This window comes from Paenibacillus xylanilyticus (assembly GCF_013359935.1).
In the GTDB taxonomy this organism is placed as follows: domain Bacteria; phylum Bacillota; class Bacilli; order Paenibacillales; family Paenibacillaceae; genus Paenibacillus; species Paenibacillus xylanilyticus.
In genome coordinates this window covers 1-57,671 of the sequence record NZ_JABMCB010000177.1, presented here as the reverse complement: position 1 = coordinate 57,671, position 57,671 = coordinate 1, and the positions used below count along the sequence as shown (strand labels likewise).

The window sequence follows — 57,671 nt, the reverse complement described above, 5'->3', positions numbered from 1 at the left end:
ACAGTCGGCTGTTCGTTGATTATGTTGCTGAGCGTGATGAGATCAGGTATCTGGTAAAGACCTCCCGGCGCAGACAGCCGGTGGATTTTACAGGTCCGGCCATAAGAGATCGTTTTTTGTATTATTTATTGCTGTATCCAGGCTGTGAAGGCCTATTGTATGTGGATACGGAAGAATCCAGCGTTAATGTCATCCGATTGATGGATTATGAGGAAGATGTATACGATGGTGATGATTTGGACTGAAAGATCAGTGGCAACTATTTGAACTGGAGGCATGTATGAAAGGACAACGACACATTAAGATACGTGAAATTATTAGTCAGAATGAAATAGAAACCCAGGATGATCTGGTTGAAGCGCTGCGTCAAGCCGGTTTTCAGGTGACTCAGGCCACGGTATCCCGTGATATTAAAGAATTGTTATTAATTAAAATACCGATGGATGATGGACGGTATAAGTATTCTTTGCCAACAGACCAGCGGTATAACCCGATCCAGAAGCTGAAGCGGGCATTGGTGGATAATTTTCTCCACATAGACCATACCAACAATCTGGTTGTGATGAAATGTCTGCCTGGAACGGCAAATTCCATCGCGGCATTGCTCGATAATATCGAATGGACGGAAGTCATGGGTACAATCTGTGGTGACGATACGATTCTCATCATCTGTCGTACTGAAGATAACAGCGTCACGGTTATTGAGCGAATTATGGGTTACATTTCCTAAAAATACGATTCAAAACATAATTGCTGAGTTTGTCATCCGGAGGTGCTTTGGCTGATGTTAGTTACATTATCGATTCGTAATCTGGCTGTAGTAGAAGAAGTGGACGTTGTATTCCACGCAGGGTTTCATGTGTTGTCTGGAGAAACGGGTGCGGGTAAATCGATCATTATCGATGCGCTCGGTTTGATCGCTGGTGGCCGGAGTTCGGCTGATCTGATTCGTTACGGTTGTGACAAGGCCGAAATGGAGGCTCTTTTTGAGATGGAGCAGGGTCACCCGGTGTGGGAAACCCTTGAAAAGCTCGGTATCCAATGTGAACCTGAAGAACACCTCGTCATTAGACGGGAACTGAATACCCAGGGTAAAAGTACATCCCGCATTAACGGGCAGTTGGTCAATCTGACGATGCTGCGTGAAGTGGGGGAAAAACTGATTAATATCCATGGTCAGCATGAACATCAAAGTTTACTTCGTGCTGAAAGCCATTTGGGGTTGTTGGACACCTACGGTGCTGCAGTGATTGGTCCAGTGAAATCGGAATATCAGGAACGGTACAGCCGGTTTATTACTGCTGAAAAAGAACTGCGTGCCCTTCAGGAGTCGAGTCAGCGGGCTTATCAACTGTTGGACATGTATCGTTTTCAACTGGAAGAGATTGCTGCAGCCGGACTGACACATGGGGAAGATGAATTACTCGGTGAAGAACGGGTCAAACTATCCCATAGTGAGAAAATGATGGACAGTGTTGCCGGTGCCTATGATCTGCTCAGTGGTCAACGCGGGCTCGAGGCAGTTAGTATTGCCCTGTCACGTATTGAAGATATCTCCGGTTATGACAGTAAAGGACTCCAGCCTATAGTGGAGCAGCTGCAGTCCGCGTTTTATCAATTAGAGGATGCTACATTCCAGCTGAGGGATTACCGTGAGAAAATTGAGTTTAACCCCGGCAGACTGGAGGAAGTGGAGCAGCGCTTAAACCTAATCTCTGGACTGAGACGGAAGTATGGGGACAGTGTTGAACTCATTCTCAATTATTATGAACAAATCAGCCATGAAACCGACCAGCTGGAAAACAAGGATGAGCGGTTGGAGAAGCTCCGTGCAGAGCGCGACAAGCTGCTGGTTCTGGTGATGGATTCTGCAGAGGATTTGAGCCGAGTCCGGAAACAGTGTGCCGAAGAACTCGCTGCACAGGTGGAGAGTGAGCTGAAGGATTTACAGATGGAGCGTACAACGCTGCGTGTGCAGATTACGCCGTCAGAAGATCCCAAGGGGATCGAATGGAACGGTCGCAGGCTTCGGCTAAGTCGTCAGGGAGCGGATAATGCGGAATTCCTCATATCGCCGAATCCGGGTGAACCTTTGCGTCCGCTTGGTAAAATTGCATCGGGCGGTGAGCTGTCCCGAATGATGCTTGCCATGAAGAGTATTTTCGCACGACATGACCGAATTCCTGTGTTAATTTTTGACGAGGTGGATACCGGTGTAAGCGGAAGAGCAGCTCAATCCATTGCGGAAAAATTGTTCCGCTTATCTTCTACCTGTCAGGTATTTTCGATTACGCACTTGCCACAAGTGGCCTGTATGGCAGATCACCAGTATCTGATCGAAAAACATGTCGTTGACGGGCGTACCATGACGCAGGTGGAATCGCTGTCAAACGAGGGCAGAGTGAAGGAATTGGCACGTATGCTGGGTGGTGTTGAAATTACAGAAAAAACGCTGCATCACGCACAGGAAATGCTGAATTTGGCGGAAGCCAAAAAAGGGGGAAACGAGCGGCCGGCGTAATGATTGACAGTAATAAAAGCCTGGGGGCAAGGTTATCTTATAGGTACGCAATTGGCGACCACCTTTCGTCAAGCGAAAGAAGCAAAGGGAGTGTGACAGCCATTGAATTCCCCCCTCAGGAAGAAATTGCTAGGTCTTTTATTTGCCTTCTTTCTATGTGTGATCAGCCAGGCGATTCAGCCTGTGCAGAGTTATGCCTCATTGCCTGACGAATTACAGGTATTTGCAGGCAGGCAAGCTGATGTACGACTCGCTGTACCGGCTGCTTCAAGTGCCGTTGTAGACAGACCCGATATCGTCGGTTTGGATGGGCAGGAGCAAGCTGTACATGTCACGAAGCAGCAACCGTTGCATTTGCATCCCCAGCAGACGGGGCAAGCAAAATTAACGTTGAAGTTGTGGGGCAAAATTCCGGTCAAAACGGTGAATGTAAACGTCATTCCGGATTTGCGAGTTGTACCCGGGGGTCAAACCATTGGCGTAAAAGTGAAGTCAGCTGGCATATTGGTTGTAGGTCATCACTTGGTACGTGCTGAAGGAGATCAGAGGGTCTCCCCAGGAGAAGCCGCAGGAATTAAGCTTGGCGATCTGATTACCCATATGAATGGTAAACGTCTCGATGGTGTTGCAGGTGTTGCAGAAGCTGTGGAGCAAGCGGGAAAAAGCAAAAAGGGCATCGATGTTGTATTGAAACGCGGGAAGGAAACGGTTAAGACGCAATTAAAGCCAGCATATGATGCCGAAGATCAAGCCTGGAGACTTGGATTGTACATTCGTGATTCTGCAGCCGGAGTAGGCACTTTGACGTTCTATGCGCCTGATCAAGGCGTATATGGTGCATTGGGACATGTAATTACAGATATGAATACTCAAACGTCCATTGTTGTCGGCAGTGGTCAAATTGTTCAGTCGAATGTCACGTCCATTTCGAAAAGTGAATCCGGCGATCCGGGTGAGAAGCGTGCACATTTTCTTAAGGAAAGCAAAATTTTAGGCAATATTGAGCGTAATACGGCTTTTGGCATATTCGGCAAGATGTCTGACAATCCAGATCACAGTTTATACTCCAAAGGAATTCCTGTTGCTTTCTCACATGAAGTGAAGGAAGGACCGGCAGAAATTTTGACTGTTGTGGATGGACAGCAGGTTGAGCGTTTCTCTATAGACATTGTACATGTGGCCGATCAATCGGAACCTGCAACCAAAGGTCTGGTCCTTCGGATTACCGATCCGAAGCTGCTTGATAAGACTGGCGGCATTGTACAGGGAATGAGCGGAAGCCCAATCGTACAAAACGGCAAGCTGGTTGGTGCAGTGACACATGTGTTTGTGAATGATCCGAAATCAGGTTATGGATGTTTTATTGAGTGGATGTTACAGGATGCCGGAGTCATGATCAAAAAGGAAAAAGCAAAAAATCTTAAGGCTGGTTAAACCGCCTTAAGATTTTTTGTCGAATGGAAAAGATTATTATCACATAATGAAATAAATTATTTATTATATAGTAACGCGAAAAAAAAATAAAGAAAAATAATTTTCGACAGAAGGAATTTCCTCGCCTGTGTCGAAAATTTAACCTGTAAGGAAATGTACGAAACCGTGGTTAAACCAAAGGAGGATACCGTTTTGCAAAAAATTGAGGTATTGCTGGCTGATGATAATCGTGAATTTACGAATTTGCTTGCCGAATATATATCCGAACAGGAAGATATGGAAGTTACCGGAATTGCCTACAACGGTGAAGAAGTATTGCAGTTGTTGGAGCAAAGCCGTGATGTACCGGATGTATTGATTCTGGATATTATTATGCCTCACCTGGATGGATTGGGTGTCTTGGAACGTCTGCGCAATTTGAACCTGAATCCGCAACCGAAAGTGATCATGCTTACGGCATTCGGTCAAGAGAATATCACACAGCGTGCCGTGCAACTCGGAGCTTCTTATTACATCCTCAAACCATTTGACATGGAAGTGCTCGCTAACCGGGTACGCCAGCTTGTTGGATCCCAGTCAACCGTCTCTTCAGGCACCAGCAGCAGCTCATCCATGTTTATGAACAAATCCAATGTGGTGCCTATGGGCAAACACAAAAACCTGGATGCCAGCATCACGTCCATCATACATGAAATCGGCGTTCCTGCGCATATTAAAGGATATCAGTATTTGCGCGAAGCGATTACAATGGTATATAACAATATCGAAATTTTGGGTGCGATCACCAAAACGCTGTACCCTGCCATTGCCGAAAAATTCAAAACAACGCCGTCCCGCGTCGAACGTGCCATTCGCCATGCGATTGAAGTAGCCTGGACACGCGGAAACATCGACAGCATCAGCCACCTCTTTGGCTACACCATCAACATCAGCAAGTCGAAACCAACCAATAGCGAGTTCATCGCAATGGTTGCAGACAAGCTGAGAATTGAGCATAAGGTCTCCTGAAAGGGTCAGGAGTAATTAAGCTAATACGAAAGCGATAGCAACAATAAAAGCCACTATTTATGAGGTCTGTTTGGACCAATAAATAGTGGCTTTTATTTTTGGCTTCCTTTATAGAATGACATGTGGATTCATAAGATTCTACATTAGCCGAATAGCTTTTAATGGAATGATCGTTGTTTTGTGCAAAAATTGTTTTGTTTTTATCCATTGTATTTTGATAAGATTCCCATTAAACTAAGAATTAAGTGATAATGAGAATCGATATCAAATACTCGATGTTCTGGATCGAATTAACGGAGGTAACTTTAAAATGGAGCAGCAGTTGGAACTATATGATGTAACCATTATCGGCGGAGGCCCTGCCGGGATGTACTCAGCCTTCTATAGCGGTATGCGGGATATGAAAACTAAATTGATTGAAGCCCGTGACAGACTGGGCGGTCGTATGCTCTTTTATCCGGAGAAAATGATCTGGGATGTGGGTGGGGTGACGCCGATCTTGTGCGAAAATCTGATCAAACAGTTGGAAGAGCAGGCGAGAACGTTTGAACCTACGATTATCTTTGAACAGCAGATCGAAGGCTTCGAACGTCAACCTGACGGTACGATTATTCTCACTTCTGCTACAGGTGAGAAACATTGGACACGAACAGTGATTATGGCCATTGGTTACGGAATATACAAGATGGCTAAGTTGGAACTTGAAGGAGCTGATCGTTACGAGGTAACCAACCTGCACTACACGGTGCAGGAATTGGAGCCTTTCCGGGGAAAACGTGTGCTTATCTCTGGTGGAGGCGATTCAGCAGTAGACTGGGCCAACGAGCTTGAAGCTCTCGCAGAACAAGTCACGGTTGTCCATCGACGTGATCGTTTCGGCGGACTGGAACGCAATGTGATCCGCATGAGAGAGTCCTCTGTGGATGTTCGAACGCCTTATGCGGTGGATACGTTACACAGTGTTAGCGGTGAGGTTATTGAGCATGTGACGATTTCCCATGTGGAAACAGGTGAAAGTGAAATGCTTGAGGTCGATGCTATTATCGTCAACCATGGCATGAAGAGTGACTTTGGTCCGATCCGTGATTGGGGATTGGATCTTGGAGAATGGCATGTGACCACAACAGAGAAGCTGCAAACGAATATTCCTGGTGTATTCGCTGCAGGTGACTTTGTGGACTATGGCAGCAAGCTGTATCTCATTGCAGGGACATTTACAGATGCTGCCCTTGCGGTGAACAGTGCAAAACTGTACATGGATCCTGAGGCGGATAGAGTAGCTTATGTATCTTCTCATAACAGCCGGTTCAAAGAGAAAAATAAAGCCCTTGGTGTTGTAGAAGAGTAAAACACAAATAAAAAACCATAACCTTGATTACCTTGATGAATTCAGGTATTAAGGTTGTGGTTTTATTTTTTGCGTTGTAACGAAAATATTTAAATTAAAACGTCGATCGATGTATTTTTGTTTGAAATTCCAGATGAATTAGATGGATGGTCGTTTTCCTTAGACTGGTTGTTATCCGCAGGAATATTGTCTGTTTTGTCTTTTTCCACTTTATCTACCTCTGTACGCGATTTCTCTGCGGTCTGGTCATTGCGTGGAGCTGTATCATTTATATCTTTGAGTAATTCCCCTATTTTTTTATCCGTACTTCTGATGTGGGATTTAATTTCCTGCACCATTTCACGTTTTATTTGAAAAACGGTATGCTCTGCATTTTCGAGCATTGCTGATTTTCCGCTATCTTGATGAGGGTTACTGTCTAGTAGAGTGCGATCAAATCGAACGCCGCCTTCAAGCGTGTTAATAGAACCCTGCATTTTCTCACGGGATCCGACCAGTTTCCCCAATTGATCGTATGTATTGCTGTTCTTGATTACTGAACCGAGTGAGACCGTATCTTCAGGTTGGGGTTCAGAACTTTTGGGTTGATCAGTCTCTTTTTGGCGAGTCTTTTCCTGAATTTCTTCTGCTTTAATTTGAGCAATTTGAGCGTCGATTTCCTGGATGCTGGAGGATAGGGTTTGAATGCGCTGCATTTTGGTTTTTGTGTCCAGTTTTTCATTGGATCTTACGGTTTGCATTTCTTCACTCAGTCTTGCCTTTTGTTTCATCAGATCCTGAATGATCTTGTCCGTTTTAGAAGCTGTATTGCTGCTGCTCTGGTTTGTTCCGGTGCTTCTGTTTGATGAAGAAACGGATAGCATATTGGATTCCTCCTAGGTTTGAATGTCGCATGATTTTTTTATCATACTTATTATAATATCGGAAATTTGGGTTATTCTGTTAAGGGGGAGACTTGAGCATAGTGCTGCTAATATCGAATGATCGTAACAGTTTGATCAGTTCCTAAACGGAAACTATAATATGTAAAATAGACAAATCAATTGACAGAGTGCAGAATACGGGGTGAGGTATGTCTAAATTGTTTCGGAATTTCATTTCTTCTGTCCTCAGATCTACTAAGGGAAAAGGAAAGAAACGTATCAAATACGCAGCAATCTATCTTGCTGTGGCTGGTGCTTTGCATCGATTGCTGGTTGAAGGCCGGCGGGAACGATATGCAGCCAAACGGCTGCAACAGGATCTCCCTGTTACAGAGCTTGGTCAGATGGACCTGAAACCTGGAGATATTGTCTATACACCGAGCTCGGAGTCAACCTACTATGCAGGACACATGGGGATTATTGGCCTCGACGGAAAAGTGTACCATGTGCATCCGTATGGGCCTGTATTTGCCGATTCACTGGAGTGGTATCTTACACGTTTTTACGAAGGGGATCGGTTCATTGTGTTTCGTTCCCGTTTTAATGAAGCTGGACAACGGGCGGCCGAATGGGTGCAGGAACACTACAAGCAGGTGAAGTTTTATCGCTTGCAAACCAACCTGCGAAGCATTGAACGAAACTATTGTTCCAAATTTGTATATCAGGCTTATCAATTCACCTCCGGGCTGGATCTGTGGAGCCGCAGGTTTAGCAGGTTTAATCAGGGATACATCTATCCGTTTCGAATTGAGCGCTCGTCCGCACTTGAAGTGCTGGGTACTTTTTATAAATAAAGAATCTTCACCGACATCATCTCTATTCTTCGTAAGAAGGGTTGTAGCTTTGTCGGTTTTTTTAATATGTGTAATGATTAAAGACAGGAAAAAGGATCAAAACGTCGAATAGATGTATGAGATAGGCGTGCACAACTGAGAAATGTATACATAATTTTTATAAAGACAGTTTTAGACTCAGAGAGAGAATGAGAATGGCTACAAAATAGGTTAAAGAGAGAGTTGAGAGTGAGATGAAATGGCTGAGCTTCTTACGCGGTTACAAACACAAACAAAACGTAGTGAAGCTATCGGACTACACTCCTAAAAAAGAAAGGAGGCACTACTGTTCCCTTTGCAAGAAACAGGTGAAATCCGTCGTGCATTATGCGGCTCCGGAGGGAAATGTTGCAGGCGTATGCAGTTCTTGTAAGCTTCTTGCTGATAAACGAGGAATGTTCCCCATTTAATAGGAAAAATTGCGCTCAGGAAATAACATTGCTTTGATTTATGAGCGTTTTTGTAGTACATTAGCAAATGTATTCGAAGGAGGATTCTAATGTACTCAGGTAGACAAGACGATACTTTATACATCATGACCTACACCTTAAATAGCGGTATCAAGGGTACGGTTCCACTGTCTAATAAGCAGATTATTGAGTGGCTGGATTGCTACAGAAATGAGAAGCGCTTCGTGACCGAGATTGGGAAAGAGTTCTTTGGATTGAATGCAGGCCTCGTGGCAGACTTCAAAGTTCAAAATCATTTATCCGATTATCAACAGACCATCATGCCCACACAGCAGCAGGATAATCTGGAACGCTTGTCCAGTGCATATAAATCAACCGAGCTATTGATGAAAATTGATTGTAAATGCGGCACGGCATATGTAACGGAATCTCCATATAAGCGGACCAAATGGTATTGCACGAAGTGTAAAGAGATTGTATTTCTGGATGCCAAAAAAGGAATGGTAGAAACGTCGCGCGGTGACGCATACTACATGACCAACAAATATTTTGTTTCCCGAGACTAGCGAGGAGACTACGAATTAGAGCATCGCTAATAAGCGGTGCTTTTTTGTTATAGATTGAAACAACGAATAGATCGTTTGGAAACGTAAAGCAAAAAAAGCCCTTCAGGGCTTTTTAAGATTACGCAGGATTCTGCCTTACAGCGCCTGCCGAATATATAATGAAAGCTGAATCAGCATTCTACTTTATGAGGAGGAATGAAACAGCAGCGGCAGCGTGGTTCATAGGCTTCTGAATCGCCGATCATGACAACCGGGCCTAGGGTAACGGGCTCTCCGTTCACAATACGCTGGGTAAAGGCCGCATCCGGGCTTCCGCAAACTGCACAAAACGCGGAGAGCTTCTCGATGTCATCTGCCATGGCGAGCAGACCGCCAACATATCCGAATTCTTTGCCTCGGTAATCCATATTCAGTCCATCCACAATGACGTGTTTGCCACAGTAGGCAAGCTCGGAGACCAGATCCATAATGGCACTGCTGAAAAATTGAACCTCATCAAAGGCAACTACATCAGCATCTTTGGTCTGAGCAAGAATCATGTCCACAGATTCCGGAGTCAACTGCCGGGGAATGGAATGGGCGGGAAGTCGATATCCAATTCGGCTGACAATCTCGTCCTGGGCAAACCGATCATCTTCGGCTGGTTTGTAAGCAACGACCTTTTTACGGCCAAATTGAATCAATTTCTGACAACGGCGAATGAGTTCACCGGATTTTTCACTGAACATGGGTCCAGTAATTAAGGTAATACGTCCTGTTTGCACGGTGCTGCTACTCCTCTCACATACGGATTCAACAAAAAAAGCGACCATTACAGAGTACCACAAAAACTTCGGTCAGAGCTAGAACTAATCCAAGCTGCTTTGTGTTACTATATGGATTATTACGCTGTCGGTAACGGCAGTTGTTAGTCAAGTAGTATTTGAAAAGAGGTGTATTACGAGTGAGTGAAGCGATAAATGAACTGCAGCAGCGATATGAGAAGTTAAAAGGACAGGCTGTCCTTGATGAGGGTGCGGAGGCGTTGATAGCCGATCTGTTTGCTGAAGTGGAGCGACTGCAGGCCAGCAATCTAACCTTGCGCAAAACGATTTTGAAGACTTCTTCCAAAGAGTCCCGCATGTCAACGAAGCTGAGGGATGCACTATACGAATAACCCGGAGATTACTCCGGGTTCTCTTCTGTCTGCAATTTGCGAGGAAATAGAATACCTGCTGTAATTCTGGCAATCATGGCAAAGGTAAGGCCAATACCTGCGAACATGTAGATCACGGTAAATGCTTTGCCGAATCCGGTAGTAGGCACAAATTCAGGATGACCTACGGTGGTCAGGGTTACGGCACAAAAGTAGAGTGCATCAATCCAGTGCAGACCTTCAACACGGGTATAAAATAAGGTTCCGGAGAGCAGCGTTGCTGCAGTTAAGGTAAACAGCGCGAGAAACTTGGGGTCCTTGAACGCGTGGAAAATGCCTTTGAGCAATCTTTGGAGCGTAATGAGAAACGATACCATGATGAACCATCCTGTCTGTTTAAATGTCAGAGCTTCGCATAATTTCTTTTATACTGTATTATGCAGAAATATCAACGTAATAAATAAGCATTATACCTGATCCTGCATGAATGATAAAGGTTAGGGAAAACGGCAAAAAGCCCGGACTCAGGAAGGCTTGCCGGGTGTCTCTGCCTGTTCGGTTGCACTTTTGGAACGGAAACGGGGACCCACATAATTGCGTTTACGGTCACGGAAGAGAATCCAGCCTCCGAGGAAGCTCATGCCTGCTGCAAACAAGAGAAGTCCACCTCCAAAGGAAAGCCACTCGAAACCGGGTGAAATCTGCTCGTTCCCGTGCTCGGCATAAAATAAGAAAAGGGCGTCTTTCATCATTAAAAATCCCTTCATGGCCATTAGACCGGGAATAACCAGTATCATAATTGCCAAAAACCGTGCAAAGACCAGTCTAGTATTCATCACCATTGAACCCCTTCTGCCAAATATCGACGTAAAATAAAGGTTGCGCTTACAGGTCATGCCTGATTCCATCATAGCTTGGTTTCTGTGCGCTGTCCATGTGTCATTGGACAAATTTTGAGTTGACTGCCCAAGGGGAGTACAATGGAATATAGAATTGTTATGCAAAAGAGAAATCACTTTGATCATCATCGTTCCATTCATAACGAAATCATATTGATAGAGGAGAACATAAAAGATGCCAATTACATGTGATGTTGCCATTCTCGGAGGAGGAACCGGAGGTTACGTTGCCGCAATTCGTGCTGCCCAGTTGGGTAAACAGGTCGTCATTATCGAGAAGGACAAGCTTGGGGGAACCTGTCTGCATCGCGGTTGTATCCCAAGTAAGGCGCTGCTGAGAAGTGCAGAGGTTTACGCTGAGATTCAAGAGAGTGAAACTTATGGAATCGAGACGGCGGGAGCAACGCTGGTATTCCCCAAAGTGCAGGCACGGAAGGATGCCATTGTGGAACAGCTGCATCAGGGTGTCCAATATTTGATGAAAAAAAATAAGATTCAGGTCGTACACGCCCAAGGCCGTGTGATCGGACCATCTATTTTTTCACCTCAGAGCGGAGCAGTAGCTGTAGAGTTTGAAGATGGAGAGATGGATACGGTTGTGCCAACCAATCTCATCATTGCTACCGGGTCACGTCCACGTGTACTGCCTGGTCTGGAGCCGGATGGCCGCTACATTATGAGCAGTGACGAGGCTTTGCGTATGGATGAACTGCCTGCATCGCTCATCATTGTGGGTGGGGGCGTGATTGGATTGGAATGGGCATCCATGCTGAATGACTTCGGTGTTGAAGTAACTGTTGTCGAAGCTGCCGATCATGTATTACCTGCAGAAGATGAAGACGTTGCGCGGGAAATGCAGCGGTTGCTGGGGAAACGTGGAGTCCGCTTCCTGACGAAGGCTAAGATCATGCCAGAGTCATATCAAGCAGGAAATGAAGGCATTCGTATTAATGTTCAAATCAGTAATGATCAGCAGGAGACGCTCCGTGCGGACAAGATGCTGGTATCGGTTGGCCGGCAGGCAAATGTCGAAAATATTGGACTGGAAAACACGGATATTAAACTGGATCGAGGCTTCATCGCGGTTAATAAACATTTGCAGACCGGTGAGGGACACATTTATGCCATTGGAGATTGTATTGGTGGATTACAGCTAGCACATGCTGCGAGTCATGAAGGCATTCTGGCCGTCAATCATCTGGCAGGTGAAACCGTTCATGCAGTCGAATCCCATCGAATTCCGCGGTGTGTGTACACTCGTCCGGAAGCAGCGAGCATCGGATATACGGAGCGTGAAGCGAAAGAGCGCGGCCACGAAATCAAGACTGGCAAGTTTCCGTTTCAGGCGATTGGTAAATCGTTGGTTCATGGAAACCGGGACGGTTTTGTGAAGGTAATCGCAGATGCCAAGACGAATGATATATTGGGTGTACATATGATTGGTACCCATGTGACGGAATTGATTGCAGAGGCTTCTCTGGCACAAATGCTGGATGCTACGCCTTGGGAAGTGGGGCAGACGATTCATCCTCACCCTTCCTTGTCCGAAATTATGGGTGAAGCGATGCTGGCTGTAGATGGAAAGGCCATTGGAATGTAGGTCTGGACAGGCTTATGAGAAAGGTCCTTTCCTTTTTTGGGCAAAAGGGATTATAATAAGGTTAAGCCAAGTCTTAGTACCAGGTTATAAGATCGGGTTGTAAGACGGGCACAGGCTCTGATTAAAAGGAGGTACCTCATATGAGTTCACAAGGTACTGCAGATGCGGTCCACCGGCATGAACAGCTGGGACTAAGCGATGGAGAAGTATTGGACATGTACAAATACATGCTGCTTGCGCGCAAGTTCGATGAACGTTGTTTGCTATTGCAGCGGGCCGGCAAAATTAACTTCCACGTATCCGGTGTAGGACAGGAAGCGGCACAAGTGGGTGCTGCGTTTGGACTGGACCGGGATCACGATTATTATTTACCTTATTACCGCGATTACGGCTTCGTATTGGCTGTAGGCATGACGCCTCGTGAGCTAATGCTCTCCGCCTTCGCCAAGGCGGAAGATCCGAATAGCGGCGGCCGGCAGATGCCGGGACACTTTGGTCACAAAAAACTGCGGATTGTTACGGGTTCCAGCCCGGTAACAACTCAAGTTCCACACGCTGTTGGTTTTGCACTGGCAGCCAAAATGCAGAAAAAGGAATTTGTTTCTTTTGTCACGTTTGGCGAAGGTTCGAGCAACCAGGGGGATTTCCACGAAGGCGCCAATTTCGCAGGAGTACACAAGCTGCCTGTCATTATTATGTGTGAGAATAACCAGTATGCCATCTCGGTTCCGGTCCATAAGCAGCTTAGCGGTAAAATATCGGATAGAGCATTAGGTTACGGCTTCCCTGGACTTCGAGTTGACGGCAATGATGCACTTGAAGTGTATGCTGCTGTCAAGGAGGCACGCCGCCGTGCAATTGCCGGTGAAGGCCCTACCCTGATTGAAGCGATGATGTATCGCTTGTCTCCTCACTCCACTTCCGATAATGATCTGGCTTACCGGACCAAGGAAGAGGTTGACGAGAACTGGAAGAAGGACGGCGTTCTTCGGATGAAAAATTATTTGATAGATTGCGGCATCTGGGACGAAGCCCGGGATGCGGATCTGGCTTCCCAGCTTGCGCTGGAAATGAAAGAAGCAACTGAATATGCTGACAACGCGCCATATCCGAAACCTGAGGACACTCTGACGCACGTTTATGCGGACAGCGAAGAAGGGGGACGGTAATCATGGCGGTTATGGAATATATTGATGCGATCCGTCTAGCGATGAAAGAAGAGATGGAGAGAGACGAGAATGTCTTTGTACTTGGGGAAGACGTCGGTGTAAAAGGCGGCGTATTTACCACAACCAAAGGTTTGCAAGAGCAATTCGGCGAAATGCGTGTGATGGATACACCTTTGTCCGAATCGGCCATTGCCGGGGTAGCTATTGGGGCAGCCATGTATGGCATGAAGCCAATTGCGGAGATGCAGTATTCAGACTTTATGCTGCCGGCAACGAACCAGATTATCAGTGAAGCGGCCAAAATCCGTTACCGTTCCAACAATGACTGGAGTTGTCCAATTGTCATCCGTGCGCCAATTGGCGGAGGCATTTTCGGAGGATTGTACCATTCGCAATGTCCGGAATCCATTTTCTTCGGTACACCTGGGCTGAAAATCATTGCACCTTATTCGGCATACGATGCCAAGGGACTGCTCAAGGCAGCCGTTCGTGATCCGGATCCGGTACTCTTCTTCGAGAACAAAAAGTGCTACAAGCTGATTAAGGAGGATGTACCCGAGGACGATTACATCGTTCCGATTGGCAAAGCAAACGTGCTTCGTGAAGGTGCGGATATTACCGTGATCGGTTACAGCCAGCCGTTGCATTTTGTTATGCAGGCTGCGGAGGAGCTGGAGCGTGAAGAGGGCATTACTTCCCACGTCCTGGATCTGCGAACGCTGCAGCCGCTTGACCGTGAAGCAATTATTGCTTCGGCGCGTCAGACAGGCAAGGTACTCATCGTTCATGAAGACAACAAAACAGGTGGTGTCGGCGCCGAAGTTGCAGCTATTATCAGTGAGGAATGCCTGTTCGACCTGGATGCGCCAATCCAGCGCCTGTGCGGACCGGACGTACCTGCAATGCCAATCAGCCCAACACTGGAGAAATTCTACATGCTGAGCAAGGATAAAGCGAAGGAAGCCATGCGCGCACTTGCAGAGTATTAATTCAGTTTGGTGCCATTAAGTTTCGACAACCTATTCGAAAAAAGGTTAAATGCAAAGTTTGGAGTGATATAACAAATGGCTGAACGTATGAAATGGATCGAGGTCATTATGCCGCAGCTGGCAGAATCGTTGGTCTCGGCTACCATTGGCAAATGGTTAAAAAAACCGGGCGACCGGGTTGAACAATACGAGCCGATCTGTGAAGTAATCACCGATAAAGTCAATGCAGAAATTCCGTCGACCGTTGATGGAATCATGGGTGATCTTCTGGTGGAAGAAGGTACGACCATTGCTGTTGGCGAAGCCATCTGCCGAATGCAGGTAGCCGCTGCCGACGATGAGCAAGTGGAAGAGCAAGTGACGCAAGTCTCTGAGCAGAACAGTGTGCAGCAAGGAGCGGTGACTCCAGTAGGCCATGATCCCAATCAGCCTATGCGTAATCGGTATTCTCCTGCAGTACAGTCACTTGCAGCAGAGCACGGTCTGAACTTGCAGAGCATTCAAGGCACAGGAGCAGGCGGACGCATCACACGCAAGGATGTACTGGCTGTTATCGCTCAAGGAGGCCATACGGGTTCGCCGTCTGCACAGTCTTCCTCTGCGGCTACGGCATCCGCTTCACCGTTTAGTGGAGTGAACAAAAGTGGTGGAGAAACGGGAATGTCCGCAAGAGAAGCTGTCTCTGCGGCGGATGCAGGCGTTCCCGTGAGACATTCAGGGATTCATCTGACCGAATCTCCGAAAATCCCGCAGATTGAAGTGGAAGGTGGCGGGCAGGGAAGATCGGAATATTTTATCGATGTTACCCCTGTGCGTAATGCGATCGCCCGGAATATGCGTCAAAGTGTATCGGAAATTCCACATGCATGGACCATGATTGAAGTGGATGTAACCAATCTCGTGATGCTGCGTAACAAGCTTAAGGATGAGTTCAAGCGTAAGGAAGGCATTAATCTGACCTATCTCTCCTTCATGATGAAGGGTGTCGTTAATGCCATCAAGGATTACCCGATCATGAACTCGGTTTGGGCTGTTGACAAAATTATCGTTAAACGGGATATTAACCTGTCTATGGCAGTAGGTACAGAGGACTCTGTATTGACGCCAGTTATCAAGCATGCGGATCAGCGTAATATCGCAGGTTTGGCCCGTGAAATTGAGGACCTGGCTCGCAAAACCCGTGAAGGTACGCTGAAGCTGGATCATATGCAGGGTGGAACGTTTACGGTCAATAATACCGGATCGTTTGGTTCGATCCTGTCGCAGCCGATTATCAACTATCCTCAGGCTGCAATCCTTACATTTGAATCCATCGTCAAGAAGCCTGTAGTCATTAACGATATGATTGCTGTTCGTTCGATGGCCAATCTGTGTCTGTCTCTGGATCATCGTATTCTGGATGGAGTCATCTGCGGCAGGTTCCTTCAGCGTGTCAAGGAAAATCTTGAAGGATACAATATGGAAACCAAGGTGTATTAATGAAATAGGTGTCTCAAGGGAAAGTGTATGTGCCGATGGCCGTGCACTTTTCCCGCTGTCTGCGGTTAAACGCTCGGATAATCTATGGACAATGAAGCAGAAGGGTGTGGGGAAATCATGAACAAGCCGCTGGATGTTACATACGTACCGATGCTTGATTATGAACAGGCTTGGAACCGCCAAAAAGCAATTGTACAGCAGCTGGACGAAGGTGAGGGTGTGGAGCAGATGCTTCTGCTGCAGCATCCACCGACGTACACGATCGGATCACAAAACCATCCTGAGCATCTGCTTCTCAGTCAGGACGAACTGGATGCAAAGGGCATCACTTTGTTTCAAATAGACCGTGGCGGTGATATTACTTATCATGGTCCAGGCCAGCTTGTGGGTTATCCGCTGCTGATTCTCGGTCGTGATGAGGCGCTCGATCTACACGGATATTTGCGCAGACTGGAACAGGTAATTATTGATTATCTGGCAGATGAGGGGATTGAGGCAGGCCGGAAAGAAGCTTATACAGGTGTGTGGGTTGGCGATATGAAAATTGCTGCGATCGGGGTGAAATTCAACCGCTGTAAACATCGGCGCGGCTTCGTGACGAGTCATGGGTTTGCTTTTAACATTACCTCAGGCATTCAGCATGAAGGCTTTCAGGGGATTGTTCCTTGTGGTATCGAGCAGTACGGTGTGACCTCTCTGGAGGACATCACTGGCAGAACCTACACCGTAGAGCAAGTTGCACAGCAAATTGTTCCGTACTTCGGCCGCATTTTTCCATATGAGATCACCTGGATCACGGAAAAAGAAGCCATTGCCCGTCTCTAGATTCAGACAGTCAAAGGCTTCAAATTCTATCCAAACAGTAGAGGTTCAAGCGCGATGAAAAGGGTGGACCCGATCATGGCGATCAGCATCAGATAGATCACGATTTTGAACCATTTCTTTTTTTGCATGAAGAGAGAACTCCTTTCAACAATGAAAAGTAAACAAGCATATTAATTGTATTGTACCGTATCCACGAGAGGGAGGAAAGTCCTATGATTAAGCAGCAGCGTGTCGTAGATCAGTTTATGGAACTGGTGCAGATCGACAGTGAAACGAAAAATGAACAAAACATTTCTAACGTATTGAAGGAACAATTTACCCAGCTGGGTCTTAGCGTATATGAGGATGATACCAAGGAGAAAACCGGGCATGGCGCGGGAAACCTGGTGGTTACCTGGGAAGCGGATGGTGCATTGGAGGCGGCGCCGATCTTTTTTACATGCCACATGGATACGGTAACCCCTGGACAAGGGATTAAACCCGAGCTCGGAGAAGACGGCTGGATTCGCAGTGATGGAACGACGATACTGGGTGCAGATGACAAGGCAGGGATTGCTGCACTGCTTGAAGCCATTCGTGCTATCCAAGAGAATAAAATTCCACATGGAAAAATCCAGTTCGTCATTACCGTTGGTGAAGAATCCGGTCTGGTTGGCGCTCGCGCGATGAATCCAAAAGATATTGAGGCTGAGTTCGGTTATGCACTCGATTCCAATGGTGCCGTGGGTACGATTTGTGTAGCTGCCCCAGCGAGAGCCGAGATCCAGATGAACATCTATGGAAAATCCGCACATGCGGGGGTCAACCCCGAAGATGGCATCAGTGCCATTCAAGTGGCGGCCAAAGCTATCGCAGCAATGACGCTGGGACGGATCGATGACGAGACCACAGCGAATATTGGCAAGTTCCAGGGCGGATCCGCTCTTAACGTCGTTTGTGATTTTGTACAGATTGAAGCAGAAGCACGCAGTATTGTTCAGGAGAAAGTGGAAAAGCAAATTGCCCAAATGCGTGAAGCCCTGGAAACAACCTGCCGCAAATACGGTGCAACGGCTGAATTCCGCAGTGAGATTCTGTATCCGGCGTTTGGATTCCATGATGAGCATGAAGTTGTCCAGCTTGCACAGCGTGCCATTCGCAGCCTGGGGCTGGAGACAAGTACTTTTGCTTCGGGTGGAGGCAGTGATGCCAACATCTTTAACGGTTTCAACATTCCGACCGTGAATTTGGCCGTAGGATATGAAGATATTCATACGACAAAAGAACGCATTCGTGCTGATGATATCGTAAAACTGTCCCAGGTTGTTGTAGCCATCATTCAGGAAACAGCTTCGGGCAACAAATAAGTTGATGTAAGGGGACATGCTGCATAGCATACACCTATTAGGCAAAAGTCCGGACCCGGTTTGCATCGGATTCGGACTTTTTGCAAATTCATGTTATATTTCATGGGAGATGTGGGTGTAAACAGAAATTATTTACGTCCAGCAATCAAATCGCTTAGTTTGGCATCAGGACCCCATTCACGCAACCACTGTTTCAGTATAAGCTGAACTTGACGGGCTTGTCCGACTACATGTACCGATTGCGGCGTCACATAACTGTTCATTGAATATCCCCCTGATTAGTTTTATATTTTTTTGAATACGCTATAGGCTCACGATATGCACAAAAACAGAGGTTTATACGTGCGATAGATAAAAAATCCAAAAGAAGTGGAGTTGAACATATATGAATCAAACTAACCAAAACCGCTCAGCGCACCCGTCTAACCCCAAGCTGGATGAAGTAACCGTCTCCACCAAGCCGATCTTCGAGGGTAAAGTCATTTCTCTTCAGGTTGATACTGTCAAGCTGCCCAATGGACAAACGGCAACGCGTGAAATTATCCGTCACCCTGGGGCTGTAGCTGTACTTGCCTTGAACGGAGATCGTATGCTGGTGGTGGATCAGTATCGTCAGGCGATGGGGCGTACCGAAGTGGAGATACCGGCAGGTAAACTCGATCCCGGAGAAGAACCGGAGATTGCAGCAGCACGCGAGTTACGCGAAGAAACTGGTTATGTAGCCAAGTCGCTGCGTCATCTGCGTTCGTTTTATACATCGCCGGGGTTTGCGGACGAGATCATTCACTTGTATATCGCCGAGGAATTGGAAGCTGGAGACATGGCACTGGATGAAGATGAATTTCTTGAAGTATCTGAAATTACGCTTGAAGAAGCCTATCAGCTCATGGATCAGAATCGGATCAGTGATGCCAAAACGATGATGGCTGTGTATGCATGGGATATCTACAGAACGACAGGGCGGTTTTAACGATGGTAGATCAACAGGCAACTTCCGCTTCATGGGAGTCTTGTTATGCAGACCTGCATATCCACATTGGGCGTACGTCCCGTGGTGAAGCTGTTAAAATCAGCGGCAGTAGGGATTTGACCTTTGAGAATATTGCTCGTGAGGCGTCAGATCGCAAAGGTATTCATCTGCTGGGTGTCATAGACTGCCATTCTCCGGTTGTTCAGATGGATATCGAGCAGTTGCTGGAGAACGGTACGATGTCCGAACTGAAGGATGGAGGCATTGCTTACCAGGACACAACAATTCTGCTCGGTACGGAGCTGGAACTGCGCGAACCGGAGATGCGGGAATATCATATGCTGGCCTATTTCCGTGATTTAAATACGATGAAGTCTTTCACGGAGTGGATGAAGCGTTATATGAAAAATGTAAACCTCAGCTCACAACGGGTGTATGTTTCTTCCCTTGAGATGCAGGCTGAGATTAAGGCCCGTGGTGGACTCATTGTGCCCGCACATGCTTTTACACCTCACAAAGGCATATATGGCAGCACAGCTCCACGTATGGCAGATGTGCTGGATACAAGTCTGATCGATGCCGTGGAGCTGGGATTAAGCTCTGATTCATCCATGGCCAGCTATATTCAGGAGCTAGATCAGCTTCCTTTTCTAACCAATTCGGATGCGCATTCCCTTGGCAAAATCGGGCGGGAATATAATGAGCTGCACTTGGCCCATCCTTCTTTTGATGAATTCAGCATGGCACTGAAGGGGGAGAGAGGAAGAAGGATCGCAGCCAATTACGGGTTGAACCCGAGACTTGGCAAATACCACCGCACGTATTGTGCAGCCTGTGGCAGCATCCTGGATGAACAGTCAATGTCGGCGGAACGATGCCCCTATTGTGGCAGTACGAAGCTTGTGCAGGGCGTACTGGACCGGATACTGGCCATAGCAGACCGGGAAAGTCCACATGTACCTGCATACAGGCCACCCTATCACTATCAGGTGCCACTCGAGTTTATCCCGGGCCTGGGCAAGGCCAAGCTGCGCCAGCTGCTGGAACACTTCGGAACGGAAATGAACGTGCTTCATCGTACAAGTGAAGAAGAGCTTGCAGGAGTAGTTGGCCCAGTACTGGCAGGTCTTATCGCTGCTGCACGAAACGGACGACTGGAGTTGTCATCCGGAGGCGGGGGAACCTACGGCAAAGTTTCCGGTAAAGGCGCAGAGTAACACAGAAAGACTGAAAGTACAGGGCGGGATCTGGACAAGGAGTCATACGCACGAACTCCGGTTCATAGAATGACTGTGTGGATTTCTTAGGAATCCTGCAGCATGATAACCGGAAAGGGGACTCGTACCTGTATGCGTTCTTCCTACTTCACGTTCAAAGGTCAAACCTCGTTATATGTATTTGTGGCTGTCTTGTTTCTGGTCGGTGTCATTTTTGGCGCCTTGATGGTTAATGCCCTGTCTCTTGAACAACGACAGGATCTGGAGGGATATCTGGGCAATTTTTTTATGACAGTCCAGCATAATGGCCAGGTGATCGAATCCGGAACCTATTGGGATATTGCGATACTTCATTTGAAGTGGGTGGGTCTCATCTGGGTTCTGGGCCTATCCGTCATCGGATTGCCAGGAATACTGGTTCTGGATTTTCTTAAAGGAGTGCTAATTGGATTTACCGTTGGATATCTCGTTGGACAGTATTCCTGGAAAGGGCTGCTGTTTGCCCTGGTATCCGTTGCACCGCATAATTTATTCGTTATCCCGGTACTGCTGATCTGCAGTGTGTCGGCCATGACTTTTTCCTTATATATCATTCGGAATCGTGTTCTCATGCAGCGCACACCAGGTGGACAAAGGCCATTTGCTTCTTATGTGCTGCTAACTCTGGTTATGGCTGGACTGCTGTTAGGTGTTGCGTCTTTTGAAACATGGATAACACCTGCAATGATGCGCTGGGTTACGCCAATGCTGCTGCCCGCGTAGCACGCACCGGATAGTGTAAAATGTTGACTTTAATTACGCACTCCCCCTATAATGAAAGAAGTGGGTTAAGTTGCAGTGTGCAGTGATTTCCTAGGGGGAGGGAGAAAATGGAAGCACGGATCGATAAAATTAAGCAGCAACTACAGTCCCAAGGTTATAAATTAACGCCCCAGCGGGAAGCCACCGTAAGAGTACTTCTTGAGAATGAAGAAGATCATCTGAGCGCGGAAGACGTATTCATGCTCGTTAAAGAAAAAGCTCCCGAAATCGGTCTGGCAACCGTGTACCGTACCCTCGAACTGCTGAGTGAGCTGCATGTTGTAGAGAAAATCAACTTCGGCGACGGTGTAGCGCGTTATGATCTGCGCGGAGATACATCCAAGCATCACCATCATCACTTAATCTGCGTTCAATGCGGAAGTATGGATGAAATACGTGAAGACTGGCTTGGACCGCTTGAAGAGCGTCTGGAGCGGGAATTTAACTTTTCGGTAGTAGATCACCGTCTGGATTTTCATGGGATTTGTTACCGTTGCAAAGCTAAAAATGACCAGAAGCCCAAAGATGAAGAATAACATAGCATATCTTCAAGCTCTCACCGGCGGTTTTGACGGGAGAGCTTTTTTGGTCCAGCATGTGATGTGAGGTTATCCCGGATGTCATATTCCTGGTTTTGTCATCATACCCTGATTCTAGATGAATTCGATTCAGACCAGGAGGGGGACAACCCATGATTATTTCACTGCGACGAGGACTTCGTTTTATACGATTTATAATATTATTTGCAGGATTGGTTTATCTGTTCTATCATGTTCTGGATTTGTTTAATGGCTGGATCTCACCTGTGGACCAGTATCAGATGCCGACAGGAAATGCGGTGAAAGTATTTCAGGAGACGGATTGGCCAGGCAATGGGGAAGCACGTCCTACGCTGGCGGAGAGACTCCGTTTATTTTATTGGTATGGGGAGTAGCCCGGACAGCCAGGGATGCAAATACGGAAGCAGATTGCCAGCTCGGCAATTCTGTCAGATGAGGAGCGTTGTGCATGAAACAGACGATACACGCCTATGCCTTATACTTGGAAGAAGATAAAGGGATGTCAAGCAGTACGCTGGAGTCGTATCTTCGGGACGTGGACAAGTTCATCGAATTTGCAGATAAGGAATACGGTATCCGTGAGGCGGAGCAGGTACGTCGTACTCATGTCATCCTGTTTATTGGCAAGCTCAAGCAGGCAGGTCGTGCCAATGCAACCATTGCACGCAGCGTTGTATCCCTGCGTTCGTACTTTCATTTTTTGATGCGCCGGGGTGAGATTCTGCAAGATCCAACGTTTGACGTCGAGGCTCCCAAGGCAGACAAAACGCCGCCACAGGTGTTAACCGTGGACGAAATTGAACTGCTTCTAGCTTCGCCTGATACTCATTCAGCCCAAGGAGTGCGTGATCGCGCCATGCTTGAACTTCTGTATGCTACCGGTATTCGTGTTTCGGAACTGATTGCGCTGGATATTCGGGATGTGCAGCCGGGCATGCGGTTTATTCGCTGCGGTGGGGCAGGCAAGGAACGCATTCTGCCGATTGGTGCGCCAGCCGCACACTGGGCAAGTGTGTATGTCAATGACTCTCGTAACCAGCTGCTCAAAGCAGACTCGGACGAGCAGGCGCTCTTTGTCAATGTGTCCGGCAGGCGTTTAACCCGCCAGGGCTTCTGGAAGCTGCTCAAAAAAGCGGCGGTGGATGCAGGAATCTCGGAAGAGATTACGCCGCATACGCTGCGTCATTCCTTTGCTGCTCATCTGATTGCAAGCGGAGCAGATACACGTGCGGTGCAGGACATGCTCGGTCATGTGGAGCAGCCTGGACAACAATATGGGCATCATGGTCGCAAAACGATGAAAGAAATCTACGAATCCCATCATCCGCGAGCGAAATAGTTTGCTGAAACGATAAAAAATTCAATAAAAGATGCGGAACATACAGCCGATTTAGGATAAAATAAATTGTACACATTTAAACGCCGTTATACATAAGCGATGCATCATTTGAGTGATTCATTTGCTGAAAGATGCATCTGGCTGATACAGACGGAACGTTTCAACTCAAGGGGGAACATCGAAATGACAGCATTAAATCAACAGATGATTCAGGAAGCTGCATCTTACATTCAAAGTAAAAGCTCCATCAAGCCGGAAGTCGGTTTGATTTTGGGTTCGGGTCTGGGTATTCTGGCTGACCTGATTGAAGATGGCGTTAGCATTGCCTATCAGGATATTCCTCACTTCCCGGTCTCCACAGTAGAGGGACATGAAGGCGAATTACTGGTGGGAACCATCAAAGGTCGTCCGGTCGTTATGATGAAAGGCCGTTTCCATATGTACGAAGGGTATGGCCCGGAACTTACAGCATTCCCTGTACGTGTCATGAAAGAACTGGGCGTATCCTCTTTGCTCGTAACGAACGCAGCAGGTGGAGTGAACACATCGTATGAGCCAGGCGATCTGATGCTGATCTCCGATCATTTGAATATGACAGGCAAAAATCCGTTGATCGGACCTAACGATCCGGCTATGGGCGTACGTTTCCCTGATCTCTCTGAAGCCTACAGCCGCCGTCTGCGTGCGCTGGCGAAGGATACAGCGGCTTCACAAGGGTTTAACGTGCGTGAAGGCGTATATGCAGGCTTGCTGGGTCCCAACTATGAGACACCGGCAGAGATCGTGATGCTGCGTACATTGGGGGCAGATGCGGTGGGCATGTCCACGGTATCCGAAGTGATCGTGGCACGCCATGCTGGTCTGGAAGTGCTCGGAATTTCCTGTATCAGCAATATGGCAGCCGGTATTCTTGATCAGCCGTTGTCCCATGACGAAGTCATGGAAACGACAGAACGTGTGCGTGAATCGTTCCTTGCGCTTGTTTTGGCCGTCATTCCGCAAATGTAATCGTAAAGCTTCAGTAAGACACCCTCTTGTGATCCTTCGGGATCATTCAAGAGGGTGTCTTTTTTTATTTTTATTACAAAAAAGTGAAATTCAGAAAATAATTAAAGGGTAGCATGAAAATATCTGTCCAATGAGAAATCTTTCAGTGTAGCTATAACGATCTACATGTCATGTAAGGAGGTTTGATATGAATATTGACCGTGTCATAGGCGTAATACAGATCGGAGTGTTGTTGCTGCTTTTCACTTTTAAAACGAATATCGCGTTTTTGGCTGCCAGTATGATTATCGTTTTGATCATGATTTATCAAACCTATGCTTCTCCGACAAAGTGGAATATCCGTTTGTTTGTTGCATTGACTTCGTTTCTCATCTTTTGGAATATCTATTCATGGGATTGGGGTTGAGAAGGAAGTATTGGACCCGCGTTTCACTGGCATATTACGATAAATTGGCATGTTCTCCCTTTGACGGGAGGGCATGTTTTTTTGTTTACCTGATCGGGTTACAGAAAAAGTTCGGGAAATCATTCTTTGTATGGAATAATTTGCTGGAAACGCGCCGACAATGATTAGCAGTACATGCATGGAGCATGCAGTAAGCAAGTCATTTGAGGAGGTTAACCCTAGTGAAGAAACGAATAATGGCATCGTTCATGACCCTATGTATTCTGCTGCCCCTAATGGCATCAACAGCGCTGGCTGAAGAAACACCCAAAGCAGCAGGTGCGACAGAGCTGGCCCCATCGGCACGTTCTGCTATTTTAATGGATGCAGATACGGGGACGGTGATATTTGAAAAAAACAGTCATGATCAGCTGCCTCCGGCTAGCATTACGAAGATTATGACCATGCTGCTGACGATCGAAGCCATCGATTCCGGAAAACTGAAGCTGACGGACAAAGTCAGAACAAGTGAATACGCTGCATCCATGGGCGGCTCACAGATTTTTCTGGAGCCTGGTGAAGAAATGACCGTGGATGATATGTTAAAAGGAATCGCCATGGCTTCCGGTAATGATGCCTCTGTCGCTATGGCCGAGAAAATTGCCGGATCGGAAGAAGCTTTTGTGCAGCTTATGAATGAGCGTGCCAAAGAGCTCGGCATGAAGGATACCCATTTTGCCAACTGTAACGGACTCCCTGTGGAGAATCACTATTCCTCCGCACATGACATTGCCCTGATGAGCCGTGAATTGCTGAAGCACTCGGGAATCACGAAATATACGGGAGCTTATCAGGATTACCTTCGCAAAGATACAGAGAAGCCCTTCTGGCTGGTAAACACGAACAAATTGGTTCGATTTTATTCCGGCGCAGACGGTTTGAAAACGGGCTATACGTCTGAAGCCAAATTCTGTCTCTCGGCTACTGCGATGAAGGACGGACTGCGTACCGTTGCTGTGGTGCTCGGGGAACCGAACACAAAAACTCGGAATGCCGAAGTGTCTTCGATGTTCGATTATGCATTCGGACAATACACGATGAAACCTTTGTACAAAGCAGGGGATCAGCTCGGAAGTCTGAAGATCGAAAAAGGGGAAGTCGCTGAATTACCTCTGACGGCTGCGCAAAATTATAGTGTACTGATGCGTAAAGGGGCAAAATCGGATGAGTTCCGCCATGAGCTGTTAATGGCAAAAGAAGTGAAAGCACCGATCAAGGCAGGTCAAAGTATAGGTAAGCTTGTGGTGTACCAAGGGAACGAGGTTATCAAGGAATTCGATATTCAGGCCCCTCAGGATGTGAATAAGGCGGGCTGGTGGAAACTGTTCAAGCGGACGACATCCAACCTGTTTGATTAACGCTGATTTTACGCGTTCTGCATACATTCTTTGAACGTATTTTGTAGTTAAATAGGGGTTTTCTTCTAGTTTTGTCGGGGGGCAGGAAAAGCCTTCGGAAACGTAGAAATCCTTGTTCAAGACTGGGAGGAGAGTGAGCAAACGTGAACTTGCATGTGGAAATGGAGCATCACCGCGGAATTCTGATTGTGCGATTATCCGGGGAGCTGGATCACCATACAGCCGATATGGTACGAATGCAAATGGATGAGGCCATCCAGCGCAGACAGTGCGAACATTTGGTGCTTAGCCTGAAAGATCTGCAATTCATGGACAGTTCAGGTCTGGGTGTCATTTTGGGCAGATACAAACTCATTAAAAATAAAGGCGGCAAGATGGTTGTATGTGATGTCAATCCGCCGGTGTATCGTTTGCTGGAAATGTCGGGTTTGTTCAAGATCATGCCGATTTACGAAAATGAGGGAACAGCTCTCTCGGGTCTGGAGGTCGTCTCATGAATGAAGGAACGGGAACAAATTTCATGAATCTGCAATTTGCGGCCAAGTCGGAGAACGAATCGTTCGCACGGGTAACGGTTGCGGCTTTTATCTCCCAGCTTGATCCTACGATGGACGAGCTAAGCGATCTGAAGACGGTTGTCTCGGAAGCGGTGACGAATAGCATCATCCACGGGTATAACAACAATCCCGAGGGTGTCGTATCCATTCAGGCGCAAATTCGCGAAGACATGATTACGATTATTGTGGAAGATCGCGGAGAAGGAATTGAAGATCTCGAACTGGCCAAACAGCCGCTATATACGTCCAAACCCGAACTTGAGCGGTCGGGCATGGGCTTCACCATTATGGAAAACTTCATGGATGAATTCGAAGTCAGCAGTGAGCCCGGCAGAGGCACCTCCATCAAGATGAAGAAGAGGATTGAATCCAAGAAAGCATTGTATAATTAGGGGTTGGTCTTATGGATGCTGAAGTGAAACAGTCTTCACAGACCTATTTGGACGATGCCGAGGTCAAACGGCTGATTGCGCTCAGTCAGTCGGGTGACCATGTCGCACGGGATACGCTGGTGAACTGCAACATCAGACTTGTCTGGTCCGTTGTACAGCGGTTTATGAACAGGGGGTACGAACCAGAAGATCTGTTCCAGATTGGTTGTATCGGTCTGCTTAAATCGGTGGACAAATTCGATCTCAGCTATGATGTGAAATTCTCCACCTATGCGGTCCCCATGATCATCGGAGAAATTCAGCGTTTCCTGCGGGATGACGGAACCCTCAAGGTTAGTCGTTCCCTGAAGGAAATGGCGAATAAAGTCCGCAAAAAAAGGGACGAACTGTCCAAACACCTTGATCGTCTGCCAACGATCAAGGAAGTTGCTGAACAGCTGGGGGTGACCCCGGAGGAAGTTGTTTTTGCACAGGAAGCGAATAAACCGCCGACATCCATTCATGAGACCGTGTTTGAGAATGACGGGGATCCGATTACGTTGATGGACCAGATTGCCGACGAATCCCAGGAACGGTGGTTTGACAAGCTGGCACTGAATGAAGCGATTGGTGGTCTTAGTGAGCGGGAACGATTGATCGTCTACCTGCGGTATTACCGGGATCAGACGCAGTCAGAGGTAGCTACCAGGCTGGGCATTTCTCAGGTTCAAGTTTCACGGCTGGAGAAAAAAATACTTCAATCCATTCGCGATCAAATCGCGCAATAGATGTTGGATTGCAAGCTGCAGCATTGGTGCTGTATCACCAATATACGACAACTAACAACCTTTTATCGCGCTAATCGCGCGAAAAAGGTTGTTTTTGTTTGGTACGAATAGACCCTGAACGATTGAACTGCATAATCAAGATCATTCCAATAATACATGCCGTACCCATCCATTGATAGAAACCAAACGGTTCATGGAGCCAAATCACGGTTGTTCCAACGGCGGCCAGGGGCTCTGCGCTCCCCAGTAGGCTAGTTTCCTTAGGTGTAAGACTTTTTAAACTGGCAATATAGAACCAGAAAGCAATCATGGTTCCAAAAATGATCGTGAATATTAAATAGCTGTAGGTTTCGAGCGTTATGCCGGCGAAGTTGGCCTTCCACGGCGGGTGGATAAAACTCAATCCCAGACCGCCGATGATCATGGCCCAGCCAACCACAACAAGTGAATTGAATTTTTTAATCAGTTTTACGGCATAAAGGGTATAAAATGCAGCTGAAACGCCGGATAACAGACCCCAGATCACTGCAAGCCAGGAGACAGATAACCGGGTAACGGAGCCATTAGTCAACAAGAGAAAACAGCTCCCGAAAGCCAGAACGGCACATGCAAGATCCTTGCGGGTGAGAGCAGACTGCTTGGCAGCACAATGTAAATCATGATCATGACTGGCGATAGGTATTGCAGGAGTGTAGCAACTGCAGCATTGCCATGTTTAATGGATGCCATGTACGTGTACTGAACGGCAAGCATTCCCACTAATCCGAAAATGATCAGTTGCCCGGCCGTTTTTTTATTTCTCCATACATCAATAATCTGAGATCGTTCGCGTGTACAGGATTGAATAAGCAGAAGCAGCAAACCAGCACTCAGCAATCGAACGGTTACATACCAGTTGACTTCAATTCCATCCAGTTGAAACAGTTTTTGCGATACGGTACCTCCAATGCCCCAACAGATTGCTCCGGTCAGAACGAGTAGAATACCTGATAACTTGGACCTTGCTATTGTTGCCACTCTTGATCGCCTCACCTTAAATATAAGAATAGTGCTATATTAAGTAGAAATGCGGTACATTAATATCAATATCACACATAAAAATATAAATATATTGAGATGAGGCTCTATGCAGAAGAATGGATTTATCATCGATCAAAATTTGAAGGAAATGACCGAGCACCGCACCGATACCTTAGCCGTAGCCTGTTATGAAACAACCATTGCACAAAATGTCCATGGACACATCCCCCTGCACTGGCATGATGAATTGCAGGTTGTTTCGGTTCTTCAGGGTACGGCGTTGTTCCATATCAACGATCAGAAAGTGGTAATACCGAAAGGTGACGGAATATTTATCAACAGTGGGACGATGCATATGGCAGAAGATCATAGTGAGAATGAAAACTGTATTTATCTCTGTCTGAATATGTCCCCGCATGTTCTGCTGCCTTCAGATTTGTACGTGAAGTATGTGCATCCTTATGTAACGGCCACCAATCTGCCTTTTCTGTACATAGAAGGGGCTGTTTCCTGGGGAGAGCAGATTCTGGGTGCCATCGGTCTCATTAGAAAGGAACTTGTGGAACAGGCTCCTTATTACGAAGTGAATGTTGCTTCGGCGCTGCTGAACATGTGGAAACTTCTGATTACAAACGGATACTCTTTGGAACATGATCCATCGGAGATGAACCGAAACAAGCGAATGAAGGACATGCTGCAATGGATTCATCTGAATTATTCGGATCCCATCAAGTTAGAGGATATTGCAAGGACCGGGCAGTTAAGTCGATCGGAGACGTGCCGGTATTTCAAGCAAATGCTGAGAACCACCCCGATGCAGTATGTTATGGATTACCGTATCCAAATAAGTATTGAGCTTTTGCAGCTCTCCGAGCGTAACATCACCGAAATTGCGTACGACGTCGGTTTTAACAGCACGAGCTATTACATTAATCAATTTCGTAAAACCATGAATGTGACCCCTTTACAATTCAGAAGGAAGGTCATCCAGAAGAAAATTCTGAAAAAAAGATCTTCTGACTGAAAGGGAGTTTCAGGGTATTGATGTCACAGACAAACTCATGGCCCGAGTCCGTAAGCTGGGACTTCCCCTCATTTCCTCAATCCTGCTGCGGTGCAAAACGATGATTTCGTTCTGCACCCTTTTTCCTGTATGAGTTTATAGTTAGATATCAATATTATGTTAAATAAAAGTAAGTGTCTTTCCCAGTGAAATCAAGTGATTTTGATCAGCCCATAAGATGAAATATGAATATGGATTTCCTTGAATCAGAACAGGAGCAGGATATTTTACAATAAGTGCCGCCTGATTTCTCATTTCCACGGGTTGGTCTTCCGAAGGGAATATGAAACAGGCTTCTTGTGCTTGAATAAAAGCAGGGAAAATTCGGGGGTTTGCCCCATAGGGTTTCAACATATGAAAAGCTTCCGCTCTGCATACCTCGTGAATTCCTTCCTCAGAAGAGATCGCGGATATCTGGAAAAATCCGTCCGCTCCTTCGAATCGTTCTTCGGTAACTTTGTGCCAGCTTCGCGGATAATAGAAAGATACCTTGTATACCTGATTGAGATATAATCCATACGGATGAACATCATGCACTCGTGGTGACCATCTAAGAGCTGTAATCCACCTTGCTTCAACAATTTTGATCGGATTATTAGGGTTTCTTACATCAATAATCCAAATTTCGGTTGCTTGTTCTTGATTATTGCACCCTGATAAGTAAGCGATTCGGTTCCCATCCGGCGACCAACTTAAAGGGGTAGAGAAGCAGGTGGAGACCGCCCATGTTTTTTGTTGCCCTCCAACTGGGCTGTCGGTCTGGATTAAAGAAACATATTGATTATCCACGAAGTCGGTGGCACTGTATGCGATGAGTGAAGAGTCCGGGGACCATTCGGGGTAATAGTTTTTCGCCTGAGGGCCACCATTAAGTTGGTGGCTCGCTCCTGTTGTCAGGTTCACCGTAGTGATCAACGAAATGCTGGCTCCCGGGGATGTATATAGGGCAAACTCTCCGTTAGGTGATATTCTGACATTGTGGAGAGGCCCCTCCGTATTTTGAGTTAATTGCTGTTTGTTCATGCCATCTCGGTTAATTTTATATAGTTGGGTATTGCCTGCTTCATCCGGAGCTGCAAACAGGAGAGCCTCTCCTGAAGGAAACCACTGGACATCGGTGGCTCCTTGTTGAACGATTGAACCGCTGGCATGGGAGTTGATATTGTAGATCACAATCCGTCCGTTTTTTACATAACTCAAGTATAGACTATCCGGCGACCAGCTCAGTAAAGTATAAGGGTCAATTTGATCAATTTGTGCCCATGCCCTGCTGTTTAGATTGAATACATACACGATATTTTTCTTGCCGATAAAGGCGAAGTTCCGGACATCTGGCGACCAATATGGAATTGAAAATTCCTCACCAAGATCTTGGGTCAGCTTAATCGTCTGACCTGTTATAGGTTGATAAAGCCAAATGTCGTACGAATCACCCCCAACATTTGAAGTAAAAAGAATCGCTTCACGATAAGCAAAATTCATATTTGATGCCGCCCTTCAGGTTTGATTTCACTACAATGTATTCAAGAAAAGGAGATAGGCGAATTATTCGTAACATTCCTATCAGAATGTATTTATTCTACAGATAATGAAGGAGCATATATTTTTTTACTTCAGGAGGAACCGTCAATGAAAAAAACAATCACCTTGCTAACCAGTCTGGCGCTAATGCTTGCCACCGCCGCAGGCACAACCTCAGCCAAACCGGGAAACACTCCACCCGGACAATCAGGTAAAGAGATATCGTCAAAAGCACCCAAAGACAAAGAAACTCCAATTGAGGAGAAACAGACCGAGGAAGTCGAGTCTTCTGACACGGTCAGCACTGAAGAAGACAAAGTTAAGGATCCCTCAACATCGGAGACAGAGAATACAACCAACAATACAACCGACCCAACCGAATCCAAGAAAAAAGGCTCCAAAGGATACAAAGGTTTGCTAAATGCTATTCAACATGTGGAAGATAAACCGGCAGGTGCTGTACTAGCCGATATTTTGCTTACAAAATATGCGACTGAGCTGACGCACGAACAAATCAAAGAACTTGAAGCCATCATTGAAAAGGACAAGGCGTTGGAAACTGCGGCAGAAATACTCGAAAAAAACGGTAGTGTGACTGACGCGGTGTATTTGCAGGAAGAGGCCATTAAATCCAATTTTAAAAACCTGGACCTGTACAAAACAATGGGAAAACTCAATGAAAAGGCGGGTAAAAAGAATGGGGTGAAGCTGTATGTGAACGGGGAAGCTTCTAACTCCGAACCTTTTGTCAAAAAGGGCAACACGTTTGTTCCTTTTCGCGCCATAGCTGAGTCTTTGAAAGCCGAAGTGGCATGGAATCCCGAAGAACGCTCCATCATTGTTACGAAGGATGGGGTGAGCATTAAACTTGTGGTTGACAGTAAGACTGCAACAGTTAATGGCAAAAACGTCTCTTTGGATGCGCCAGCCACTATTACAAAAGGCAGTACTTATGTACCCGTACGTTTCATAAGTGAGGCATTGGATGCAACCGTGCAATGGGAAGAAGAAAGTAAAACCGTCGTTGTTTATGAAAAAGAATAATATTGGATGATTGTATTAAAATTCGACCAGGGAATCATATTTCATATATTCTTTAAGAAGCCTCCATTTTGGGGACTTTTCGTTTATCAGGTTAGCCAGAAACTTCTGGTTGGCCTTTTTTTATGGTCGTTTTACGATGGGGGAGCCGGGAGAGCTTGGCGGCTTACCTTCGAAGAACAGCGGCCGATGACCGATCCATCCCGGAGCGCCCGTAGGGTTCCCAACCTTTTTCCAACCCGAATGTAATAAATTTGCACATTCTTCAAATACTAACCTAAATTACGCAGTAAAGGAGTGTTTCGGATGTCTCTGACACCCACTCCAACGGTCTACATTCGTCTGCGCAGCCGTATTCGTATCCAGAGGGGCAGAGAGGTGAAGCTTGGTGATATCGCTCACGTGTTAACCTCTCCGGAAGACGGGGAACGAAGGCTGCTTGAACTTGAACTGCTGCGCCCGGGACCGGAGGACGGCAATCTGATCCTGATTGATATTTTGCAGATCATACCTCAAATTCGGCGCATGTTGCCCGAGGTTACAGTCGAACTAATCGGTTCGGGCCATACGCTGGTTGAGGTCGTTGCGGGGACTGGAAGACCTTCCAAATCCCTGTTCATCCTGGTCTGGTTGCTGCTCTTCTTTGGCTCAGCACTGACCATCATGAATTTCCATGCAGACGTGAACATGCAGGAAGTACAGATCCGCATTGTGGAGATGATTACGGGTCGCCGGGATGAGCATCCCTATCTGTTTCAGGTGGCGTACTCCATCGGGATCGGATTCGGTATGGCTGTATTTTTTAATCATTTATTTAAGAAAAAGTGGAATGAAGAACCCACTCCGCTTGAAGTGGAAATGTTCTTATACCAGCAAAATGTAGACAAGTTTGTCGTCATTGAAGAAACTGAACGAATGCACGAGCAGGAACGCGGGGAGATGAATGCCGATGAGCGTTCTTAACGGAGCGATCAGCATCGTATTAGGCATTGCAGGAGGAATTGCAGTAGGAAGCGGCGTGATTGCCCTCATTCTCGTGCTTGATATGATTCCCAGACTTGCACAGCTAACCCGTTCCTATGACAAAACCCACTGGTATGAAGGGGCGTTGATCGGAGGATCGTTGGTCGGAACCATTGCCGATTTCTGGCACTGGAAAGTGCCTGGAATTTGGGTGCTTAGTCCGATCATCGGATTGTTTTGCGGGGTGTTCATCGGCTTGCTCGCTGCGGCACTGACAGAAGTGCTCAATGTGCTGCCTGTACTGGCAAAACGATTGGGCATGAAATCGTATCTATTCGGACTGCTGCTAGCCATGATTCTGGGTAAAATGACAGGTTCCCTGTTCGACTTTTTTGTATATCAGCGTTAGAACAAGGAATCGAAGGAGGATGGAAAATGGATGTAAGATCAGACAGTACCGGGCACGATTCAGGTGAAGGAGTACCCGAAGAGCTGATGCACAAATCACCTTATGAAATTCAAAAGGAAGAGGAGCAGCGGGCGTACGAAAAAAAGAAACAGGATGAAATGTCAGACAGCGTTGAGGAATCCGTACAGTACTGGCAGGATAACGATGATATCTCCCCTCGCATGAGCGATAACAAATATACATTGAAGCAGATTCTGGGCCTTGGAGAGTCTTTTGACGTCAATATGAGAGAGATGGTTCTGGGCGGCAAGCACGTTGGATTACTGTTGTTGACCGGGTTTGCCAAGGACGGGATTTTGCTTGAAGTGTTAAAAAGACTAACCTACCTTTCACCGGATCAGGTAACAGGACATGCGCTCAAGTCGTATTTTGAATGCTACATCCCTCATATTCAGGTGGAGAGAGTCGATAAGATGAGCGCGGTCATTAACAAAGTCCTCACCGGGATGAGTGCCATGTTTGTCGAAGGGGATCGCTCCGTATTGATCATGGATACACGGAGTTATCCGGTACGTTCTCCGGAAGAGCCTTCCCTGGAGAGAGTGGTGCGGGGCTCAAGAGATGGCTTCACGGAAACCCTTTTGACAAACGTTACCTTGGTACGCCGGAGGATACGTGATCCTGGATTGAAGTTCGAGATCATGCAGGTGGGCCGAAGAACCCAAACGGATGTCTGTGTGGTTTATATCGATGATATTGTGGATAAAGTACAGGTGGACTCGGTTCGTGAAAAAATCAAACGGGTGGATATCGATGGAATACCCGCAGCGGACAAACAGCTGGAGGAAGCGATAATCAATAAAGGGTGGAATCCGTTTCCGCTGGTCCGGTATTCCGAACGACCGGATGTGACGGCATCTCATCTGCTTGAAGGAAGGGTTGTCATATTTGTTGACACTTCGCCAAGTGTAATGATTTTGCCTACAACCTTTTTTGACCTCTGTGAACATGCCGAAGAGAACAGACAGACTGCCTTTATGGGAACGTACCTGCGCTGGGTTCGCTTCGCGGGCATTTTAATCTCCCTGTTTTTGCTGCCACTATGGATGTTGATGGTGATTGATCCTGCGCTTAAACCGATAGGACTGGATTTTATAGGTCCACAAGAGAATGTGAAGCTGCCCATCATTCTGCAGTTTCTTTTAATTGAGCTTGGGGTGGATTTGCTGCGGATGGCAGCAGTTCATACCCCTACACCTCTGGCATCGGCCATGGGTTTGATTGCGGCAATTCTCGTCGGGGATATCGCCGTTAAGACGGGATATTTTGTGAATGAAGTCGTTCTCTACATGGCTATTGCGGCGATCGGTATGTTCGCCACACCGAGTTATGAGCTTGGGCTTGCGAATCGGCTCGTGAGGCTGGTCCTGTTGATCGCCGTTGCCATTTTCAAAGTACCCGGATTTGTGGTCGGTACAACCTTGCTTATTTTGGCGCTCACCATACACCGGTCCTACAATTCATCTTACTTGTGGCCGTTCATACCGTTTAATGCAAAGGCTCTGGGGAACTTTTTGTTCCGATTGCCACTCCTGGAAAGTAAAAAACGTCCATCGTTCAACAAGACACGCGACAACACAAAAATGCCTGACGATCCGGACGGTGAAAAGCGGAAAAGTAAAAAACACAAATGATCTGCCTAAAAATCCATTCTTCTCGCTGTCTAATTTGGTATACTGGTGTAAAATCATTGGAGTAGAAACTATTCCAGTATATAAAAAGTGAGGAATGCTGATTATGTATTTACATGGTACAAGTAAAATAAATGCTCATGGCCATCTGGAAATTGGCGGAGTGGATACAACAGACCTGAAAGAACAATTTGGAACACCACTTTATGTAGTGGACGAGCAATTGGTTCGCGATCGCTGCAGAGAATACATGGATGCATTCCGTGCTTCCGGACTGGGTTTCCAGGTTGCTTATGCAAGTAAAGCGTTCTGCGTTATGGCTATGTGTGCTCTTGCTGCGGAAGAAGGACTCTCCCTGGATGTTGTATCCGACGGTGAATTGTTCACAGCTCTGCAAGCTGGATTCCCTGCTGAACGTATTCATTTCCACGGCAACAACAAAACACTGGAAGAGATCGAAATGGCACTTGATGCCGAAATCGGCTGCTTCGTTGTGGATAACTTCAATGAACTGCATTTGCTGCAGGCTGTAGCCGCAGAGAAAAATCGTCAGGTGAACATCTTGCTTCGTGTGACTCCTGGTGTGGAAGCACATACACATGAATACATCTCTACAGGTCAGACAGATTCGAAGTTCGGATTCGATATCGGTAACGGAACAGCGTTCGAAGCGATTGAGCTCGCTTCCAAACAGTCCAACCTGGTTTTGTTGGGTGTCCATTCCCACATCGGTTCTCAAATCTTTGAGGTGGAAGGTTTCCAGATGGCCATTCAGCGCGTAGCTGAATTTGCTTCGAGTGTATATGAGCGTCTTAAAGTAGCGTTCAAAGTGGTTAACCTCGGCGGCGGGTTCGGTATCCGCTATACCGAAGGAGATACTCCACTTGAAGTATCACAATACGTAAAAGCCATTACGGATGCAGTCAAAAATCATTTCGCCCAAATCGGTTACGATGTGCCCGAAATCTGGGTAGAGCCAGGCCGCAGTATTGTTGGTGAGGCAGGTACGACTCTGTACACTGTAGGTACCAGCAAAGATATCCCTGGGGTACGCAAATATGTGGCTGTGGATGGCGGGATGACGGATAACCCGCGTCCGGCTTTGTATGAATCCAAATATGAAGCGGTACTCGCCAATCGTGCGAATGAGTCTGCTCAGGAAACCGTATCGGTTGCCGGCAAATGCTGTGAGAGTGGCGATATGCTGATCTGGGATCTGGACCTGCCTAAAGTTCAGAGCGGTGATTTGCTTGCCGTAGCCTGCACGGGTGCGTACAACTACTCCATGGCAAGCAACTATAACCGGATTCGTCGTCCGGCGGTCGTGTTTGTTAAAGACGGTCAAGGTGATGTTGTTGTACGTCGCGAAACGTATCAGGACATCATCCAGAATGACCTTGTGCCGGAGCGTATTGCCAAGCAGCCAGTAACCCGTTAATCTATTGAATATAATTTGAAGAAGACCAAAAGGGACATCCCTTGGTCTTCTTTTTGATTTTAAGGATATTTTCTCAAAAAATATGCTGATTATTTTGCGATCAATCCCATTTCGGTGTACACTAAGAAAAGTGCTATAAAGCTTGGCCCATGCCATGCGTTCTGGCACCATTAACGATGGTCAATACGAAAGGAGTCATTTACATATGGCGAAACAAGCGAAAATCAAAATGGCAAACGGCGGAGAAGTTCTGATCGACCTGTTCGATCAAGAAGCTCCAAACACAGTGGCAAACTTTGAGAAACTGGCAAACTCCGGTTTCTACAACGGACTTGTATTCCACCGCGTTATCCCGGGCTTCGTAGCTCAAGGCGGATGCCCTAACGGTTCCGGTGCAGGTGGCCCTGGCTACACGATCAACTGTGAGATCAACCCGAACAAACATGAGCGTGGAACGTTGGCTATGGCGCATGCAGGCCGTAACACAGGCGGAAGCCAGTTCTACATCTGCTACCAACCACAGCCGCATCTGGATGGACAACATACCGTATTTGGTAAAGTAACCAAAGGTATGGAGTTCGTAGATGCTTTCGAAGGTCGCGACAAAATGGAAACTGTTGAAGTCGTAGAAGTTTAATTGTTATTCTTGCAAGACAAGAAAGAGCCGTTTCGTTTTTAACGAAGCGGTTTTTTTGTATTCTCTAGCTTATTAAAAGTTAGTATGTGACAAAAAGGAACAAAAAACAATTGATTTTTTGGCGTTAAAGTGCTAACATCCAATTAATAACGCAACGATCCTTCAGGGCAGGGTGCAATTCCCTACCGGCGGTGATGCATAGTGTAAGGATATCAATCCAGCACCTGGTGCAAAGTCCGTGACCTGTCTGCCTGTGGCAGATGGCTGATCTGGTGTAATTCCAGAACCGACAGTATAGTCTGGATGGGAGAAGGAGAGGGTGCAGCCCATATGGACTGCATTCCGCAGATGTGTTGCTGCACCAGAAGTCTGCTTCTGTGCAGGGAGAGTCGGTTATCCCGACATTTTCCGTACATATGCCACATCATAGAAGCTCTTTACCTGTAATTGAAGTTCATTAAGGTATGTGTCTGCTTTCACTTGCCTGAAATGGAGTTTTGGGCAAAGTGCTGTTGGCAAACGTATCAACGACATCCTGCTGGTGACACATGTCTCTCATCATCCCCATCGAACGATTGTTCGGGTGGGGATTTTTTATTATGGATATGGTACAACCACCTCTCTGATGGAAGGGAGGTCTCTAACTTAAGATATTAACCGTGGGGTGAACGGACTTGGAAATGATCAATGATGAATTTTATATGGGGCTTGCGTTGGATATGGCAGAACGTGCACAAGGGCAAACAGGAATTAATCCTGTCGTTGGTTGTGTAGTTGTAAAAGAAGGCAGGGTTGTGGGTCTGGGGAGTCACCTCAAACGGGGTACAGGCCACGCAGAAGTACATGCACTGAATATGGCAGGCAGTGATGCCGAGGGCAGTACGGTTTACGTAACCCTCGAACCTTGCAGTCATTATGGCAAAACGCCGCCGTGCAGCGAACGTCTGATTCACGAAAAAGTGAAGCGAGTCGTGGTGTGCTGTGAAGATCCCAATCCGCAGGTATCCGGCAGAGGGATCAGCATGTTGCGTCAACAAGGCATTGAGGTCGAAGTCGGCGTTTTGCGCGAGCGCGGAAGACGTTTGAACGAGAAATTCATTAAATTCATTACCACGGGCCTACCGTTTGTTACCTTAAAAACAGCATCTACGCTGGATGGCAAAATTGCTACCCGCAGTGGAGACAGCAAATGGATCTCCAACGAACCTGCACGCGAAATCGTACATGCGCTGCGTCATCGTCATCAGGGTATTATGGTTGGCGTGGATACGGTTATTGCAGATAACCCAGAGCTCACCACTCGCCTTCAAGTGGAAGGGATCAGCCCTGTACGAATCGTTGTGGATTCCAAGCTCCGCCTTCCTGTAGGGTCAAAAATGGTCAAGGACGGACTTGCACCAACCTGGGTGCTTACGACGGATGAGGCAAGCGCTGAGGCGGCCGAGCGTCTGGAAGCCTATGGCGTGGAAATTATACGTTGTGGTCCAGGACCAAGAGTGGATTTGCTGAGTGCGCTCAGCAAGCTGGGTGATCGAGAGATTGGTTCCATCCTGCTTGAAGGCGGCGGCACATTGAACGGTGCGATGCTGGAAGCGAAATTGGTGGATCGGCTGTTGATGTTTATCGCTCCAAAAATTGTGGGCGGGTACGATACACCGGGCAGCTTCCGATTCGAAGGTGTGGAACGCATGAGCCAAGCCATCCAATTGAATCAGCTGGAAATCGAGCAAGTTGGAGATAATATCAGTATTGGTGGAATCCCTGTCTGGCCTGAGTAACGGAAATGAAATTGCAAGAAGAGAAACGAGAATAAGGAGGCGGCAGCATGTTTACCGGTTTGGTGGAAGAAGTCGGTCAGATTCGGCGTATTGGTCGAAAAGGCGAAGCAATGGTCCTGAACATCGGAGCTTCCGCCATCATGGATGATTTGAAGATAGGCGACAGCGTGTCTGTGAACGGAGTTTGCCTAACGGCAACGACTTTGGAAGGTGGAGGATTCACTGCAGATGTCATGCCTGAAACCTACCGGCATACTAATCTCAGCCAGCTGCAATCCGGGAGCAAAGTGAATCTGGAGCGGGCCATGCAGTCAGGCGGCCGTTTTGGCGGACACATCGTGCAAGGGCACGTGGATGGCACGGGAGTGATCGGCAGTATCACACGTGATCAGAACGCTGTTGTATTTGAGATTAAACCGGACGACCATCAGATGTTTAAATACTTGATTCCCAAAGGGTCGGTAACACTGGATGGTATTAGTTTAACTGTGGTGCAGACGACACAAACCTCGTTTACCGTATCGATTATTCCTCATACCATTGGGGAGACTGTACTTCAAGTGAAAAAGCCGGGCGATACCATTAATATTGAATGTGATATTTTGGGGAAATATGTGGATCATCTGCTCCAGTACGGCAAAGGACATCCGGAAACCGGTGGAGGCAAACCCAAAAGCATTAGTGAGGAATTTCTGGCCAACCACGGCTTTGCATAAATGAAGGTGTACATTTTATAGAGAGACAACTGGAGGGGAACTTATGTCAGATCAATCCATACTTGATCCCATAGAGGAAGCCATTTACGATTTGATGCGCGGAAAACCCGTTATCGTTGTGGACGATGAGGACCGGGAGAATGAAGGGGACTTTATTGCACTGGCCGAGAAGGCTACGCCTGAAGTGATCAACTTCATGATTACCGAGGGCAGAGGCTTGGTGTGTGTTCCCATTACACAGCAGCGTGCTGATGAGCTCAATCTGAAACCGATGGTTCAGCAAAATACCGATTTTCACGGGACGGCGTTCACTGTTTCTGTGGATCATAAGGATACCACGACAGGCATTTCTGCACATGAACGCTCCATTACGGTGAAAGGTCTAATTGATCCGGAAGCCAAGGGTAGTGATTTCCGCAAGCCGGGTCACATGTTCCCGTTAATTGCAAAAGACGGCGGAGTGCTCCGTCGTGCCGGACATACGGAAGCCGCTGTTGATCTCGCCATTATGTGCGGTTCCTATCCCGCAGGCGTGATCTGTGAGGTTATCAAGGAAGATGGAACTATGGCCAGACTTCCTGATTTGCAGGAGATCGCGCGCAAGCATGATCTAAAGTTGATCAGCATACAGGACATGATTCGTTACCGTAATGAGAAGGAGCAGCTGGTTCAACGTGAAGTAGCTGTTCGCATGCCGACAGATTTTGGTGAATTTCAGGCTGTGGCGTATACGAATGCAGTAGACAACAAAGAGCATGTGGCGTTGGTCAAGGGTAAAATTGACTCTTCCAAGCCTGTCTTGGTCCGCGTTCACTCCGAATGTCTCACAGGCGATGTATTCCATTCACACCGCTGCGATTGTGGGCCGCAATTTGATGCAGCACTCAAACAGATTCATGAGGAAGGCAATGGTGTGCTGCTCTACATGAGACAGGAAGGCCGCGGCATCGGACTGATCAACAAACTCAAAGCTTATAAGCTGCAGGAAGAGGGTCTGGATACCGTTGATGCTAACCTGAAACTGGGGTTTGCCGCTGATCTGCGGGATTACGGCATAGGTGCACAGATTTTGAAGGATCTCGGTGTTCGCCAAATTCGTTTGTTAACGAACAATCCCCGCAAAATCAAAGGTCTTGAAGGCTATGGTCTTGAAGTGGTGGAACGTGTTCCCATCCAAATGGAAGAGAACGAGGATAATACACTTTACCTGCATACCAAGCAGGCGAAGCTTGGGCATATGCTGAAGTTCGATGATATCGAACAAAACGAAGAGAAAAACTAGTCATTCATTTCATGTAATTTATGGAAAAATGGATGCTCAATAATCGGTTAATAAACATTACATTTTACTTTAAGGAGATGACTTGCATGCCGAACTTTTTTGAAGGACATTTGGTATCGGAAGGTTTAAAATATGGAGTGGTTGTAGGACGGTTTAACGAATTCATCACGAGCAAATTGCTTAGCGGGGCCTTGGATGCTTTCAAACGTCACGGAGTACAGGATAGTGAAGTGGATGTGGCTTGGGTTCCAGGAGCATTCGAAATCCCTTTAATCGCGCAGAAAATGGCGGAGAGCGGCAAATATGACGCTGTCATTACACTTGGAACCGTTATTCGTGGTTCAACAACTCATTATGATTATGTGTGCAACGAAATGGCAAAAGGTGTTGCTGCAATTAACCTCAAAACGGGAGTGCCGACCATCTTTGGTCTGGTTACAACAGAGAATATCGAACAGGCGATTGAACGTGCTGGTACGAAGGCTGGTAACAAAGGCTGGGATGCTGCCACGGCTGCAATTGAAATGGCGAACTTGACGAAACAGCTAAAATAGTGCTTATTTAATGTAGTGCCCTGCTTTGCGCAGACGAAATCGGGAGACCGGATTCGGCGGCTTAGCGGGGTTTTGTATTTTTCTGGCGGGAGGATTCGTCTAGTGACGGTAGTTACATATAAACTGGAAACTTTTGAAGGGCCTTTGGATCTGCTGCTTCATCTGATCGATAAGGCAGAAATTCATATCCAGGATATTCCCATCAGCGATATTACCGATCAATATATGGCGTATCTGCATTCGATGCAGGAACTGGAGCTGGATATTACAAGCGAATTTTTGGTAATGGCAGCAACGCTTCTGTCCATCAAGAGCAAACTTTTACTGCCCAAACCACCGGTGATTGAAGACTTTGAGGATTATGATTATATGGAAGAAGAAGATTATGATCCACGTGCGGAGCTGATTGCACGTCTGATAGAATATCGCAAATATAAGGGAATTGCCCGTCATCTGCATGAGCGTGAATGGGAACGGAGCCTTATTTTCTCCAAAGAGCCAGAGGATCTGAGACCGTATATGCCTGTCGAAACCCAATCGAATCCGGTAGAAGGTTTGCATACTTCCGATCTGATTGCCGCTTTTCAGAAGGCCCTGCGCAAGGCGGAGAAGCGTACGACGGTTACTCGAATCCAGCGGGATGAGATCTCAGTGAAAGATCGTATACGCGATGTCGTTGGGGCTTTGGAGAGTATGGGGCCTGGAGGAAGGTTGTTGTTTTCCAAACTGCTGGATGATCAGATTTACCGGCATGAGATTGTTGTAACTTTTCTGGCAGTACTGGAGCTGATGAAGATGAAACAGATTGTCTGTTATCAGGAGCGGATGTTTGAGGATATCGTTATGGAGTGGAGAGGGGAAGCAAGGAATCATGGATTTTCCGAAATTGAAGTCGATTATTGAGGGGCTGCTCTTTTTGTCCGGAGAGGAAGGTCTGAGCATTAAACAAATCGCCGAGATCGTGGATCAGCGGGTAGAACTGGTATCAGATGCGGTGGAGGAAATGATCGCTGACTTCGTGAACCAGGGGAGAGGCGTTCAAATCCTCAAGATTGCGGGAGTGGTCCAATTAGGAACGTTACCCGAGCATGCTGCGTATTTTGAAAAACTGGCTTACTCTCCTGCACGGACCTCACTATCTCAGGCTGCACTTGAGACACTGGCCATCGTTGCTTATCGCCAGCCTATTACTCGTGTAGAGATCGAGGAGATTCGTGGTGTAAAATCCGAACGGGCCATCCATACATTGGTCAACAAGGATCTGATCGAGGAAGTCGGACGAGCGGAGGCAATTGGACGACCTATTCTATATGGAACAACCAAGTCGTTTCTGGATTATTTCGGTCTATCTTCACTTAAAGACCTTCCGGAACCAGGCTTGTTTGAGGATTCTGAGAATCTGGAAGAAGAGACTCAAATGCTGTTTAACAAGCTGGACGGTCAACAGTTGGATTCGGGAAGCACCGACGAGAACGATGTTGATGATGAAAATGGTGAGAACAACCATGAGGTTTATGACGAGAAACCGGACTCTTAAAATTGGATGGCAACCATTGAACACTGAAAAACTGGTACCTTTATAGGGAACCGGTTTTTTTTGTATCCTTGAATCTTGAAATAACCTGGAAAATGGGTCTTCGAGAATGGGATTTTCAGGTCACCCGTGAATTTTTTCCTATATAGAGTGCCATACTAGACTTGTAAAGAATCGAGGGCTTGGAGGTAAGGCCTGTGTGGATTTGGCTTGGAGGAATCGGCTTGTTTGCCGCACTGCTGATTGCCGCTGTTCTCATCTCGAATGTTCATGTGCATTTTACGTTCCGTAAACATAAAAGCGATGATTACGCCCGGATCAACGTTCGTCTCCTCTATGGAATTGTTCGAATTAACTATGAAATACCCAGCATCGTCTTTCGCAACATGAAAGAAGGTTTTCTGGTGAAAACTGAACAGCATGTGAATTATACGCATGGAGGAGCAGAAGGGCATGAGCGTATCAACAAACGTAAAGTCCAAAAGTGGGCAAAAGAAGTAAAAATCATGATGAGGGCTACGGATGCGCTCAAAATTTGGATGCAACAAACGCTAAGCCGTGTACATATGACCCAGTTGTCCTGGTCCACACGAATAGGCATCGGAGATGCAGCTTATACAGCGATTCTCACAGGCTGGGTGTGGAGTATCAAGTCCATTATTATCGGATTTTTGTCGTATCAGATCCGGTTTAAGCGTACACCCATGCTTGAAGTAATTCCTGTTTGGGAAGATGAGATGGAGTTTCAAACGGAACTGGATTGCAGAATGAAGATTCGTATTACGGCGGTTATGTTGGCGGGTTTGAGGCTAATGACACGGGTTCTGGAAGTAGAAGGTGGATGGCGGGTGTGGCTGAGAGTTTTACGGGAACAACGGCGCAAACATAAACAAAAACTAAAGGGACAAAACGGATAATGATGTGAAAGGTCAGTAAGCATTATTTGTGAGTGGCTGCTGTTGTGCTGATTCGCCAGGTGATTTGCAATCATGAGTACTGGGTGCTGTTTCCTTTGTTGTTCTGCTCTCGGACTTACATAGTCTGTGCAGGTTTGGGGATGATATGGTTAGATCAAACCTAGTTCAAATTGAAACTGGAGGGAATTCAAATGTCAGATCATCCAATTCAAGGCTTAATGGAAACCGCAATGGAGAATATCAAGGCCATGGTGGATGTTAATACCATTGTTGGCGATCCGGTTGAAACACCTGATGGAACCGTCATTCTGCCAATCAGTAAAGTTGGGTTCGGATTTGCCGCTGGAGGCAGTGATTTCCATGTGAATGATGGAAAAAGCAAAGAGGTTGGTTCCGGGTCCGTTACAGGAGCAAAAACAGAGAGTGCTCATTCCGCAAACGTTGCTTCTCCTTTTGGTGGGGGCAGTGGCGGTGGTGTATCCATTCGTCCTATTGCTTTCCTTGTTGTTGGAAAACAAGGCGTGCATATCGTACCACTGGATAACTCTACTCATCTGTTTGAGAAACTCATTGATTCCACACCTTATGTTCTTGATCGAATTCAGGGCATGTTCCAGCGTAATGCTACACAATCGAATGGGACCGAAGTGCACCATACACCGGATCATACCACTTACAGCTAAACTGAGTTTAACCTGGATCCCTTATCACAGCACGTTTGTGAAAGGGATTTTTGCTGTTTTTGACGGATGGACATACTTTAGGTTGTCCAAACATAAGCTAGTACAAGATTCCAAGTGACCCGGAGGAATGAATCGATGCGAATGTTAACCAAAGTAGTAATGATTTGTTTGCTTGTACCCCTGCTTCTTCTGCCTTCCTTGCAGGTTGTAGAAGCAAGAGGAACGATCGCTGGACCATCAACTCATGCACAAAGTGCTGCTCTCATTGATGTGACATCTGGACGAATCCTGTACAGCAAAGACGGGGATAAGGAACTGCGTATTGCCAGTTTGACTAAAATTATGACGGCAATTGTAGCGATTGAACAAGGGAAACTTGACGACAAAGTGAAAGTAACTTCATCGGCGTTTGCCAAGGAAGGATCATCCCTGTACCTCAAATTGGGTGAAGAGATGACCCTGGAAAACATGTTATACGGGTTAATGCTGAGATCAGGAAACGATGCTGCTTCGGCCATCGCTGAGCATGTTGGTGGTTCAGAAGAAGGATTTGTACTGTTGATGAACAAAAAGGCTGAGGAAATTGGACTTACCCATTCGCATTTTATGAATCCGCATGGTCTCGATGCAGAGGGTCACTATTCCACGGCCAACGACCTGGCTCGTCTTACAGCTTATGCGCTGCACAATCCGGTGTTTAAACGCATCGTTGCTACAGAAAACAAATCTGCTCCAAATCCGAATGAGAGTTGGGAGTATTCCTGGCACAACAAAAATAAGATGCTGCGTCTGTATGAGGGAGCGGACGGGGTGAAGACCGGATATACCAAAAAGGCATTCAGGTGTCTGGTTAGTTCCGCTACCCGCAATGGACAACAGCTAGCTGCCGTTACATTGAATGATGGAAACGATTGGAATGATCATGCACGTATGCTTGATTTTGGCTTTGAGAATTTCCCTTTGGTGGAGGTCGCGAAGAAGGAGCAGCCTGTGGCTAACATGGACGTGGTGACTGGAAGAGGGTTTACTTATCCACTTGCGGAAAGTGAGAAGGCTTCCGTGACCAAAAAGCTGGTATTGACGAGCAATCGAAACGAGGTGGGAAGCGATACGGAAGACGAGCAAATGGACCCTTCCTTTGGCTTGGCCGGGCGTATTGATATGCAGCTAGAAGGTCAATTTATCGGCTCCATTCCGGTATACCGCAAAGGGAGCTATATCCCTCCTGAGCCGAAGACAGAAGACGCTGCCATTGGTGGTATTGGTGAAATTTCAACATGGGCAGCAGCATGGCGCGAGGTTTTAGGTCATTTGTTATCTCCATAATCAACAGGGAGCATGAGCGGTATATCATCATCTTGTAACTTGATGGCAAGCCGTGCTTCCGGAGGAGGTTTGACGTCATGATTAACGTAATCTGGCTTATGATGATCGTTGTCGGGTTTGGATTCGCAGCTGCAAAGGGCAATATTGAAGTCGTAACCCAGGCTGCTTTTGACGGTGCAGCAACGGGCGTAACGGTATGTTTTGGACTCATCAGTGTGCTTGTGTTCTGGATGGGAATGATGAAAATGGCAGAGGATGCAGGGTTACTTGGCAAAATAGCAAAGCTGCTGGGTCCGGTGGTTGCCTTTCTGTTCCCTGATGTGCCTCGGAATCATCCGGCCATGGGTTATATCCTGTCCAACATGAGTGCAAATCTGCTTGGTCTCGGCAATGCTGCCACTCCCATGGGAATCAAGGCGATGCAGCAGCTGCAGGAGCTTAACCCGGATAAACAAACCGCATCTCCTGCGATGTGCACGCTTCTCGCTCTGAATACGGCAAGTATAACTATCATCCCGACCACGCTCATTGCTATTCGTTTGAACTACCATTCTGCCAACGCCACTGAGATTGTGGGCACAACTCTTATGGCAACGATTATTGCCACACTTGCTGCGATTATGGCCGATCGATGGTATAGGAACAGGACTTTAAATAGACCGCCACGTGTTGTGAAAAGCGGTAATCCCAGCATGAAAGGATGAGTCCATCGTGTTAACCTTCATCAACTGGATCTCTGTCTGGGCCATTCCGGTTATTATCGCGTTCGTTCCATTATATGCGTTTACCAAAAAAGTCCCGGTCTACGAATCCTTTGTTGACGGAGCAAAAGATGGATTCTCCACGGCGATCAGCATTATTCCTCATCTGGTAGGCATGATGGTTGCGATCAGTGTTTTCCGAGCTTCAGGTGCATTGGATTATGTGATCAGTTTGTTTGCTCCACTGGTATCCTGGATGGGAGTTCCAGGAGAAGTGCTGCCACTCGGCATTTTACGTCCGTTAACCGGGACGGGTTCGCTTGCTTTTACAACGGATCTGATTAAAACATACGGTCCGGACTCCATGATTGGACGTATGGCTTCCACGATTCAGGGCAGTACGGATACGACCTTATATGTCCTGACCGTATATTTTGGAGCAGTTGGCATACGAAATGGTCGTTATGCGCTCAAGGTCGGTCTGTTTTCCGATTTGGTTGGTTTTGTTGCTGCTCTGGCTATTTGTTTGATTGTTTTTGGTTAAAAGATCACGATTCTCCTTCCGATATACTAGATATGCTAGAATGATATCGGAGGAGGAGAGTGAGAAATGCAGAAAAGATGGAGACAAGTGCTCCGCTTGGGCATGTCAGGTTTAATTGCTGTTTCTTTGCTTGCTGGACAGGGGATGGCGGCCGCTCAATCGGTCAATACGATTCATTTTACAGGTTATTTTGACAAGCAGCTGCGTGCACAGCTGGCGGACACAGCCGATTCATTTCCTGTTGTAAACGTTCGTCTGGTCAAGCAGGATGAACCGGATATGGTTTACTATGATGTGGGAACCTCGATATTGATCTCCAAGGATGAAGTCCTTACCAACTATCATGTAGTTCAGGAGTTTGCTGAAATGCCGGATGGAGATGAAGGAACGTTAACCGTAGCGAGCCCTGGTCATTTGGATCGCCCCATTAAGGCGAAAATAATCAAGACCGACCCAGTAACAGATATGGCTTTACTGAAGCTGGAAAAGGAAATGGATGCGGAGCCGGTCACTTTCACAACAGCGAGGGATAACCAGATCGTGTATACGATCGGATTCCCCAAAAATCCTGCCGGAGATCTCGTGCTGCTTGACGAAGAATTTCCTTCAACATACAATACCATTGCCAAAAGCAGGGTCTATAGCAACCAAGCTTCGGATGTCCCGGGCAAAAAAGGTATTGGCAGTATTGTAAAAGCTATGGCGCAAGGCAATTCGGGTGGCCCAGTTCTGGACCAGAATAACCGGGTCATTGGAATGATGACCTTTGTATATGGTGGGAAAACGTATTATATTACGTCAAAAACATTGCAATCGTTTATTAAAGACACCAAATCACCTGCCAAAAAACAGATTGCTGTCGCTGGCAAAGTAACCAGTTAACTTCTTCATTCTAATGAAGTGAGTTACATATCCGCAAAGTCAGAATAACCGGCTCATCTTCGTTGTTTCCTGTCAGCTGCAGGAAGCATGGAGATGGGCTTTTTTAGGTTGAAAGGACACAAGAGTGCCGCTGAAAATGGGTATTCTCGCCTCCTGTTTACATTTTCCTTGGATTATCCTTGTGATTTCCCGGCTTGATGGGTATCATTAGTGTGAGGTGACATGACAAACATGGAAAGATTACAAAAAATTATCGCACAGGCAGGCATTGCTTCTCGCCGCAAGAGCGAGGAACTGATCCTGTCCGGCAAAGTGGAAGTTAACGGGGAGGTCGTAACCGAACTGGGTACAAAAGCGAACCCCGAAGAGGATATGATTACGGTTAATGGAAAACCCATTCGCAGTGAAAAGAAAGTGTATTTGATGTTGAACAAACCCAAAGGTGTTATCACAAGTGCATCTGACCCTGAAGGCCGGAAAATTGTATCCGACTATCTTAAAGGTGTCAAAGAACGTGTGTATCCAGTGGGACGACTGGACTATGACACAGAGGGACTGCTTATTTTGACCAATGATGGCGAGTTCGCCCACTTGCTGACGCATCCGAAGCACCATGTACCCAAAACGTATCTGGCAACAGTCAAAGGCGTTCCACATGGTACCGCTCTGGAGAAATTAAAGACAGGCATTATGCTTGACGACGGGATGACCGCTCCGGCCGAGGTAGAGTACAAGGATGTGGACACAGCTAACAATGAAGCTGTAATTTCCATTACCATTTACGAAGGTCGTAACCGCCAGGTAAGACGTATGTTCGAGGCAATTAACCACCCGGTAACGCGTTTGAAACGGATTTCGTTTGGTGGCATTTTGCTGCAAAACCTGAAACGTGGACTGACTCGCAACCTGACCAAAGAGGAAGTCAACAACCTAATTACACTCGCAAAATCGGAACCCGCCAAAAAAATGAAAAAAAGGTAATGTGAGGACACATAATTTTCATAAAACCGCCGCAGTTTTGTGACGAAATTCGCTATAATTGTTCATAGGATGTTCACAGTTGGGAGAGACCATGATCAATTACGAGTCAGTCACTGCAAAGGGGAGCAGCACATGGGGAAATCAAGAAGAACGGTGCAAATCGTCATTTTGTTATTGATCCTGGTGTTGGGCGGATATGCGATTACCACGTCGGTATCCGGCTCGAACGGCAAGCCGAAAGAAGGGGACAAGGCTCCTTCTTTTGAATTGCTGGGCCTGGACGGTCAAGTGCATACGTCTGAAGAGTACAAAGGCAAGGCCATGGTGATCAATTTTTGGGGCACATGGTGCGAGCCATGTGTAAAAGAGATGCCGGCGCTTCAAGCTCAAGCAGACAAGTGGAAAGATCAGGGTGTTCAATTTATTGGCATCAATGCAGGGGAAGATCAAATGACCGTGGATAATTTTGTTCGCCAGGTGGGAGTTAACTTTCCCATTATGCTTGATCGGGACAAAGATTCAATACGGGATTTCGGAATCTCTCCGATGCCTACCACTTTCTTTGTGTCGAGCACAGGCAAAATCTCGACCATTCATATCGGTCAACTAGATTTAGACACGCTTGACGCTCAAATTTCACAACTGGCAAAGCAGCCCTGACAGGAGGTCTAGTCGTGTTCCAGAATACCAAATGTGAATGTGGACATCAGAATCCGGTTGGTACTGTGCTGTGTGAAGCCTGCGGTAAACCGCTGCTCGAAGCAGAGGCAACATCGAAAGAAGTTTTGGAGATGCGCTACGATGGGATGGCGCGGCGTTCACAGCGCAGCAATCCGAATATCATCGACCGTGTGTGGAACTTTTTTTCATCAGTCAAGATTGCTGTATATTTGATTGTGTTCACCTTAGTAGGGTCAATGTTGGGCACAATTTATCCTCAAGAGAGCACATTTCTTAATATTGATCCTTCTGTATATTACAAGGAAACCTATGGCCAGTTAGGTCATATCTACTATCTGCTGGGTTTGTCCCATACATACGAATCCTGGTGGTTCATCCTGCTGCTTGTCATGATCGGGGCATCACTCGTCATATGCAGTCTTGACCGGGTGCTTCCGCTCTATAAAGCACTCAACAAGCAAAAAATCCGCAAACACATGCAATTTTTAACGAGGCAGCGTCTGGTGTACCAAGGTCCCATTGAAGAGGGGGCAGAAGAATGGATTACGAAAGCGGTTACGCCACTTAAGAAGAAAGGATACCGTGTGCATACCGAGGGAAATGCGCTGCTGGCCGAGAAGCAACGTTTCGCCCGGTGGGGACCTTATGTTATCCATATTGGTCTGATTATATTTCTTCTGGCTGTTCTGGCCCGCGGGCTTCCAGGCTTAAATCTGGACGAACATGTTGCCTTTCCTGAAGGCGAGATAAAAAAAATTCCCAACACCTCTATGTATTTGAAAAACGAGCAGTTTAACGTTGAATTTTACAGCGAAGAAGAAGTTCCCGAACAGTTTCGCAATTTGAACAAAATTGTCCCCAAACTGTTTGAAACCAAAGTTGTGTTATATGAATGTACTGCCGATTGCTCTGATCTGTCGAAGAAACCCCAATTGAACGAAGTTGCCAGACATGACGTCAGGGTGAATCATCCATTGAATTACAATGGCTTGAAAGCGTATCAGTTTGATTATGATCTGACGCCCACGATTCGTTCGGTAACACCTGACCTGGTAAATGCCAAAACGGGAGAGAAGTACGGTGCAATCCAGATTGACATGGTGGATACTGAGCGAACCTTTGAGGCTGGGCCATATCGACTGACTGTGAAAGATAAATTTATGGATTTTGGACTCGATGATAACGGTCAGCCCAAATCTTTATCCCCTTCACCAAATGCTCCAGCCTTTTTATTTGTGATCAAGGGACCAGATCTGCCTGAGGAAGGTATTCAATATTTATATTTTGCAAAACAGGTGGATAAGCAGCGTTTTCAACAGGATGCAATTAACCAACAGCTTGTAGGGGGAGAGATTCCTTTGCAGCTCGAAGTCGATAGCATGGATAAAGTAGATATCATACAATCCGTAAGTTATCTGAATATTCGTATAGATAAGGCAATGCCGTTTGTCTGGGTTGGAGCCGGAATCGTAATGTTGGGTCTGGTCATGGGTTTTTACTGGCATCACCGCCGCATCTGGATCCGCATTGACGATGGGCAGCTTACGCTGGGAGGACACACCAACAAAAACTGGTTTGGCTTCAGACGTGAAGTATCTGGTGTGTTAAAACAGATGCATGTGGAAGTGGATGAGAAGTCGTTGGATAACGGGGGGAACCAAGCATGAGTTTATTGGATTTCAGCAGCGACGCATTTATCGTTTCTTTTTTTCTGTATTGTGCTGCATTTTTTTTATATGGCGTTGCTGTTATGGGCAAGAAGTGGAGTAATCGGGACCCTCAGGCTCATGTAGAAAGATGGGGAAAAAGGGCCTTTATTGCGTCGATCGTTGCACTGGCAGCACATCTTGTGTTCTTTTTTACACGCTGGGCTGGAGCAGGCCATATCCCGGTCAGTAACATGTATGAATTTATGACCTTTTTATCCATGATGGTTATGGTCGCATTCATAGTGGTATATGCCATCTATCGCAAGTCGTTGCTCGGATTGTTTGCCTTGCCACTTACAATCATTATTATGGCGTACGCAGCCGTATTTCCGCAGGAGGTACAACCGTTAATTCCGGCACTGCAGTCGATCTGGCTGAAAATCCATGTCACGCTCGCTGCTCTTGGTGAAGCATTCTTCGCAGTTGGTTTTGCAGCGGGTTTTATGTATTTGCTCCGTACAGTCGATTTCAGTGGCAAAGACAAATCATCCAGACGTCAGCGCGGCTGGGTGGAGTTCACATTGATTACAATTGTCGTTGTAGTCGGGTTTATTGGAACGGTTTTCGCCTTCCGGGCCTCTGGGTACGAGACGGTTTTTGTCCAGAAAACGGCTAGCATTGACACAGAGGTACAGGAAGATAGTACAATAGAGAAAGTGATTTATCGCATGCCTCCTATTTTTGCGCCATACAATAGCGAAGTGGAGAGCATGACACCGTTTCTTGGGATGAAGGAACCTCTGCTTGAGACGCCATCCTGGATGAACGGAGTTAACGCCGGGCGCAAATTGAATACGGTGGTCTGGTCATTGATTGTAGGTCTGATTCTCTACGGAATAGTAAGATTACTTGTGAGAAGACCGCTTGGACAAGCACTACAACCTATGCTGGACGGCATTGATGCCGATGATCTGGATGAAATCAGTTACCGTGCGATTGCCATCGGGTTCCCGATATTTACGTTAGGGGCATTAATTTTTGCCATGATCTGGGCTCAGATAGCCTGGAGCCGCTTCTGGGGCTGGGACCCCAAAGAAGTGTGGGCTTTGATTACATGGCTTTATTATAGTGTGTACCTGCATTTGCGTTTATCCCGAGGATGGCAGGGCCGGAAATCTGCCTGGCTTGCTGTGCTTGGATTCCTGGTCGTCATGTTTACGCTGGTTGGTGTGAATCTGATTATTGCTGGACTGCATTCATATGCAGGAGCTGATTAGGATAGGCAGTTTGGCCGAAGTATAGGAGAAAATCCATGAAACAATGCGCAGCCCCTGCGTTAAAAGTGGGCATTCAAATATTGTTCGCCAGATCGAACATAATAGAAGTGATTGGAGTTATTGCAAAGGGGCTGGAGTGGAATGGCAGAACATGAGAACCGGATACTGGTCGTCGATGATGAGGAAAGAATCCGCAGGCTTTTGAAGATGTATCTTGAAAAAGAAGGTTATGAAATTGATGAAGCTGAAGACGGGGAGACTGCACTGCGAAAAGCAACAGCTGGAGAGTACGGCCTGATTTTGCTTGATGTAATGTTACCGGGCATGGACGGTGTTGAAGTGTGTACCCGATTGCGTCAAGTAAAATCGACCCCGGTATTGATGCTGACAGCAAAAGGTGAAGAGATCAACCGTGTTCAGGGATTTGAGGTTGGGGCAGATGATTACGTCGTGAAGCCTTTCAGTCCGCGTGAAGTGATTTACCGGGTAAAAGCTATTCTGCGTCGTTCTTCTGCGACTGCATATCTGTCCAAGGAAAGTAATTCAAGCAACAATATCGTATTCCCTCACCTTGTTATTGAGCATGACGCTCACCGGGTAACGGCGGGTGGGGAAGAGATCAGTCTTACCCCAAAAGAATATGAGTTGTTACATTACCTGGCGACCTCTCCGGATAAAGTGTTTTCCAGAGAGGAATTGCTCAAGGATGTATGGAACTACGAGTTTTTCGGTGATCTCCGCACCGTGGATACGCACGTCAAGCGTCTTCGTGAAAAGTTGAACAAGGTGTCGCCTGAATCGGCGGCTATGATTACGACAGTGTGGGGTGTGGGTTATAAACTGGAAGTACCGAAATAGCTTTAATTTCTGGAGATCACTGGTCGGAAAGTTATGGATAACCATTATATGCCTTGTGGGCTGTGTGCTCATCGCGCTGGGTCTTTTTTTGCTTCCGTACATTGATACCAATTTTGCGGAGTCCGAGTCCAGAGATATTAAGCGCCTGTTCACGTATGTCTGTATCATCGGTTTCAGTTTGACGACTTTTTTCGCCCTGTTTCTGTTCACGAAAATCACTCAACCGATGCAACAGCTGATTCAGGCTGCCAATGCGATCCGCAAAGGAAACTATGGGACAAGGCTCTCTCTTGTGACAAGCGATGAGATTGGTGAGCTGGCTAACACATTTAATCATATGGCTGCTCAGCTCGAGGACAACATTCGGAGCCTGAACCACGAGAAGGAACACTTGGCTAGTGTACTTCGGAGTATGACGGACGCCGTGGTTACCTTCGATGGTGAAGGTAAAGTGATTCTGACCAACCCGCCAGGGGAAAAGATCATGCAGGCTTGGTGTGATCTGGACTGGGCACAGGACGAAGAGGGACAGGAAATGAACAAGGGAGAAAACTCTTCCCGTGATGTTCCAGAACCTCTGGTTCCTTTGTTTAAACTGGTTATGGAGCATGGCGGCGATCAGAGCTCGAATGTACATGTTCAGCAGGGGGTATGGTCGGTGCAGATGACACCTCTGTATGCGGACAGTGTTGTTCGCGGTGCGGTTGCCGTCCTGCGTAATGTGACAGAAGAGGTTCGTTTGGAAAAAATGCGCCGTGATTTTGTCGCCAATGTATCTCATGAGATACGAACGCCTTTATCCATGATGCAAGGTTACAGCGAAGCTCTTCTGGATGGCATGGCAGCCTCTCCTGAGGAGAGTGAAGAGTTGATTCAGGTTATCCATGATGAGTCACTGCGCATGGGCAGATTAGTCAAGGATCTGCTGGATCTGGCCCGAATGGAAGCTGGACATACCGACATGGCAATGAAGGAAGTAGATCTGGTGGAACTCTTGGAGCGGGTGTATCGGAAATTCTCTGTACGTTCGAAAGAACAAGATATAAGACTTCATTTTGAGTGCAACCTGCCTAGCCTTGTGCTTCAACAAGCTGATGAGGATCGGCTCGAGCAGGTATTTACCAATCTGCTTGATAATGCTTTTCGTCATACGCCTCCTGATAAAAATGTTATTATTGCAGCAAAGCTGCTTGAAGATCATCGAACGTCGGTAGCTAAAGTGTCAATCAAGGATGAAGGTGCGGGTATTCCGACTTCCGATCTGCCATTTATTTTTGAGAGATTCTACAAAGCGGATAAGGCACGTGTTCGCGGAGAGAGTGTGGGTACTGGACTAGGTCTGGCCATTGTAAAAAATATCGTTGATGCCCATCACGGTATCATTCAAGTGAACAGTACGCTTGGGGAAGGGACAGAGTTTATTTTACAATTTCCGGTGAATTCCTCGAAATAGCCTGATTTCATACAAAAAGTGCAGAAACACCCCCTCTGGAGGGTGTTTTTTTGTTGAAGTATTCCGTTTAATCTTGTTCAACGTGGAACAAAAGAATGAGGTTATTTTGAAAACAAAAATAGTGTCCAAGATAAATTTCCTTCCAATGTCACATAAGCTTGAAAAACAAGGAAGTCAGAGGAGGTTTGGATAACGCATGTCCGATAGGCGTAAACGGGTAAATATAAAAGCATTTTTGGAAGGTAGATCGTTCAGGGCGGGGTCCCCCTTCATTCCGATAACAACAAGTGAGCAGGAACAGTTGGAAACGTTGCTTCGATCATTAGCAATCATCATTCCTGCAGCAATTAGCCAGCCTGTAGCCGCTAACATACTCGCACTGCAATCAGGTTTGCGGAATCTGCTCACTTTCGTCAACGTGTCAGGTTTCCGTGCTGGAGTTAAAGCCGAACTTCAAGCTGTGTTGGAATTAACCATAGCGGCATCAGAGATTGTACCTGTTGCATTGATCAACTTGGTTGGCAACTTGCAGAATCTGCTCGATGATTTGTTGAGTGTGACCTTATTACTCGAAGTTCCCCCACCAGAGAAAGATAAACTGGTAGCGTTGATTCGATCCACGTCCATTTCACTCAGCCGAGCGACCATAGGGATTGGCTCATCCGGAATAACAGGACTGGCAGGCCCTCCGGGGGTCCCCGGAGTACCTGGCGTGCCTGGAGTTCAGGGAGTGCAGGGACCAGCCGGTCCTCCAGGGGAGGCAGGCTTGGCTGGTCCGGTGGGTCAAGTCGGTCCGATCGGACCGACCGGGCCCGTAGGACCTGTGGGACCACAAGGCGCTCAGGGACCAGCAGGAGCAACGGGCATAGGGCTAAATAATGTAACGCGATACGATCCAGCACAGGGTCCAAGTTATACTCAAGGCCAAGTACTCAGTTATAATGGGAACCTTTATGTTGTTAATGTAAATGGCCCAACGGGTATCCCGGGAAGTTCGCCAGATTTTACATTGCTGTTAGCGGGTGGAACAACTGGTGCAACAGGAGCAACTGGCGCAGGTTTATCAGGTATTGTTCCTTTTGATCCTGTGCTCGCACCAGCGTATGCTTCAGGACAAATTGTGACTTTTGCTGGTGGAACATATATTACCAATGTGGCATCGCCAAGTGGGACGCCAGGGAGTTCCGCAGATTATACATTACTTGCGGGTGCTGGTGTAACGGGCTCCACCGGGGCAACGGGGGCAGGATTAGATGGTGCTGTGCCTTTTGATCCAGTAGTAGCACCGACCTATCCTGCCGGTCGGGTGGTAACGTTTAACGGGAGTACATACATTGCAAATGTAGCGTCTCCTACGGGTACGCCAGGTACTTCTCCGGATTTCACATTAATTGCAGGAGCAGGCCCATCAGGTCCAACGGGAGCGACAGGCCCATCAGGTCCTACAGGAGCGACAGGTGTAGGACTCAGTGGTATTCTGCCGTTTGATCCGGCCGTGGCACCAACGTATCCAGCCGGTCAGGTAGTAACGTTTAACGGGAGTACGTACATTGCAAATGTGGCTGCACCAGCCGGAACACCGGGAACGTCCCCGGACTATACGTTACTGGCAGGAGCAGGAGCAACAGGCGTTACTGGGATTACCGGCGGAACGGGTGGTACAGGTGAAACGGGAGCGACAGGGATACCAGGGATTACGGGAGCAACGGGTATCGGTTTAAGTGGCATAGTGCCTTTCGATCCGGCCGTGGCACCGACGTACCCTGCTGGGCAGGTTGTTACGTTTAACGGCAGCACGTATATTGCCAATGTGGCTGCACCAACCGGAACCCCCGGAACGTCTCCGAACTACACATTGCTGGCAGGAGCAGGAGCAACAGGCGTTACTGGGATTACCGGCATAACGGGTGGGACAGGAGAAACGGGAGCAACGGGTATCGGTTTGAGTGGCATAGTGCCATTTGATCCGGCCGTGGCACCAACGTATCCAGCGGGTCAGGTGGTTACGTTCAACGGCAGTACCTATATTGCCAATGTGGCTGCACCAGCCGGAACACCGGGAACGTCCCCGGACTATACGTTACTGGCAGGAGCAGGAGCAACAGGCGTTACTGGGATTACCGGCGGAACGGGTGGCACAGGTGAAACGGGAGCGACAGGGATAACAGGAATC

Annotated in this window: 60 protein-coding genes, 1 pseudogene and 1 riboswitch (1 of these 62 running past the window's edge); of the genes and pseudogenes, 53 read left to right on the top strand and 8 right to left on the bottom strand. The window is 47.0% G+C overall.

Annotation, left to right across the window (positions count from 1 at the left end):
* The 6 genes from HP552_RS11350 to HP552_RS11325 form a co-directional block, all read left to right on the top strand.
* On the top strand, nt 1-245 hold the 3' portion of the coding sequence (locus HP552_RS11350; protein WP_246310843.1) for a hypothetical protein. The gene continues 244 nt to the left of window position 1, outside the view; only the last 245 of its 489 coding nucleotides appear in the window; its start codon lies beyond the left edge, outside the window; it ends in the stop codon at nt 243-245.
* Nucleotides 246-280: 35 nt separating this feature from the next.
* Nucleotides 281-730 (top strand): transcriptional regulator AhrC/ArgR, encoded by a 450-nt coding sequence (ahrC, locus tag HP552_RS11345; protein WP_175395584.1) that lies wholly within the window; start codon nt 281-283, stop codon nt 728-730.
* Nucleotides 731-784: 54 nt separating this feature from the next.
* Entirely contained in the window at nt 785-2,521 is a 1,737-nt protein-coding gene (gene recN, locus HP552_RS11340; protein WP_175395583.1) for a DNA repair protein RecN, read from the top strand.
* 102 nt (nt 2,522-2,623) lie between these two features.
* A complete protein-coding gene (gene spoIVB, locus HP552_RS11335) occupies nt 2,624-3,955 on the top strand; it encodes a SpoIVB peptidase (RefSeq protein WP_175395582.1) in 1,332 nt (443 codons plus the stop codon).
* 192 nt (nt 3,956-4,147) lie between these two features.
* Nucleotides 4,148-4,963, top strand: a complete 816-nt coding sequence (spo0A, locus tag HP552_RS11330; RefSeq protein ID WP_175395581.1) for a sporulation transcription factor Spo0A — start codon at nt 4,148-4,150, stop codon at nt 4,961-4,963.
* Between the two features lie 310 nt (nt 4,964-5,273).
* A complete protein-coding gene (locus HP552_RS11325) occupies nt 5,274-6,311 on the top strand; it encodes an NAD(P)/FAD-dependent oxidoreductase (protein ID WP_175395580.1) in 1,038 nt (345 codons plus the stop codon).
* Between the two features lie 89 nt (nt 6,312-6,400).
* Here HP552_RS11325 and HP552_RS11320 read toward each other — a convergent pair whose 3' ends face one another.
* Complete coding sequence (locus HP552_RS11320; RefSeq protein ID WP_175395579.1) at nt 6,401-7,174, bottom strand: FlxA-like family protein; 774 nt, start codon at nt 7,172-7,174, stop codon at nt 6,401-6,403.
* Nucleotides 7,175-7,383: 209 nt separating this feature from the next.
* Here HP552_RS11320 and HP552_RS11315 point away from each other — a divergent pair, with 209 nt between their 5' ends.
* Nucleotides 7,384-8,028, top strand: a complete 645-nt coding sequence (locus HP552_RS11315; RefSeq protein WP_246310842.1) for a hypothetical protein — start codon at nt 7,384-7,386, stop codon at nt 8,026-8,028.
* A 538-nt stretch (nt 8,029-8,566) separates the two neighbouring features.
* The gene (locus tag HP552_RS11310; protein WP_017687614.1) at nt 8,567-9,043 is read left to right on the top strand and encodes a hypothetical protein; all 477 of its coding nucleotides are present in this window, start codon (nt 8,567-8,569) and stop codon (nt 9,041-9,043) included.
* A gap of 170 nt (nt 9,044-9,213) precedes the next feature.
* Here HP552_RS11310 and HP552_RS11305 read toward each other — a convergent pair whose 3' ends face one another.
* Nucleotides 9,214-9,807: a thymidine kinase gene (locus HP552_RS11305; RefSeq protein ID WP_175395578.1), complete on the bottom strand. Its 594-nt coding sequence runs from the start codon at nt 9,805-9,807 to the stop codon at nt 9,214-9,216.
* Nucleotides 9,808-9,986: 179 nt separating this feature from the next.
* On the opposite strand from HP552_RS11305, the gene HP552_RS11300 reads away from it, so the two are divergent.
* Nucleotides 9,987-10,199: a hypothetical protein gene (locus HP552_RS11300; protein WP_175395577.1), complete on the top strand. Its 213-nt coding sequence runs from the start codon at nt 9,987-9,989 to the stop codon at nt 10,197-10,199.
* Nucleotides 10,200-10,207: 8 nt separating this feature from the next.
* On the opposite strand, the gene HP552_RS11295 is transcribed toward HP552_RS11300, so the two are convergent.
* Nucleotides 10,208-10,555, bottom strand: a complete 348-nt coding sequence (locus tag HP552_RS11295) for a potassium channel family protein (protein WP_175395576.1) — start codon at nt 10,553-10,555, stop codon at nt 10,208-10,210.
* A gap of 147 nt (nt 10,556-10,702) precedes the next feature.
* Nucleotides 10,703-11,020, bottom strand: a complete 318-nt coding sequence (locus HP552_RS11290; RefSeq protein ID WP_175395575.1) for a DUF2627 domain-containing protein — start codon at nt 11,018-11,020, stop codon at nt 10,703-10,705.
* A gap of 232 nt (nt 11,021-11,252) precedes the next feature.
* Between HP552_RS11290 and lpdA the strand changes: the two genes are divergently transcribed.
* The 5 genes from lpdA (at nt 11,253) to lipB (ending at nt 17,139) form a co-directional block, all read left to right on the top strand.
* Nucleotides 11,253-12,677, top strand: a complete 1,425-nt coding sequence (gene lpdA, locus HP552_RS11285) for a dihydrolipoyl dehydrogenase (RefSeq protein ID WP_175395574.1) — start codon at nt 11,253-11,255, stop codon at nt 12,675-12,677.
* Between the two features lie 140 nt (nt 12,678-12,817).
* Complete coding sequence (locus tag HP552_RS11280; RefSeq protein ID WP_095290473.1) at nt 12,818-13,846, top strand: thiamine pyrophosphate-dependent dehydrogenase E1 component subunit alpha; 1,029 nt, start codon at nt 12,818-12,820, stop codon at nt 13,844-13,846.
* A 2-nt stretch (nt 13,847-13,848) separates the two neighbouring features.
* Entirely contained in the window at nt 13,849-14,835 is a 987-nt protein-coding gene (locus HP552_RS11275) for an alpha-ketoacid dehydrogenase subunit beta (protein ID WP_175395573.1), read from the top strand.
* Between the two features lie 75 nt (nt 14,836-14,910).
* Nucleotides 14,911-16,314 carry a dihydrolipoamide acetyltransferase family protein gene (locus HP552_RS11270; RefSeq protein WP_281366033.1) on the top strand — a complete coding sequence of 468 codons (1,404 nt, stop codon included), beginning with the start codon at nt 14,911-14,913 and terminating at the stop codon, nt 16,312-16,314.
* A 117-nt stretch (nt 16,315-16,431) separates the two neighbouring features.
* Nucleotides 16,432-17,139, top strand: a complete 708-nt coding sequence (gene lipB, locus HP552_RS11265; RefSeq protein WP_175395572.1) for a lipoyl(octanoyl) transferase LipB — start codon at nt 16,432-16,434, stop codon at nt 17,137-17,139.
* A 26-nt stretch (nt 17,140-17,165) separates the two neighbouring features.
* Here lipB and prli42 read toward each other — a convergent pair whose 3' ends face one another.
* Nucleotides 17,166-17,267 carry a stressosome-associated protein Prli42 gene (gene prli42, locus HP552_RS11260; protein WP_095290480.1) on the bottom strand — a complete coding sequence of 34 codons (102 nt, stop codon included), beginning with the start codon at nt 17,265-17,267 and terminating at the stop codon, nt 17,166-17,168.
* Between the two features lie 84 nt (nt 17,268-17,351).
* Here prli42 and HP552_RS11255 point away from each other — a divergent pair, with 84 nt between their 5' ends.
* Nucleotides 17,352-18,485 carry a M20/M25/M40 family metallo-hydrolase gene (locus tag HP552_RS11255; protein WP_175395571.1) on the top strand — a complete coding sequence of 378 codons (1,134 nt, stop codon included), beginning with the start codon at nt 17,352-17,354 and terminating at the stop codon, nt 18,483-18,485.
* Between the two features lie 128 nt (nt 18,486-18,613).
* On the opposite strand, the gene mciZ is transcribed toward HP552_RS11255, so the two are convergent.
* A complete protein-coding gene (gene mciZ / locus HP552_RS11250) occupies nt 18,614-18,748 on the bottom strand; it encodes a Z-ring formation inhibitor MciZ (protein ID WP_175395570.1) in 135 nt (44 codons plus the stop codon).
* A gap of 122 nt (nt 18,749-18,870) precedes the next feature.
* Here mciZ and HP552_RS11245 point away from each other — a divergent pair, with 122 nt between their 5' ends.
* From HP552_RS11245 to sigF, 12 genes are all read left to right on the top strand, one after another.
* Nucleotides 18,871-19,455, top strand: coding sequence for an NUDIX hydrolase (locus tag HP552_RS11245; protein WP_175395569.1), 585 nt, complete (start codon nt 18,871-18,873; stop codon nt 19,453-19,455).
* Between the two features lie 2 nt (nt 19,456-19,457).
* Nucleotides 19,458-20,672: an endonuclease Q family protein gene (locus HP552_RS11240; protein WP_175395568.1), complete on the top strand. Its 1,215-nt coding sequence runs from the start codon at nt 19,458-19,460 to the stop codon at nt 20,670-20,672.
* Nucleotides 20,673-20,804: 132 nt separating this feature from the next.
* A complete protein-coding gene (gene spoIIM / locus HP552_RS11235; protein ID WP_175395750.1) occupies nt 20,805-21,434 on the top strand; it encodes a stage II sporulation protein M in 630 nt (209 codons plus the stop codon).
* 107 nt (nt 21,435-21,541) lie between these two features.
* Nucleotides 21,542-22,009, top strand: a complete 468-nt coding sequence (gene fur / locus HP552_RS11230; RefSeq protein ID WP_024630961.1) for a ferric iron uptake transcriptional regulator — start codon at nt 21,542-21,544, stop codon at nt 22,007-22,009.
* A 155-nt stretch (nt 22,010-22,164) separates the two neighbouring features.
* Nucleotides 22,165-22,407 carry a DUF4227 family protein gene (locus HP552_RS11225; protein ID WP_175395567.1) on the top strand — a complete coding sequence of 81 codons (243 nt, stop codon included), beginning with the start codon at nt 22,165-22,167 and terminating at the stop codon, nt 22,405-22,407.
* 74 nt (nt 22,408-22,481) lie between these two features.
* Complete coding sequence (locus tag HP552_RS11220; protein WP_175395566.1) at nt 22,482-23,372, top strand: tyrosine recombinase; 891 nt, start codon at nt 22,482-22,484, stop codon at nt 23,370-23,372.
* Between the two features lie 183 nt (nt 23,373-23,555).
* Nucleotides 23,556-24,380 (top strand): purine-nucleoside phosphorylase, encoded by an 825-nt coding sequence (locus HP552_RS11215; RefSeq protein ID WP_095359253.1) that lies wholly within the window; start codon nt 23,556-23,558, stop codon nt 24,378-24,380.
* Nucleotides 24,381-24,567: 187 nt separating this feature from the next.
* Nucleotides 24,568-24,786: a hypothetical protein gene (locus HP552_RS11210; RefSeq protein WP_175395565.1), complete on the top strand. Its 219-nt coding sequence runs from the start codon at nt 24,568-24,570 to the stop codon at nt 24,784-24,786.
* A gap of 275 nt (nt 24,787-25,061) precedes the next feature.
* The gene (locus HP552_RS11205; protein WP_246310849.1) at nt 25,062-26,183 is read left to right on the top strand and encodes a D-alanyl-D-alanine carboxypeptidase family protein; all 1,122 of its coding nucleotides are present in this window, start codon (nt 25,062-25,064) and stop codon (nt 26,181-26,183) included.
* 143 nt (nt 26,184-26,326) lie between these two features.
* Entirely contained in the window at nt 26,327-26,680 is a 354-nt protein-coding gene (gene spoIIAA / locus HP552_RS11200; RefSeq protein WP_036663380.1) for an anti-sigma F factor antagonist, read from the top strand.
* The gene (gene spoIIAB, locus HP552_RS11195) at nt 26,677-27,132 is read left to right on the top strand and encodes an anti-sigma F factor (RefSeq protein ID WP_175395563.1); all 456 of its coding nucleotides are present in this window, start codon (nt 26,677-26,679) and stop codon (nt 27,130-27,132) included. Before spoIIAA ends, spoIIAB begins: the two co-directional genes overlap by 4 nt.
* Nucleotides 27,133-27,143: 11 nt before the next feature.
* The gene (gene sigF, locus HP552_RS11190) at nt 27,144-27,899 is read left to right on the top strand and encodes an RNA polymerase sporulation sigma factor SigF (RefSeq protein ID WP_095290500.1); all 756 of its coding nucleotides are present in this window, start codon (nt 27,144-27,146) and stop codon (nt 27,897-27,899) included.
* 70 nt (nt 27,900-27,969) lie between these two features.
* On the opposite strand, the pseudogene HP552_RS11185 reads toward sigF, so the two are convergent.
* Nucleotides 27,970-28,907, bottom strand: a pseudogene (locus tag HP552_RS11185) (EamA family transporter).
* 118 nt (nt 28,908-29,025) lie between these two features.
* Here HP552_RS11185 and HP552_RS11180 point away from each other — a divergent pair.
* Nucleotides 29,026-29,943, top strand: a complete 918-nt coding sequence (locus HP552_RS11180; RefSeq protein ID WP_175395562.1) for an AraC family transcriptional regulator — start codon at nt 29,026-29,028, stop codon at nt 29,941-29,943.
* A 159-nt stretch (nt 29,944-30,102) separates the two neighbouring features.
* Here the strand turns inward: HP552_RS11180 and HP552_RS11175 are convergent, their stop codons facing one another.
* A complete protein-coding gene (locus tag HP552_RS11175; protein ID WP_175395561.1) occupies nt 30,103-31,464 on the bottom strand; it encodes a TolB family protein in 1,362 nt (453 codons plus the stop codon).
* 147 nt (nt 31,465-31,611) lie between these two features.
* On the opposite strand from HP552_RS11175, the gene HP552_RS11170 reads away from it, so the two are divergent.
* From HP552_RS11170 to HP552_RS35365, 25 genes are all read left to right on the top strand, one after another.
* Nucleotides 31,612-32,547 carry a copper amine oxidase N-terminal domain-containing protein gene (locus HP552_RS11170; RefSeq protein WP_175395560.1) on the top strand — a complete coding sequence of 312 codons (936 nt, stop codon included), beginning with the start codon at nt 31,612-31,614 and terminating at the stop codon, nt 32,545-32,547.
* 303 nt (nt 32,548-32,850) lie between these two features.
* Nucleotides 32,851-33,507, top strand: coding sequence for a stage V sporulation protein AA (locus tag HP552_RS11165; protein WP_175395559.1), 657 nt, complete (start codon nt 32,851-32,853; stop codon nt 33,505-33,507).
* Complete coding sequence (locus HP552_RS11160; RefSeq protein ID WP_376768953.1) at nt 33,488-33,916, top strand: stage V sporulation protein AB; 429 nt, start codon at nt 33,488-33,490, stop codon at nt 33,914-33,916. The genes HP552_RS11165 and HP552_RS11160 overlap by 20 nt, the downstream gene beginning before the upstream one ends.
* An 86-nt stretch (nt 33,917-34,002) precedes the next feature.
* The gene (locus HP552_RS11155; protein ID WP_246310848.1) at nt 34,003-35,610 is read left to right on the top strand and encodes a spore germination protein; all 1,608 of its coding nucleotides are present in this window, start codon (nt 34,003-34,005) and stop codon (nt 35,608-35,610) included.
* Nucleotides 35,611-35,713: 103 nt separating this feature from the next.
* On the top strand, nt 35,714-37,045 hold the full coding sequence (gene lysA, locus HP552_RS11150; protein ID WP_175395556.1) for a diaminopimelate decarboxylase: 1,332 nt from the start codon (nt 35,714-35,716) through the stop codon (nt 37,043-37,045).
* 205 nt (nt 37,046-37,250) lie between these two features.
* Complete coding sequence (locus HP552_RS11145; RefSeq protein WP_175395555.1) at nt 37,251-37,682, top strand: peptidylprolyl isomerase; 432 nt, start codon at nt 37,251-37,253, stop codon at nt 37,680-37,682.
* Nucleotides 37,683-37,836: 154 nt separating this feature from the next.
* A riboswitch (FMN riboswitch) is annotated at nt 37,837-38,001 on the top strand.
* Between the two features lie 355 nt (nt 38,002-38,356).
* Nucleotides 38,357-39,460, top strand: coding sequence for a bifunctional diaminohydroxyphosphoribosylaminopyrimidine deaminase/5-amino-6-(5-phosphoribosylamino)uracil reductase RibD (ribD, locus tag HP552_RS11140; protein ID WP_175395554.1), 1,104 nt, complete (start codon nt 38,357-38,359; stop codon nt 39,458-39,460).
* 47 nt (nt 39,461-39,507) lie between these two features.
* Nucleotides 39,508-40,176, top strand: a complete 669-nt coding sequence (gene ribE, locus HP552_RS11135) for a riboflavin synthase (protein ID WP_175395553.1) — start codon at nt 39,508-39,510, stop codon at nt 40,174-40,176.
* A 43-nt stretch (nt 40,177-40,219) separates the two neighbouring features.
* Nucleotides 40,220-41,458, top strand: a complete 1,239-nt coding sequence (locus HP552_RS11130) for a bifunctional 3,4-dihydroxy-2-butanone-4-phosphate synthase/GTP cyclohydrolase II (protein WP_217506384.1) — start codon at nt 40,220-40,222, stop codon at nt 41,456-41,458.
* Between the two features lie 86 nt (nt 41,459-41,544).
* Nucleotides 41,545-42,012, top strand: coding sequence for a 6,7-dimethyl-8-ribityllumazine synthase (gene ribH, locus HP552_RS11125; protein ID WP_095290516.1), 468 nt, complete (start codon nt 41,545-41,547; stop codon nt 42,010-42,012).
* Between the two features lie 102 nt (nt 42,013-42,114).
* A complete protein-coding gene (locus HP552_RS11120) occupies nt 42,115-42,915 on the top strand; it encodes a segregation and condensation protein A (RefSeq protein WP_095290518.1) in 801 nt (266 codons plus the stop codon).
* Nucleotides 42,884-43,549: an SMC-Scp complex subunit ScpB gene (gene scpB, locus HP552_RS11115; protein ID WP_175395552.1), complete on the top strand. Its 666-nt coding sequence runs from the start codon at nt 42,884-42,886 to the stop codon at nt 43,547-43,549. Before HP552_RS11120 ends, scpB begins: the two co-directional genes overlap by 32 nt.
* 194 nt (nt 43,550-43,743) lie before the next feature.
* Nucleotides 43,744-44,463, top strand: a complete 720-nt coding sequence (locus HP552_RS35600; RefSeq protein WP_175395551.1) for a DUF2953 domain-containing protein — start codon at nt 43,744-43,746, stop codon at nt 44,461-44,463.
* 191 nt (nt 44,464-44,654) lie between these two features.
* Nucleotides 44,655-45,146, top strand: a complete 492-nt coding sequence (gene ytfJ / locus HP552_RS11105; protein ID WP_175395550.1) for a GerW family sporulation protein — start codon at nt 44,655-44,657, stop codon at nt 45,144-45,146.
* Nucleotides 45,147-45,281: 135 nt separating this feature from the next.
* Nucleotides 45,282-46,472, top strand: coding sequence for a D-alanyl-D-alanine carboxypeptidase family protein (locus HP552_RS11100; protein ID WP_175395549.1), 1,191 nt, complete (start codon nt 45,282-45,284; stop codon nt 46,470-46,472).
* A gap of 77 nt (nt 46,473-46,549) precedes the next feature.
* The gene (locus HP552_RS11095; RefSeq protein ID WP_175395548.1) at nt 46,550-47,176 is read left to right on the top strand and encodes a nucleoside recognition domain-containing protein; all 627 of its coding nucleotides are present in this window, start codon (nt 46,550-46,552) and stop codon (nt 47,174-47,176) included.
* A 7-nt stretch (nt 47,177-47,183) separates the two neighbouring features.
* Entirely contained in the window at nt 47,184-47,717 is a 534-nt protein-coding gene (locus HP552_RS11090) for a spore maturation protein (protein WP_175395547.1), read from the top strand.
* Between the two features lie 66 nt (nt 47,718-47,783).
* Nucleotides 47,784-48,599 (top strand): S1 family peptidase, encoded by an 816-nt coding sequence (locus tag HP552_RS11085; RefSeq protein WP_175395546.1) that lies wholly within the window; start codon nt 47,784-47,786, stop codon nt 48,597-48,599.
* A 231-nt stretch (nt 48,600-48,830) separates the two neighbouring features.
* Entirely contained in the window at nt 48,831-49,580 is a 750-nt protein-coding gene (locus HP552_RS11080; RefSeq protein ID WP_095290531.1) for a pseudouridine synthase, read from the top strand.
* Nucleotides 49,581-49,712: 132 nt separating this feature from the next.
* Nucleotides 49,713-50,240, top strand: a complete 528-nt coding sequence (locus tag HP552_RS11075; protein ID WP_175395545.1) for a redoxin domain-containing protein — start codon at nt 49,713-49,715, stop codon at nt 50,238-50,240.
* 14 nt (nt 50,241-50,254) lie between these two features.
* Complete coding sequence (gene resB, locus HP552_RS11070) at nt 50,255-51,928, top strand: cytochrome c biogenesis protein ResB (RefSeq protein ID WP_175395544.1); 1,674 nt, start codon at nt 50,255-50,257, stop codon at nt 51,926-51,928.
* Nucleotides 51,925-53,187, top strand: coding sequence for a cytochrome c biogenesis protein CcsA (ccsA, locus tag HP552_RS11065; protein WP_175395543.1), 1,263 nt, complete (start codon nt 51,925-51,927; stop codon nt 53,185-53,187). Before resB ends, ccsA begins: the two co-directional genes overlap by 4 nt.
* A gap of 141 nt (nt 53,188-53,328) precedes the next feature.
* Nucleotides 53,329-54,045: a response regulator transcription factor gene (locus tag HP552_RS11060; protein WP_175395542.1), complete on the top strand. Its 717-nt coding sequence runs from the start codon at nt 53,329-53,331 to the stop codon at nt 54,043-54,045.
* A 55-nt stretch (nt 54,046-54,100) separates the two neighbouring features.
* Nucleotides 54,101-55,498 (top strand): ATP-binding protein, encoded by a 1,398-nt coding sequence (locus HP552_RS11055; RefSeq protein ID WP_175395748.1) that lies wholly within the window; start codon nt 54,101-54,103, stop codon nt 55,496-55,498.
* A gap of 196 nt (nt 55,499-55,694) precedes the next feature.
* The coding region (locus tag HP552_RS35365) for a collagen-like repeat preface domain-containing protein (protein ID WP_175395541.1) at nt 55,695-57,671 on the top strand (1,977 nt) is incomplete at its 3' end.

What these genes read in the sequence shown, in the direction of transcription:
- HP552_RS11145 (WP_175395555.1), top strand. Translation starts at nt 37,251, where the DNA reads ATGGCGAAACAAGCGAAAATCAAAATGGCAAACGGCGGAGAAGTTCTG.
- HP552_RS11270 (WP_281366033.1), top strand. Translation starts at nt 14,911, where the DNA reads ATGGCTGAACGTATGAAATGGATCGAGGTCATTATGCCGCAGCTGGCA.
- HP552_RS11295 (WP_175395576.1), bottom strand. Translation starts at nt 10,555, where the DNA reads ATGGTATCGTTTCTCATTACGCTCCAAAGATTGCTCAAAGGCATTTTC.
- mciZ (WP_175395570.1), bottom strand. Translation starts at nt 18,748, where the DNA reads ATGAACAGTTATGTGACGCCGCAATCGGTACATGTAGTCGGACAAGCC.
- HP552_RS11255 (WP_175395571.1), top strand. Translation starts at nt 17,352, where the DNA reads ATGATTAAGCAGCAGCGTGTCGTAGATCAGTTTATGGAACTGGTGCAG.
- HP552_RS11290 (WP_175395575.1), bottom strand. Translation starts at nt 11,020, where the DNA reads ATGGTGATGAATACTAGACTGGTCTTTGCACGGTTTTTGGCAATTATG.
- ytfJ (WP_175395550.1), top strand. Translation starts at nt 44,655, where the DNA reads ATGTCAGATCATCCAATTCAAGGCTTAATGGAAACCGCAATGGAGAAT.
- HP552_RS11205 (WP_246310849.1), top strand. Translation starts at nt 25,062, where the DNA reads ATGGCATCAACAGCGCTGGCTGAAGAAACACCCAAAGCAGCAGGTGCG.
- HP552_RS11155 (WP_246310848.1), top strand. Translation starts at nt 34,003, where the DNA reads ATGCACAAATCACCTTATGAAATTCAAAAGGAAGAGGAGCAGCGGGCG.
- prli42 (WP_095290480.1), bottom strand. Translation starts at nt 17,267, where the DNA reads ATGCAAAAAAAGAAATGGTTCAAAATCGTGATCTATCTGATGCTGATC.
- lpdA (WP_175395574.1), top strand. Translation starts at nt 11,253, where the DNA reads ATGCCAATTACATGTGATGTTGCCATTCTCGGAGGAGGAACCGGAGGT.
- HP552_RS11315 (WP_246310842.1), top strand. Translation starts at nt 7,384, where the DNA reads ATGTCTAAATTGTTTCGGAATTTCATTTCTTCTGTCCTCAGATCTACT.
- ahrC (WP_175395584.1), top strand. Translation starts at nt 281, where the DNA reads ATGAAAGGACAACGACACATTAAGATACGTGAAATTATTAGTCAGAAT.
- spoIIAB (WP_175395563.1), top strand. Translation starts at nt 26,677, where the DNA reads ATGAATGAAGGAACGGGAACAAATTTCATGAATCTGCAATTTGCGGCC.
- recN (WP_175395583.1), top strand. Translation starts at nt 785, where the DNA reads ATGTTAGTTACATTATCGATTCGTAATCTGGCTGTAGTAGAAGAAGTG.
- ribE (WP_175395553.1), top strand. Translation starts at nt 39,508, where the DNA reads ATGTTTACCGGTTTGGTGGAAGAAGTCGGTCAGATTCGGCGTATTGGT.
- HP552_RS11275 (WP_175395573.1), top strand. Translation starts at nt 13,849, where the DNA reads ATGGCGGTTATGGAATATATTGATGCGATCCGTCTAGCGATGAAAGAA.
- HP552_RS11100 (WP_175395549.1), top strand. Translation starts at nt 45,282, where the DNA reads ATGCGAATGTTAACCAAAGTAGTAATGATTTGTTTGCTTGTACCCCTG.
- HP552_RS11220 (WP_175395566.1), top strand. Translation starts at nt 22,482, where the DNA reads ATGAAACAGACGATACACGCCTATGCCTTATACTTGGAAGAAGATAAA.
- HP552_RS11080 (WP_095290531.1), top strand. Translation starts at nt 48,831, where the DNA reads ATGGAAAGATTACAAAAAATTATCGCACAGGCAGGCATTGCTTCTCGC.
- sigF (WP_095290500.1), top strand. Translation starts at nt 27,144, where the DNA reads ATGGATGCTGAAGTGAAACAGTCTTCACAGACCTATTTGGACGATGCC.
- HP552_RS11085 (WP_175395546.1), top strand. Translation starts at nt 47,784, where the DNA reads ATGCAGAAAAGATGGAGACAAGTGCTCCGCTTGGGCATGTCAGGTTTA.
- HP552_RS11165 (WP_175395559.1), top strand. Translation starts at nt 32,851, where the DNA reads ATGTCTCTGACACCCACTCCAACGGTCTACATTCGTCTGCGCAGCCGT.
- spoIIM (WP_175395750.1), top strand. Translation starts at nt 20,805, where the DNA reads ATGCGTTCTTCCTACTTCACGTTCAAAGGTCAAACCTCGTTATATGTA.
- HP552_RS11245 (WP_175395569.1), top strand. Translation starts at nt 18,871, where the DNA reads ATGAATCAAACTAACCAAAACCGCTCAGCGCACCCGTCTAACCCCAAG.
- HP552_RS11280 (WP_095290473.1), top strand. Translation starts at nt 12,818, where the DNA reads ATGAGTTCACAAGGTACTGCAGATGCGGTCCACCGGCATGAACAGCTG.
- HP552_RS11215 (WP_095359253.1), top strand. Translation starts at nt 23,556, where the DNA reads ATGACAGCATTAAATCAACAGATGATTCAGGAAGCTGCATCTTACATT.
- scpB (WP_175395552.1), top strand. Translation starts at nt 42,884, where the DNA reads ATGGATTTTCCGAAATTGAAGTCGATTATTGAGGGGCTGCTCTTTTTG.
- ribH (WP_095290516.1), top strand. Translation starts at nt 41,545, where the DNA reads ATGCCGAACTTTTTTGAAGGACATTTGGTATCGGAAGGTTTAAAATAT.
- HP552_RS11225 (WP_175395567.1), top strand. Translation starts at nt 22,165, where the DNA reads ATGATTATTTCACTGCGACGAGGACTTCGTTTTATACGATTTATAATA.
- lysA (WP_175395556.1), top strand. Translation starts at nt 35,714, where the DNA reads ATGTATTTACATGGTACAAGTAAAATAAATGCTCATGGCCATCTGGAA.
- HP552_RS11160 (WP_376768953.1), top strand. Translation starts at nt 33,488, where the DNA reads ATGCCGATGAGCGTTCTTAACGGAGCGATCAGCATCGTATTAGGCATT.
- fur (WP_024630961.1), top strand. Translation starts at nt 21,542, where the DNA reads ATGGAAGCACGGATCGATAAAATTAAGCAGCAACTACAGTCCCAAGGT.
- HP552_RS11175 (WP_175395561.1), bottom strand. Translation starts at nt 31,464, where the DNA reads ATGAATTTTGCTTATCGTGAAGCGATTCTTTTTACTTCAAATGTTGGG.
- HP552_RS11180 (WP_175395562.1), top strand. Translation starts at nt 29,026, where the DNA reads ATGCAGAAGAATGGATTTATCATCGATCAAAATTTGAAGGAAATGACC.
- HP552_RS11095 (WP_175395548.1), top strand. Translation starts at nt 46,550, where the DNA reads ATGATTAACGTAATCTGGCTTATGATGATCGTTGTCGGGTTTGGATTC.
- HP552_RS11320 (WP_175395579.1), bottom strand. Translation starts at nt 7,174, where the DNA reads ATGCTATCCGTTTCTTCATCAAACAGAAGCACCGGAACAAACCAGAGC.
- HP552_RS11075 (WP_175395545.1), top strand. Translation starts at nt 49,713, where the DNA reads ATGGGGAAATCAAGAAGAACGGTGCAAATCGTCATTTTGTTATTGATC.
- lipB (WP_175395572.1), top strand. Translation starts at nt 16,432, where the DNA reads ATGAACAAGCCGCTGGATGTTACATACGTACCGATGCTTGATTATGAA.
- HP552_RS11170 (WP_175395560.1), top strand. Translation starts at nt 31,612, where the DNA reads ATGAAAAAAACAATCACCTTGCTAACCAGTCTGGCGCTAATGCTTGCC.
- HP552_RS11310 (WP_017687614.1), top strand. Translation starts at nt 8,567, where the DNA reads ATGTACTCAGGTAGACAAGACGATACTTTATACATCATGACCTACACC.
- HP552_RS11240 (WP_175395568.1), top strand. Translation starts at nt 19,458, where the DNA reads ATGGTAGATCAACAGGCAACTTCCGCTTCATGGGAGTCTTGTTATGCA.
- ccsA (WP_175395543.1), top strand. Translation starts at nt 51,925, where the DNA reads ATGAGTTTATTGGATTTCAGCAGCGACGCATTTATCGTTTCTTTTTTT.
- HP552_RS11210 (WP_175395565.1), top strand. Translation starts at nt 24,568, where the DNA reads ATGAATATTGACCGTGTCATAGGCGTAATACAGATCGGAGTGTTGTTG.
- HP552_RS11060 (WP_175395542.1), top strand. Translation starts at nt 53,329, where the DNA reads ATGGCAGAACATGAGAACCGGATACTGGTCGTCGATGATGAGGAAAGA.
- HP552_RS11325 (WP_175395580.1), top strand. Translation starts at nt 5,274, where the DNA reads ATGGAGCAGCAGTTGGAACTATATGATGTAACCATTATCGGCGGAGGC.
- HP552_RS11130 (WP_217506384.1), top strand. Translation starts at nt 40,220, where the DNA reads ATGTCAGATCAATCCATACTTGATCCCATAGAGGAAGCCATTTACGAT.